Consider the following 57671-nt stretch of genomic DNA (forward strand, 5'->3'; position numbering starts at 1 on the left):
GGCCTGTTGCAATAGGCTTCTACTCCGCTCAGGGGGACTATCGACCACCATTGCTTACAGCAAATTCCAAATTAGCGACTGCAAATCACCGAATGCCAACTGCCTTCGATTACGACATGACTGCGCGTCGACTATAAGTCGAGTATGCGTCTACTATACGTCGAGTATACGCCGAGTATACGTCTACTATACGTCGAGTATGCATCTACTGCGCTTCGACTGCCTCTGTCTGACAACAAACTGGGAATTGCTTACTGCCTTCGACTGCGCTCAGAGTGACAAAAGCCAGAGGCACTTTGTACTTCTAACTTTTAACTTCTGACTTTGGAATGTACTATGCATTTTTTAATCTTGTACTTTTGACTTCTACTTTTCTGTCAGCCTGAGCGAAGTCGAAGGCCTGTTGCAATAGGCTTCTACTCCGCTCAGGTGGACTATCGACCACCACTGCTTACAGCAAATTCCAAATTAGCGACTGCAAATCACCGAATGCCAACTGCCTTCGATTACGACATGACTGCGCGTCGACTATACGCCGAGTATGCGTCGAGTATACGTCGAGTATACGTCAAGTATGCGTCAAGTATGCGTCGAGTATGCTTCTACTGCTCTTTTACTGCGCTCAGGCTAACAACATACTGTGAATTGCTTACTGCCTTCGACTGCGCTCAGAGTGACAAAAGCCAGAGGCACTTTGTACTTCTAACTTTTAACTTCTGACTTTGGAATGTACTATGCATTTTTTAATCTTGTACTTTTGACTTCTACTTTTCTGTCAGCCTGAGCGAAGTCGAAGGCCTGTTGTAATAGGCTTCGACTCCGCTCAGGGGGACTATCGACCACCACTGCCTACTGCAAACTGCAAAATACCGAATGCAAATCACCGAATGCCGACTGTCTTCGATTACAACCTGACTGCGCGTCGACTATACGTCGAGTATGCGTCGAGTATACGTCGAGTATACGTCGAGTATGCTTCTACTGCTCGTCGACTGCGCTCAGGCTGACAACAAACTGTGAATTGCTTACTGTGGACTACAAACTAAAGAATGTCCAATGCTGACTGCCCACTGCCTTCGACTACGCTCAGGCTGACTGACTGCCGACTGCCTACTGCCAACTGCTTTTATTCCCAGCTTGCAAAAATGCGGCTTCCTTTATCCGGATCGTTCACAATACGTACATGCGTGTCAATTTCCTGTTGCAGCTCTTCAACATGAGAAATTAAACCAACAATCCGGTTTTCTTTTCTTAACGATTTTAAAGCCTCAAATACCACTTGTAACGAATCTTTATCCAACGACCCGAAACCTTCGTCGAGGAAGAAGAAACTTTGTTCCGATTTGTTGAAATGCTGAACACTCTCTGCCAATGCAAGGGCTAAACAAAGTGAGGCTTGAAATTTTTGTCCTCCTGAAAGTGTTTTCACCAGTCGCATGCGGCCATCATTCAACATATCCCGAACATGGAAATTGTTTTGTTCATCAACCTCAAGCTGCAATTGTTGTCGCGTGAGCTTATGAAAACGGTCATTTGCCGCTTTACACAGCTGTTGCATATAAATGGAAGAAACATAGTTTACGAATCCACTACTACGAAATAACCCGGATAAAACGCTCAGGTTATCGCCTCTTTTTTGCAGCTGATTAAGTTTTTCCTGTAATTCCTCTTTGCGCTTTAAATCTTTAAAATATTGATTCAACAAAGCAGAAATTCTTACCAAATGGTCGTTTTTGTCCTGATGTTGAGTTTTTAGTAGCTGCAAATCTTGCAGTAATGTTTCATAAGCTTCAGAATTGAACGCTCTGCTTTCGGTCTGTTGCTCTAATCGTTGAATTAGACTTAACAATGAAGCCTTTTTCTCATTGTAAGCGCTAATTTGAGCTTGAGCAAGGCCAATATCCAAAGCCTTATTCAAAATGCTTTCTATCTCTTCTAAACCATTAAATGTTGATGATTCAATAGCAGTCTTCAATTCATTTTCAATGCCTAAAAGCTGTTGTTCTGATACAGCAAACTCTTGCTTAAAGGCTGCTAGCTGACCGGAATAACTCGCTTTTTGCTGCTCTAACTGCTGTAAAACTAATTTGAGACTTTCCACTTCGGCTTCAACAGTTTTTACTTTTGTTTCAAACTGATTGGCCAATGTGTTAAGCTCGGTTTCTGATTGAGTTATCTGATCTGCTTTCAGTTGTTTTAACTGGATTTTTTTCTCTGAACTTCTTGCCAATAAAGCCGCTTGCTGCTGCTGGTAGGTGTTTATTTTTTCACGAGCCTTGTTCAGGTTTGAATCAGCTTTTGACACTTCATCATCAAGCTTTTCTCTCTGAGCTTCTAAATCATTCAGTTCTTTATTTTGAACTTCGGCCGAGGACGAAAGGGCTTTAACCTTTTTTTCATCGTTTGTTGTAAAACCTTCGAAAGCAAAGTTTGATAGCCATTGGGTAAGCAAGGTTTCTGCCTCAGAAACTCTATTTTGAAGTTTGAGGATGTTCTCTTCTATTCGGCCGTATATCAACTCCCATTTAGTCAAAGCTGTTAAACTAATGGCGCAGGACTCTTTAAGTTTTTTTAACTTATCAAGACGATCAACTATTTCGGTAATGTGAGCGTTAACATCCTCAGTATTTAATATGCTAGGATGTTCGATACTTCCACATAAAGGACAAGGAGAACCAGCATGCAGTTGACGGGCAAACTCACCAAGTTTCGATTTAACTAATATATTTTGTTGCAGAGTTAATAAATCAGCTTCCTGTTTAATATATGCTTGCGTCAGTTCTTCCGCTTTTTGCTTAAGTTTTAGGTGATCGGTTGCAGATTGGAACTCATGTTTTATTGGTTCGGCAATGCAAGTGGCGATAGTTTTAAGATGTTGCTGTTGTTCCTGTAAAACCTGCTCCAATTCAGTTTTAGCAGTGGTTACATCCCTAAGTAAAATGGTTTTTTGATTAAACCATGTTACCATTTTATTTAATAATGACCAATCGGGGAGGAGCTTCCTTTTCTGCGAAATTTCTGCTTTTAGCTTGTCGGCAGTAAGCTTATGATTTTGGTAGTTTTCTGATTGTTGCTGAACAAATGATTCACCCTTTTTTATTGATTTTTCAATTTCGACAATTTGTTTTTGAAGCGAAATAAGATCAATGGCAATTTTATAATCAGCGGCTAGTTCCTTATAGACTCCGATTTTCTCAAACTCCGGCAACAGCAGATTCAATTGTTCATTCTTCTCTCTTAATTGGCCATCAAGTTTGATTTGATCATTCTCCAATAAGTTTATCCTGTTTTGCTTTTGAACAAGATCTTGTTGCTTCTCTTTTTTTCTGTCTAAAATCGATTTAAACTTTTCAACCGCATAGCGATATAATTCGAGCTTTTTTTGAAGTTCAGCGATTGAATCTTCTTGCTGCTGGTGAAGACTTAAGCTTTGTTTTGATTGCTCTAACTCATCTAATAGTTTTTTAAGGTCGATAAGTGCTTTTTGTTCAGTTTCCTTCTCTTCAATCTGTTTTTTCAGTACAACAAGCTGTTCTTTTAATGATTGAATCTCAGTATTCATCACCTCTAGGTTGGCCGAATCCAAGCTTTCAAATTGCTTCATTTCACCTTCCAAACCCGCTTTGTCATTATTATTCTGAGAGATTAAACGGTTGATTTTATCCGAAAACTCGAACTTTTCCAAACTGAAAATATCCTTAAGCATTCGGGTTCTGTCAGTGGTCGACAGTTCCAAAAACTCCTGGAATTTGCCCTGCGGAATGATGATTGTTCTTCTGAAATTATCGTAACTCAGTCCAATTAGGTCATCTCCTAAGGAAATGTCTTGTGCAATCCATTCGTTATTAATGAGTTCATAAACAATGCGTGTATATGCTTTAACATCTTCATGTTTCTTGCCACGCTTACCGCTTACCACAATGCGATAATGGGTGCCTATAGGGTCATAAAACTCAAAATCTATTAACAATGAACTGGATTTCAGGTTCATCATATTGAAATAACGATTGTCACCCTTTTCGCTCAAACGTTCAACGGAACCATAGATGGCAAAGGTAATAGCGTCTAATATGGATGATTTGCCCGAACCAACACCGCCAAAAATTCCGAACAGATGGCTTTCGGTCAGTCTTGCAAAATCAATTACCTGTTCTTCTTCATCATGATAGGAATAGAGACCTTTAATGATCAGTTTTACCGGAATCATTCGTTGCCCTCCGCTTTTAGCTCTTTGAATAAATTAAGCAGTTCATCATTAGGTTCCTGGCCTTTTCGATGTTTAAAATATTGGATGAACAAGGTTTCCATATCTTGGGAAAGATCTATTGAGGAGTTGCCTCTATCCGCATCACTGGGAGCCGATTTTATTTCGGGGATCAAAGTTACAATGCCCTCATGAGCTTGTTCCAATCGCTTTCTGTCTGTCGACTTTAAATATTCGTCACTCACAATGGTCAATTCAACCAGGTAATCAGGATTGGTACTTAACCATTCCACCGCATCATCAACCTTGTCAAAACTTTTTCTGATCAAGGGTTTGCCTTGTGTTAAAGCTATTTTTTGAATCTCTACTTCTTTAGCAGGTTCAATATTGATGATTGCAACTTGTTTTATTTGTCCCGCTTCACTAAAACTATAACTCAATGGACTGCTACTATACACCACCGGGCAAGGTTTGGTATCAATGGTTTGATAACGATGTAAATGACCCAAAGCCACATATTGAATTTGAGTCGGTATGTTTTCGGAGTAAATGGCTTGCGCTCCGCCAATGTGCAAAATAGGCTTTTCATCATCCGGTTCATCCGGAGGCGTTTCTCCCTTTTTCATAAAGAATAAATGGGCCATTAGTAGATTAACTCCATTGGCATCGCAATAGTTGTTTGCCAATTCCTGCCATTTTTGTTGAAGTAGGTTCCTAAGTTCATCCTCATTGCTTTCGGCATTGAGCATGGTTTTTAAGCGAACTTCGTTGGCATATGGAGTTATTAAAACTCTTAATGGATAACTGAATGATGGTAATTGAAGTTCTATAAATCCAGGTTCAGTCCTTACTATTTCAACACCTGAATCTAGTTTGATTTTACCCAAGTCAGTATCAGGATAACCTGCAAAGAAAATCCCGCATTCACGTGCAATGGCATCAGGAGCGTCAATACGCTCTGGTGAATCGTGATTGCCCGCAATAGCAATTACCGGCCGCTTCCCATTGTTTGTTAAACGCTTTAAGGTTTTATAAAGTAACTCTACCGCTTCGGTAGGAGGGTTGAATGTGTCAAATAAATCGCCTGCAACTAAAACAGCATCAACGTTTTGCTCATCGGCAATGCAGCATATTTCATCAAGTACCAGGCGCTGTTCCTCTAAGCGGGAAAATCGCTCTAATCGTTTACCAAGATGCCAGTCGGCGGTATGAAGAATTCTCATGCGTAAATGATTGAAATCAAGATGCGAGTTTCCAATTTAATTTTTAGCAAAACAAACTAAGCTTTCCACATTATTGGTTGGTGTTTATGTGTAATTATTTCTACGTATTTGGCGTCATTGCCTCGAATTGATATCATAGGTTTGATCAGTAACGGGTGGTTGTAATAGGTTTTTTTATTTAATATTCTTTAAATGAACTTATTTTTAATGTTGACAACAAGAGTGTTATCAATGCACTTTGCTTAATATGAATATTTTTTCACTTTTGGGTATAATTGTTACCAATTGATTAGCCATATGTGGCATATAATTGGCATTTTTGCAGCCTAAAAATTAAACATAACCAAGAATGAAGAAATTATTTTCCTTAACAATCATTGTTCTTTTATTTTCTATTGCATCGGTTAAAGCGCAAAGCTACTCTACTGCGTTAGGTGGTAGAATTGGAACCGAAAGTGGTATTACATTAAAGCATTTTTTAAAGTCTAAAGGAGCACTCGAAGGAATCTTAGCTTTTAATAATCATAGTTTTAATTTAACAGGTTTATATGAAGTGCAGGGAAATGCCTTTAGTGAACCTGGTTTAGATTGGTTTGTTGGGGGTGGTGCTCATATTGGTTCACACCGCCATTACCATAATAATCACGATGATTATGATCACACTACTGATTTTGGGTTAGATGGTATTTTAGGTTTAGAATACACTTTTAGTGGTGCTCCTATTAATATTGGTGTCGACTGGAAGCCGGAATTGAATTTTATCAGTCCTTATGAAGGATTTTACCCTGATAACTTCGCATTATCTATTCGCTTTACCTTCGGCAGATAAGATTATTGATATAAAATTTGAGTAAACCGTCCAGGCTTAACCGGGACGGTTTTTTTGTTTATATCGTCATAAACGTTTTACACGTTTAAGAAGTAGATTATTCTATTTTTAGCGTTTCAAAATTAAAAGAATGAACAAAGTAGTAGTTATAGCAGCTGCAGCATTAACGTTGGCAGCTTGCAATAAGAATGGTGGTTATACCATTAACGGAGAAATTAAAGGCCTAACCGATAATAAAAATATATACCTGATCGCGACCAATTTCGAGGCTCAAAAGTTTGATACACTTGCTAAAGCGGTAAGCAAGGATGGTAAATTTACTTTAACCGGTACACTAACGGCTCCAGATCTTTGTGCTTTAGTTGTTGAAGGTGAGCGTTCGGGATCTGAATTAATGGTAGAAAACTCGGATATCAAGGTGAAAGGAAGCGTTGATAGCTTATATAAGCTTGATGTAACCGGTTCTAAATCGCAAGAAGAATTTAAAAAGGCGGAGGCTATTCTTAAAAAGAACACCGATAAGCTTCAGCAGATACAGCAAAAAGCGATGATGATGGGTCAAAACCCTGATGAGCATCAAATGCAAGCTTTGCAATTGGAATACATGGCTGTTCAAACACAGATGCAGAATGATATCAAAGCTTATGCGAAAGACAACCCTACTTCGGTAGTTGCTCCTGTATTATTGGTAAATACTACCCAGGAATATGACCCTTCTGTGTTTAAGCCACTTTACGAAAAGTTCTCCGACGAAGTAAAAGCTACTCCTTCAGCTAAATTCATTAAATCGAAATTGGACAAGGAAGAAAAATTAGCGATCGGTAAAGCTGCTCCTGAATTAAAAGCTTTAACTCCAGAGGGTAAAGAATTATCACTAAGCCAGGTTAAGGGAAAAGTTACCTTGATCGATTTTTGGGCTTCATGGTGTGGTCCTTGTCGTGCCGAAAATCCAAAAGTGGTGAAAGTATATGAGATGTATCATTCACAGGGTTTTAATATTCTAGGTGTTTCATTGGATAAAGAAGCTGAAGCATGGAAAAAAGCTATTGCTGATGATAAACTTCAATGGAATCACATCTCTGATTTGAAATTCTGGTCTTCGGCAATGGCTAAAGAATACAATGTAGAATCCATTCCATATTCAATTTTGTTGGATAAAAACGGCGTAATTGTAGCTAAAAATTTAAGGGGCGAAGAACTGGAGAAAAAAGTAGCCGAACTAATAGCTAAAAACTAATTCGAATTTAATTTAATCGATATACCAAAAATGAAAAAGAACCTATTATTAACCGCATTTTCTGTTGCCGCATTAATCGGAAATGCTTATGCTCAATCTGGAGAATTTACCCTAACTGGTAAATTAACAGGTTTGGAAGATGGAAAAAAAGTTTTCCTTATTAAGAAGAATATTGAAAATGGTAAAGCAGATACATTAGCTTCAAGTACAGCTAAGTTAAATGCATTTTCATTGACAGGAAAAGTAACGAATGGCGATTTCTGTGTTTTTTCTGTTCAGGATATGAGAGCCTCGCTTCCAATTTTTATGGAAAGTGCCAAAATTGCCATAGAAGGAGATGTTACTAAGATCAGGGAGTCTAAAGTTACAGGCTCAAAATCACAAGATGACCTTAATGCTTATAATCAGTTAACAGCTAAGTTTAACGATCAGCAGAAAACGTTAAATGAGCAATATGTAGAAGCTCGTAAAGCAGGTGATAAAGCTAAAATGGATGAGATTGCCACTCAATTTGATGCAATTGATGCCGAAAAGAATAAAACTACGGAGGCATTTGCTGCGAGCCATACAAAATCATTTGTAACTCCTTTTTTGTTGGTGCAAAATGTAGGTGATGAAAATGCTGCTCAATATTCAAAGATCTATGATCAGTTTGCTCCTCAGGTGAAAGAGTCAGCACCTGCTAAATCGTTGAAAAAACGTATCGATATTTTAAGTAAAACAGCAGTTGGTCAGCAAGGAACTATGTTTACAGCCAAAACTCCTGAAGGCACTGATTTGTCGTTGAAAGAATTATTAGGTAAAGGTAAATACACCATGCTTGATTTTTGGGCATCGTGGTGTGGCCCTTGTCGTGCCGAAAATCCGAATGTGGTGAAATTGTACGAGAAATATCATGCAAAGGGCTTTAATATTTTAGGCGTTTCTCTTGATCGTGATGAGAAGAAATGGAAAGATGCTATTGCTGCTGATAATTTAACCTGGAACCATGTATCTGATTTGAAATACTGGCAATCAGAATATGCTGCTATGTATGGTGTGCAGGCTATTCCTGCTACATTTTTATTGGATGCTAACGGTAAAATTATTGCCAAAAACTTAAGAGGTGAAGAATTGGCTAAGAAACTTGAAGAGCTTTTAGGCTCTATGTAAGCAATTATTAAAGATAAACCTTATCGAAGTTGAACCCGCTGGGCATTATGCCTTAGCGGGTTTCTTTTTTAACAATCACTATCTGCTAATTCTGTAATAGCCTCACTTGATGATAATGCAGGTTGGTCAATCAAATTACGCTTACTTATTATTTCGAATACTGCATATCCTATTACCAATCCATATTCAAGTAAAGTCACCCAGTTTGGAACAAGTGCTGGGGTGGTTTGATAAGCAAGATAGCTTAAAGGAGCTATTAAAGTCCAAATTAGCGGGAACCGATAATTAGTGAATAAACATAGCGCTAATAAGCTGATGGTGTACCATGGAAATACAGCAGGAGATAATAGCAGGAAAATGAATAAAGTCCACATCATTCTGACCAGTAACTTTTCCTTTCCTTTAGAGGTGAAAGCCGTTAGGTAGAATAAAGTAGCTAGAAATATTCCGAACGCTATTTTTTGTGCATTCAGCATTGAATGTGTGCCTGTAATGGTAAAGCCTAGGTGCTTAATTAGATGATAGAAGCTGGCGTTAAACTCAAACTGATTATAGTAAAATTGCACGCTTTCCAGAATATGGCCTACTTGTTCAATTTTGTAAACAAATGGCAGTGAAAAAATAACCCCGACAACGATACCTAAAAAAGCAATGTCGAACGTTTTGCGAAAGCCAAACGGCTTTAGTAATAATGGAATAAAAATGGCGGGAAGAAATTTGATACAAAAAGCCATACCCATAAATACACTTGCCAGTAAGGTTCGGTTTATAATAAGTAGATAGATCACCAGTAGGGTGAAAAATATCATGCCCGCTTCTAAATGCAGGTTACCACAAAGTTCAATTATGCATAAAGGATTTAGGGCATAAATAAACACACGATTTTTAGGAAGATTAAAGTGTTTTAATAAAAGACTGATCATCCAAACGATTCCCAATTCAAATAAGAACACAAAGCTCTTCATTACTAATACGGCTTTGTATAAATCAGTTGGAAATATTTTACAGGCAATTCCGAAAATCGACTGGCAAAATGGTGGATATATTGAATAGAGTTCTTTAGAAGAGAGCTTTTCATATAGGGAGGCATCGATGCCTTCGATCTGTATACCGGCTAAAACATAACTTTCGGGTCGGTGGGCAAATGGATCGAAGCCTAAGCGAAGTAATTGCCCATCCCAAACAAAACGATAAAACTCTTGCGTTAAACTCGGTAGTGCGAACAATACAACCAACCGTAATATAATACTACTCCAAAAATTCAAACGAAAAAATTGATCATCGTTGTAAAACTTCAGAATAGCTATATATGCGGCAAAAGCACACATAAACAGTGCAATAAGCTGTGTGCTGTTTGTGCGTTGTGTAAAATAAGCTAAAAATATAAGTGTAATTAAGAGCGCCAGGTTAAGGGCGAAAGGTATAACTTTCTTCATCGATGCAAAATTAAAAGATACTTTGTTTTCTTGGTTGCCCATATCGAAATTTGTACAATTCAGATTAAAATATAATGAGAAAACAGTTTACCGATCAGATGGGCCAAACAATAGAAATTAACTTTCCTCCCAAACGAATTATTTCATTGGTTCCATCGCAATCAGAGTTACTGTTTGATCTGGGTTTAAATAAGGAAGTGGTTGGAATTACTAAGTTTTGTATTCATCCGAATGAGCGATTTAAATCCACTGCAAAAATAGGAGGGACTAAGAGAGTTGATATAGAAAAGATCAGATTGTTAAAACCTGATCTGATTATTGGTAACAAAGAGGAAAATCAGAAAGAACAAATAGAGACATTGATGCAAGAGTTTCCTATTTGGATAAGTGATATAGTAACACTGGATGATGCTTATTCGATGATTAGGAGTATAGGTTCATTGGTTGATAAGGAAACTGAAGCAAACGGGTTAGCTCAACGTATCCATGATTCTTTTATTGAATTGTTCCAGTCTGATGAGTTCAATAAAATTAAATCCCTATCTCCCAGAGTTGCTTACTTCATTTGGAAAGATCCTTACATGGTAGTTGCTAATAATACCTTCATTGATCATGTGCTTTCAGTATTGGGTTTCAAAAATATTTTTTCAGCAAAAGATAGGTACACAGAAATTACCAAGGAAGAGTTGAGAATAATGGATCCAGAGTATGTGTTCTTGTCGTCAGAGCCGTATCCGTTTAAGGATAAGCATGTTATGGAAATGTCAGCAGAGATGCCTCAAACACGTTTTTTGATTGTTGATGGTGAAATGTTCAGCTGGTATGGGAGTCGATTATTACACGCTCCAAAATATTTTAAAAAAATCTTCACTACACTGTTGTAAATTAAAATAAGATTTCTACTTTTGCAGTCCCGAAACACAATAACGGGAAGCGCGGAAGTGGCGTAATTGGTAGCCGCACCAGACTTAGGATCTGGCGCCGCGAGGCGTGGGGGTTCGAGTCCCTTCTTCCGCACAGAAAAATAAAAGAGCAGTTCAGATTAATTTCGGACTGCTCTTTTTGTTTAAAGGTTTTTCTATATGTGCTATTTTTAAAATAGTTATGAAAAAATAAAGAAAAAACCTAGCTTTGCGCCTCCAAAAAGCGGACGGATGCGAGAGAAGGTAAAGAAGTTTTTTCCCTTCTTCCGCACAGAATAGCATCCTCCGCATATGTGGAGGATTTTTAATTTAAAAACTAACGAGTATTGCAGAATACTCATCCGGTAGATCAAAAAATAATTCTTTTTTAAGATGAATATCACCCAAGAAAAAATCAACGACTTAAGCTCAGTAGTAACCATCAACATTAAACCTGAAGACTATAAAGCTAAAGTAGAAAAAGCGATTAAAGAGCAAGGTAAAAAAGTACGTATGCCAGGTTTCCGCCCGGGTATGGTACCTGCAGCTCATATTAAGAAGCTTTACGGTAAAAGCATTTTGGTTGATGAGATCAACAACTTGCTTTCTGATTCGTTGAACAATTACATTGCTGATAATAAATTAGAGGTTTTGGGTCAGCCATTACCTAAAGTTGACAAGGATAAAAACTACAACTGGGATTTTGAAGATTCATTTGAATTTAGCTATGAATTGGGTTTAGCACCTGACTTTAAAGCAGATTTTTCTTCAAAAGATAAGTTCAAGAAATATAAAATCACTGCTGACGCAGAAACCATTAAAAGTCGTACCGAAAGCTTACAACGTGCTTACGGAAAAATGACTAACCCTGAGACTTCAGAAGAAGGCGATAGCTTGTACGGTGATTTCGCTCAATTAGCTGAAGATGGTTCAGTGCTTGAAGGCGGTATTGCACATACTACTTCTCTTCGTATTGAATTAGTGGAAGATGCGAAGATTAAAAAATCATTGGTTGGTTTGAAAAAAGACGATGTTGTTTCTTTCGATATTCAGAAAGCTTATAAAAACAATGCGCACCAAATTCATAATCTTTTAAACATCAGTGAAGAAGAAGCTGAAGCATTAAAAGGAAACTTCCAGTTTACAGTTAAAAACGTTAACCGTTTAGAAGCTGCTGAATTGAACGAAGAGTTCTTTACAAAAGTGTTCCCTGATGGAAGCGTAACAACTGCAGAAGCATTCAATGCTTATGTAATTGAAGAGATTGAGAAACAAATGGAAATGAATGCTGATCGTAAATTCTCAAACGATATTTACGAATACGCATTAGCTAACATTAATTTCGATCTCCCTTCTGATTTCTTAAAACGTTGGTTAAAAGCAACAAATGAGAATTTATCTGACGAGGAATTAGAAAAAGATTACGATTCATTTGAGAAAAACCTTAAATGGACATTAATTGAGAACAAAGTTGTTCAAACGAACAATCTTGAGATCAAGCCTGAAGAGGTAGTTGCGTTAGCTAAGGAGCGTATTTCTGCTCAATTTGCTATGTATAGCCCAACTCCAATTGATGATGTTCAATTGAATCAATATGCTAGCAACTTTTTGCAAGATCGTGAGCGCGCAACTCAAATGTTCAATGAAGTGCGTAGTAACAAGGTATTTGAATTCTTAAAAAGTACCGTTTCAACAGAAGAGAAAGCAATCGACTATAAATCATTCCTTGAGTTAAAATAATCAAGGATAAAAGGTCATATTGTCATTAATAATGGAAATCTGTCATGTAAATGGCAGATTTCTTTTTTATAGTCAAATTGTTGATTAAAAGAAGATTATAAGTGATTTAATAGCTCCTGAATACTTTTAATATGGGCTTATCCAGTTGCAGGGTTTTTTATGTATGATATTTGATTATATTCGTTTTAAAAGCAAATACACATATAGCAGGGGATAAATGGTTATGCTTCAAATTGTTCAATAGTTGAAGACGGGTTATCAACTGAAATACAAATCACTAAAATTTAATTTTAAGTACATGAAAGACAGAATCGACAGAAACGAATTTCGTAAATATGCGGTAAAGCATCACCGTATCAATAGTTTAGCAGTTGATGGTTTTATCTCTCGTGTAGAGAACCGCAAATTGCCAACTAATATCACTCCATACATTATTGAAGAACGTCCAATGAACGTAGCTTCAATGGATGTTTTTTCGCGTTTAATGATGGATCGTATCATCTTTTTAGGCGATCCGATTTATGATGTAACCGCAAACATTGTTCAGGCCCAGCTGTTGTTTTTGCAATCAGTAGATTCAAAACGCGATATTCAATTGTATTTGAATAGCCCTGGAGGTTCTGTTTACGCAGGCTTAGGAATTTATGATACAATGCAATTTGTTGAGCCTGATGTTGCTACAATTTGTACCGGTATGGCCGCTTCAATGGGAGCAGTATTGCTTTGTGCGGGGGCAGCAGGTAAGCGTGCAGGCTTAGCTCACTCTCGTGTAATGATTCATCAACCAATGGGTGGAGCTGAAGGTCAAGCTTCAGATATCGAAATTACCGCTCGTGAAATTGGTAAATTGAAAAAAGAACTGTATGAAATCATTGCCCGTCATAGCAATCAACCATATGAAAAAGTGTGGGAATGCTCTGACCGTGATTACTGGATGATTGCTGATGAAGCAAAAGCGTTTGGAATGATCGATGAGGTTTTAACTTCAAACAGAGAAACTAAGTAATTTTAAGTACGATTTCAGAAGCACAAAGTGCTCTGTAGTTGTGCTTCTGAAATCTATTATCAGATAATGAGTAAGAATCAAAAAGACGTTAGGTGTTCGTTTTGCGGATCTTCGAAGCAAGATGTTGCTTTGATGATAGCAGGGATTGACGGGCATATTTGTGATCGTTGCCTTGAGCAGGGATATCAGATACTAAATGAAGAAGCGGTTCAAAACAAAGCTAAGAAGGCTCAGTTAGAATTGAATCTTGTTAAACCCATTGAAATCAAAAAACATCTTGATCAATACGTTATCGGACAAGACGATGCAAAGCGTGTACTTGCGGTGGCGGTTTATAATCACTACAAAAGACTGAATCAGAAGGTTGATAAGGATGAAGTAGAGATTGAGAAATCGAACATCTTGATGGTGGGCGAAACAGGTACAGGAAAAACGCTTTTGGCGAAAACCATTGCAAAAACTTTGCATGTACCATTTTGTATTTGTGATGCAACCGTATTAACTGAAGCCGGATACGTTGGCGAAGACGTAGAGAGCATTTTAACCCGTTTGTTACAAGCTGCTGATTATGATGTGGCTGCTGCCGAACGTGGTATTGTTTATATTGATGAAGTTGACAAAATTGCCCGTAAAAGTGACAATCCTTCAATTACACGTGATGTGTCAGGAGAAGGTGTTCAACAGGCATTGCTTAAAATATTAGAAGGTACAGTTGTAAACGTTCCTCCTCAAGGTGGTCGTAAACACCCTGATCAAAAGATGATTGCGGTTAATACCAGCAATATCCTTTTCATTTGCGGAGGGGCTTTTGATGGAATTGACAAGAAAATTGGTAATCGTTTGCAAACACAGGCTATAGGTTACGGATCCAGAAAGAATACTGATAAGGTGGATAAAAATAATATGCTTCAGTATATAACTCCGAAAGACCTTAAAAGCTTTGGGTTAATTCCGGAGTTAATTGGCCGTGTCCCTGTTCTTACTTATTTGAATCCTTTAGATCGTGATACCTTGCTTTCTATATTGGTTGAACCAAAGAATTCGTTGATCAAACAATATGTTAAGTTGTTCTCTTACGAAGGAATTAAGCTGTCGTTTGATGACGAAGTTTTAGAATACATTGTTGATAAAGCAATGGAATTTAAATTAGGAGCCCGTGGTTTGCGTTCAATTTGTGAAGCAATCATGATCGATCATATGTTTGAACTGCCTTCGGTTAATGATGTGAAAGAACTTGTAATAAGCATAGATTATGCTAAAGATAAGTTTGAAAAATCAGCGAGTATGAAAAAACTTAAGGCTGCCTGACCTTAAAAATATACACAATTTAAAAGAGGAAATTACTTGTAATTTCCTCTTTTTTTGTATTTGATGTTTTATAAGTAATTGATTAACAGTTTTTAAGTTAAATTATTTAATCCTTGGTTAAGTTTTTGATAAGTGTTGATAACTTTTTGTTATTATTTTGAAAAATGATTTTATGCAATGGAAAATACTTTCAGTTTATTTAAATGATATTTAATATATTTGTTTATTAATATAGTTGCTTCTGAAATTTTAGTATCTTCAAGCTAACTGTTATTGATACCACATCTAATTCTTATTGCTCTCTCAATAATTTCTAAAATGACAAAAAAGTCATTTTAGAAAAAATAATCCATTGCAAATGCATATTTAATAACTTTTTGCTTATGGAACTCGTATACAAGTCGAACGCCAAACCCAACCATATGAAATTCAAACGCAGTTTCACAATTCGGTTAACCGCATTAGTGAGTTTATTGTTGACTTATAGTTTAAGTCAGCAGGCAACTGCATTTCCGACCTTTCTTTTAAAGAATAAAACTGATATTCACCATCAACTTTATTTTTCCTTTTTGGAGAAATCAACATTTGCAGCTGCAACTATAACTAATAACTTTATTATTCAGCCTACTAATCCAGGGAACTGTCCTGCAACATTTTTCGACCCTTCTATTATTGTTGGATCAGATGCTGGACCTTCTGGGACAACTTATAAATGGCAGAAAAGTACGGACTTGGGTGTTACCTGGTCGGATATAGGTGTTACCACGCGTGATTATAACCCGCCCACTTTAGTAAAAACAACATGGTATCACCGTATTGCAATCAACGGCCCTGATCAAGATGAAAGTAATATAATTCGTTTTGTAATTGCACCGGTTGGGGTAGGAAATAACAGTATCTCAAAAGATCAGGATATTGTTTCTGGCGCTGTTCCACAACTTTTGGTTGGTACAACTCCAAATGGTGGAGATGGAATTAGTTATGAATACTTATGGGAACAAACTACGGATGGCGTTAATTGGCAGGTAGTCTCTGGAACATTTAACGCAAAAGATTATCAACCTCAAGCGCTAACTGTTAATACTTATTTTCGACGTACAGTGAAAATGGGTTTATGTACTGAACTAAAAAGTAATACGGTTAAAATTTCTATTGTTGAAGTTCAAATTTCAAATAATACCATTATTCAACCACTGGATAATGAAAAATGTGGGATACCAAGTTTTGACCCGCAGCCTATTACCGGGGCTGCCGCAACGGTAACGGTTGGGGCCACACTTAGCTACCAGTGGGAGCGAAGCCTGGATGGAGGTGTGACATACAATGATATTGCAGGAGCAAATTCTCAAAACTATGACCCACCTGCACTTACACAAACTGTTCGATTCAGACGTAAAGTGATTTCGGGAGTAAAATCAGATGTTAGTAATACTGTTTATATCATTGTAAATCCTGATGGTATTACCAATAACGTTATCAATCCTATATCCGATGTAAAATCAGGAGTAACTCCAGATCTGATTACTGGAAGTGATCCTTTACCGGCAGGAAGAGTATTTGATTTTAACTGGGAGCAAAGTGATGATGATGCAAATTGGAGCCCTGCTATAGGAACCAATAAAGGTAAGAACTATCAGCCTCAGCCATTAACAAAAACTACCTATTTCCGTAGAAAAATTGGCTCAGGAGTATGTCCATCAACGGTAAGTGCATCGATTAAGGTGACTGTTTTACCTTCTTTGCCGATTTCGAATAATAAAATTACAGCTCCGCCGTCGACAGTATTTTGTGGTTTGGCTTCTGTTGATCCAAGTGTTATCACCGGAACTACAGCTAATAATGTGGTTTCATATCAATGGCAGCAAAGTTTTAACAATAGTACCTGGACAAATATTACTGATGCTGTTTCTGTAAATTATGATCCCTCAAATCTTACTAAGAAAACTTATTTCCGAAGAATTGCCTTGGCTGGATCGCTAAAAGATACCAGTAATGTGGTGCCTTTTATAATTACGCCAATTGCTTTGGATGATAATGAAATAATCAGTGCACCTCAAAGCGTTCCTTCTGGAGGCACCCCTGCCGTTATTGCCGGTTCACAACCATCAGGTGGAGATGGCACTTATAAGTATCTATGGGAAAAAAGTGAAGGTGGTCAAAATAATTGGGTTGCAGCAACAGGGGTAAATAATCAGATAAATTATCAGCCGTCACCGCAAACAAGTCCTGTTTATTACCGACGAACTGTCACTTCTGGTGCTTGTTCTGTTACCAGTGAAAAATATCTTGTAGCCATTATAACTTCTTCCGATTTAGCTATCAATAAAGAAGGTGGAATTAGTGATGATGTTGAGGGTGCTGTACAATTTATCATTACAATTACTAATAAGGGGCCTCAGGATGCCAGTAATGTAATGGTGAGAGATACATTGAGTGATGATCTTGTGTATATATCTGCAAAATCTGATGATGGTTTAATTGATTATGATCCTGTTAAGAAAATAATAACCTGGGAAATCGATGAGCTTGCTGATCAGCAAGAAATGAAATTAAGGATCAATGCCACGCCATTGAAAATGACTAATATTAAAAACACGGCGTACGTAACTGCTGCGGTTGTTGATAATGACTTATCGAACAACTTTAAGAAAGCTGTTATTAAAGAAGTTGCTTTTGGGATCGATCAGGCATCAGTGCCTAATATGATCACTCCAAATGGTGATGGCAAAAATGATGTGTTCAAGATTCCTAATATAGCAAGTTTCCCTACGAATGAATTAACAGTGATGGATAGGTGGGGAAATCGGGTATATACAATTAGAGGTTACCAAAACGATTGGAGTGCGGAAGGACTGCCGGAAGGTACTTATTTCTATGTGCTAAAGATTACAGTGGGTAATAAGCTGAAAGTTTATAAGGGTTATTTAACCTTAATGAGAAGCAGAATTAGTGGTTAATGTTAAGGAGAGGGTATTATGATTAAAAAATTACAACTGCTGATTTCATTGTGTTTATTGTTTGTTTTACCTGTAAAGGCTCAGCAAGATGCACAATTTAGCCAGTATATGTTCAACGGATTATACATTAATCCTGCATATGCCGGTTATAAGCAAAACCTAAATATTAATACATTCTATCGTACTCAATGGACTGGCTTTCAAGGTGCTCCACGTACCATGACTTTATCATTGGACGCTCCAATGTATGATAATATGATGGGTTTGGGATTTCAAGTGGCAAGTGATAAGATTGGAAGTACAGATGAACTTTCTGCTTACGGTATTTATTCTTACAGATTGCAACTTGATGATGAAGAATCTCGTTTGGCATTTGGTTTAGGAGTTGGATTTTATCGTTTTGCTTTCAATGGATCTAACAGCGTTGTAGACGACCCAAGTGATGATTTGTTTTCAGGCAATAATTCAAGTACTATCCGTCCGGAATTAAAATTTGGTTTATTTTTTAACTCCGCTCGGTTTTATGCTGGCCTTTCTGCCAATAACTTATTATCACCATATATAAAATACGAACCTGATGCAAGTACGCTTGCTCCGAAAAAATCAACGCAGGTTTACTTAACAGCAGGGGCAGCTGTGCCATTGAGCGATAATGTGGTGATGAAACCTTCTTTTTTGCTAAAACAAGACATCAAGGGATATTCAACTCTTGATATAAATACATTTTTCTTATTGTATGATAAAGTTTGGGTAGGTGGTGCTTTTAGAAATAGTTTCAAGTTTATTAACAAACTCCCTAATCAACCGGTTTACAATACGAATGCTGCCATATTAATGACAGAATTGTTTCTTGGTGAAAAGTTCAGATTGGGATATGCCTATGATATGTCACTAAGTGCGGTTAAGGATCTGAATGCAAGTTCTCATGAGCTTTCGTTGAGTTATAGTTTGGATGTACAGGAGTTATTCCCTCCAAGGTCTCCAAGTGCAGGCAATGTTAGAGGTGTAACAGAACGAGCTGATAAAGCGGAACGTGAAGCGAAGCAAAAAGAAAAACCAAAAGAGCCTGTAAAAGAACAACCTAAAGTTCCTGCTCCGGAAAAACCTAAACCAGAGCCTAAGAAAGAGGAGCCAAAACCTGTTGATAATAGTTTACGTGAGAAAGCTGAAAACGAAGCTAAAGCTAAGGCTGCAGCGGAAGAGAAGAAAAAACGTGAGGATGAAGCTAAACAAGCGGAGGCATTAAAAGCTGCTGAAGTACAAAAAGCTAAAGACGAAGCGAAAGCAAAAGCTCAAGCTGATGCTGAAGCGAAGAAAAAACTGGAGGCAGAGGCTAAAGAAGCTCAAAGACTCAAAGAAATGGAAGCTGTTAAAGCTAGCGATGAGGCGAAAGCGAAGATTAAGGCTGATGCTGAGGCTCAGAAGAAACGTGATGCTGAAGCTAAAGAAGCGGAAAGAATGAAAGAAATGGATGCCATTAAAGCTAGTGAGGATGCAAAAGCAAAACTTAAAGCTGAGGCAGACGAAGCGAAGCAACGTGAACTGGAAGCTAAAAAGGCTGCAGATCAAAAAGCAGCTGATGCTGAACGTGAAAAAGAAGAAGCTAAAACCAGAGCTAGGAACGAGGCCGAAGAAGCGAAGAAACGTGAGAAAGAAGCCCAAGATAAAGCTAAAGAGGAAGAGCGTGCAATTGCCGATCAGAAAAAACGCGAAGCTGAAGAGAAACGTGAAGCCGAACGTAAGGCTGCTGATGCTGAGAAAGAGCGCAAATTAGCTGAGAAACGCGAGCGTGAGCAGGAGAAAGAAAAAGAACGTTTGGAGAAAGAGAAAGAAGAACAGATGAAAGCGAATGAAACTCCATTCGAACGTGAGGAACGACGCAAAGCAGAAAAGGAAGAAGAAAAACGTATTAAGAAATTAAAACGTATGAAAGGTGCAATGGCTTCACCTCGATACTTCTAAAAACATTGAAAGTATTATTTGTTAACATGTTATTAACAAAAAAGTGTTGATTACTTTGATTAATATATTGATAACCAATAATTTTAAATTACTTTCAGTTAGATTATATAATTTTTATCTACATAATTTATTTGTAAAAAAGAATTATATACATATTTTGGCAACCAAATAAACTTAGGGTCATATGAAACGTCTTTTAGGAATGTTAACATTAGTGGGTTTAATCTGCAGTGCAGAGTTAACCTACGCTCAGGTGGATAAGGCTGATCAAGAGTTTGAACAATTAAGCTATTCTACAGCTTTGGAGCTTTACAAAAAAGCTTTTGAACAAACCAAAACAGTTCCAATCCTCCAAAAAATTGTTGAGTGTAATAAGCGAATGAATCGCTATAAAGAATGGGAAGCCTGGGCTGCCAAACTTATAGCTGCGGATAATAAAAATCCGGACAATTATCTTACCTATGGTGAGGCTTTAATGAGAAATGGTAAGTATACGGATGCTAAACAGGCGTTTTACTTATTTGGCCGTTACTCGAGTGGTAAATTATTTGAATCACAGTTTTTACAAGCTTCTTGTGACAGCGCGTTGAATCAAATGAACAATCCTCAAACCCAGGCTACAGTTAAATCATTAGATATTTTAAGTACTCCTTATTCTGATTGGGGTTTGGTGAAATATCGTAATGGTTTCGTATTCAGTTCTGATCGTCCTTGGGAGCAAAAAACAATTGATAAGAATTCTAAAAAATTGTACGGCTGGACTGGACGTCCATTCTTAAAAATTTTCTACGTAGAGAGCGATCCTGAAAAGAATTCATGGGGTACCCCAACCTTATTCTCTGACTTCTTTAATGGTGAGTACCATACTGCTGGTGCAGCGTTCAATGAGCGTCAAAATACGGTGTTCTTTACTCGTACACGTTTTGTAAACACTCCAGAAACCGGTACTAAACCTGTTCTTCGTTTAGAGATCTTCATGTCTGAGGCATGGAAAGATGCTCGTCCGTTTAAACATAACTCAATTCTGAAATATTCAGTTGGAGATCCGGCTGTAACTACTGATGGTAACCGTTTATACTTTGTTTCTGATATGCAAGGTGGTTACGGAGGTACTGATATTTATTATTGTGATATGGGTGCTGATGGCGAGTGGGGTCCGTTTAAAAATGCAGGTCCTGGTATCAATACTAAAGGTGACGAGCGTTTCCCAACCTTGATGAACGATAACGTTATGTTCTTCTCATCAAATGGTCGTATTGGTATGGGTGGTTTAGATATTTACCGTGCAACTCGTGAGAAAGAAGAGTGGAAAAACGTTATTCGTTTGGATTATCCGATCAACTCACCACAAGATGATTTCAGCTTAATTGTAACTAAAATCTCAGGTGTACCTGAAAATGCGGATAAAATCAAATTAGAAGGTTTCTTCTCTTCTGATCGTTTTGATTCAAAAGGTGCTGATGATATTTATCAGTTCTCTTGTGTTATGCCTCAGTTCCAAAAAGAGTACTACTACAAAGGTCGTACTATTAACAACGAAACTGGTTTGCCAATTTCAAATGTTACTATTACTGTAACTGATCAGGCTACTAAAATTGCTAATACGTATAAATCAAACGAAAAAGGTGATTACGAAGTTCCGTTAAAACCTAATCGTCAGTACGAGATCGTGATGAAGAAAAATAACTATTTTGCTTCAAAACAGATCTTCAATACCGGTGATAAACTTCGTCCTGACATGTTACAATCAGATTTGAAATTTGATCCAATTGTATTAGACCGTTCAATTCGTTTAAATAACATTTATTACGATTTCAATAAAGCATCAGTAACTCCAGAGTCTCAAACTGATTTGGATAACCTGGTAGCTGTAATGAAAGAAAACCCTGAAATCATTATTGAGTTGGGTTCACATACTGATTCAAGAGGAGATGCTGCGGCTAATCTGGCATTGTCACAAAAACGTGCTCAAACTGTAGTTGATTTTGTAGTATCAAAAGGAGTTGCTGCTGCTCGTATTGTAGCTAAGGGTTATGGTAAAACTAAACCACTGGTAATGTGTGACGGTAATAGTGATTGTTCAGAGGCTGAACATGCTTTAAATCGTCGTACAGAGTTTAAAGTAACTCGTTTGCGTACAGATTTATCAGCTAGTAAATAGTTTTCTATAAAATATTAACTAAAAAAGATCCGGTGAAAACCGGATCTTTTTTGTTATAGTATTTTTTATTACGTTGCTTAATTATCCAGAGATTTCCTCTTCTTGCATCAGCAACAAGTATGCATCTCGATAGTATTTAACAAGATATTTCCAATCGAAGTTTTCAGAAGAGCTTTCTACCATATTTCGCTGCGATATTCGTTCACGACGATTTAATTGAACAAAAGAGAATAACATATTAGCTAGTGACTCAGCTGCCTTGTTATAATCATTATGCCTTCTTCTTACAATATAGATACCATGAGATTCTTCGTTTGGAAGGTGGCTTAAAACATAATCTCCAAAGCCCGACAAATCACAGGTTACTGTAGGAATGCCACTGGCAATACATTCAAGCGGAGTATAGCCCCATGGCTCGTAATAGCTTGGAAATATACCTAAATGACACCCGCGTAGAAATTGGTGATATTCTAAACCAAATAGTGGATTGGAAGGTGAAATAAAATCTGGATGATAAACGATCTTCACTTTATCTTTTTGATCGTTTACAAGCTTTATTCTTCTTAAATGATTAACTATTTGGTCATTGGTGTTATCAACCAGGTCATGTGTCACTATGTAGGGCAGTTCATCATTTTTCCAGGTTTGCAATGTCCTTCTGAGCCTTAGTTTCCAATAGTCGTCAACAAAATCATTTAGTGAAGGCATTTTTTGTTCAGGATTATAAGCTGATGCCAGGAAGAGTTTGTCGCCAATTTGTTTACGAATAGCCGTACATGTATCCCTCACTTCTTCCATCAGCGCTCTTGAATGCAATACTTTGGAGTTGATGGAATGAAAGTTTTGCTTAGTGATAATAAATATAACCACAGTAACGTCCATCCCTGCTTTTTGCATTTTTTTATTCAACCGATCAACAGCATCAATGGTTAAATCAAAGCCTTTATTTACGTATTCAAACCGGCCAGAAGTAAAGAAATACAGTGTATTGTCAAGATCGAATGAGTAATTATGGAAGAAATGGCCCATTACAAACTGATTGATCTTTTGCTTGTATTCCAGGTGTAGATTTTGAAATTCGTGTAAAGCAACAAAACGTTCAATGTTTATTCCATTAGGCGTAATAACATCAGGCTTTCTGCCAACTAACACCTCACATTCGTAACCGGTAATTTCACTCACAGTAGTAAATACATCGGCCGAATGAGCACCCTCCCGTTCGAGTTGAACCTTTGACAAACAGTTGAAACGAACCGCTTCTTTATGCCAGTTAATGCTAGGTAAAATATCATAGAATCGAGGAGTTGTAGTTGCCAGATAACGTCCTAACTGTGTTGCGTGCGTTGTAAAAACCGTTTTAATGGGTAGTTTTTTCTTTTTGATCTGCGGGAGAGGAGAGGCAACCATCCATTCATGAAAATGAGCATGAACTTTCTTGGTAGTAGTTCCAGGTTGAGATAAAAAATCAAGGAAATGAATTACAGTTTCGCCAAATGCCAATGTCTGGTCAACAAGTTCATCATAATTAGCGGTATCAATTTTATGATCTTCCCACAAGAAATATTTTACTTCATGTAAGCGCTTGTATACAGATGAAAAGTTAATTAAAATAACTTTGGGCTTACCTGATACTAACCATGTTCCATAATGAATTTCGAAGCCCGCTTTTTGCATTTTAAGTACCGCACGACCAAAGGCATCGTCAAATTTTTCAGAAGGTTCAAATTCGGCAGGCATTTTTCCAGGAAACATGGGGCCAAGTAGACAATAATTATCCCCCCACATTTCAACCATGGCCGGTGCTTTCGATCGGATAACTGTATAAATTCCTCCCACTTGATTACACACTTCCCAGGCAATTTCAACTAAAAGTTTCTTGTGTAGCTGCATTTTTTAATGGTCTGATGTAGTTAATAAATAGTTTAAACCGCTATTGAACGCAATGAAATTACAGATCAATTTACTTTAATGCAGTTTTATTCTTAGGCTTATGAAAAATAAAGTTAAATAGCTTTATATCAAAATCAATCTTAAAATTATGCCCCCTTGATTAATAAACGGGAACTTAGCAGAAACAGGCATAAATGCAAACTTTTAATTTGATTCTCGAATCAATTTTATGAATTTAGAGGTTTAAACAACTATGCATGAAGTATTACAATAATATACTGGAAACTATTGGCAACACACCAATGGTTAAATTAAATAAACTGGTTGAAGATATTCCGGCTCTGGTTTTGGCTAAGGTAGAAACTTTTAATCCCGGCAATTCAATTAAAGATCGTATGGCTTTGAAAATGATTGAGGATGCTGAAAGGGAGGGAAAATTAAAGCCGGGTTATACTATTATTGAAGGCACTTCAGGAAATACCGGAATGGGTTTGGCCATTGCAGCTATAATAAAGGGCTATAAGTGTATTTTTACTACTACTGATAAGCAGTCGAAAGAAAAAGTAGATGCATTGAAAGCGTTCGGTGCTGAAGTAATTGTTTGTCCTACCAATGTTGATCCGGAAGATCCACGTTCTTACTATTCCGTATCTTCTCGCTTGGTTAATGAAACACCAAACTCCTGGAAGGCCAATCAATATGATAATTTATCCAACTCTCAAGCTCACTATGAACAAACTGGCCCAGAGATTTGGGAACAAACGGAAGGGAAAATTACGCATTTGGTAGTTGGAGTAGGAACCGGGGGGACGATCTCCGGAACCGGTAAATTTTTGAAAGAAAAGAACCCGAATATTAAAATTTGGGGGATTGATACCTATGGTTCGGTATTTAAGAAGTATAAAGAAACCGGAATTTTTGATAAGAACGAGATTTATCCATATATCACCGAAGGTATAGGAGAGGACTTCCTCCCTGAAAATGTGGACATGGATATCATTGATTTATTTGAAAAAGTAACGGATAAGGATGCCGCTGTAATGACCCGTGAGATTGTTAAGAAGGAAGGCATTTTTGTAGGTAACTCTGCAGGATCTGCCATTGCTGGTTTAAAACAATTAAAAGATAAGCTTACCAAGGATGATGTGGTAGTGGTTATATTTCACGATCATGGAACTCGTTACCTGGGTAAAATGTTCAATGACGATTGGATGCGTGAGCGAGGATTTTTACAGGAGGAGTTTATTACAGCAAAAGATCTGGTGAAAGATCATCCGGCGGCTTTGGTTACCATTGGGTCAGGCGAACCTGTATCAAACGCTATTGAGAAGATGAAGAAATATGGTATTTCTCAAATTCCGGTTAAGAGAGATGGTGAGTTTGCGGGCGTGCTTGATGAAAGCCATTTATTCCGCTTAATGGTTGGTGATAATCTCACCGCAAATAAACTGATAGAAGATGTAATGTTACCGGCATTGCCAGAAGTGAGTGGCGAGGATTCAATCAAGAAAGTAACCAAACATATTAGCCATGGTCACAGAGCTGTACTTGTTAAACTTGAAAACGGATCATACCATATAATTACACAGCAAGATATTATTGCACATATCTAAGAAACAAAAGGTCCGAAGTTGTTTTAGCTTCGGACCTTTTACATATAGTTAATTTAAAAGTTTATAGCACTGCCGTGCGATCTCCAGTTCTTCATTGGTAGGAATTACCAAAATCTTAACGCTCGAATCGGCTGTGTTAATTTCATGGATACCTTTTAGCCTTTGCTTATTTTTTTCTTCATCTAATGAAATACCTAAATATTCAAGATGCTGAGTTGCGAGTCTCCTGGTTAATGCATCATTTTCACCCACACCGGCAGTAAATACAATCGCATCTAATCCGTTAAGCACTGCTGTATACATGCCAATGTATTTGCGTATGCGGTAAGCATATAAATCATAGGCTAGTTTTGCATTTTTGTTGCCTTTATCTAATTCGGATGTAATATCTCGCATGTCGCTGAATCCAGTTAGTCCAACCATTCCACTTTTTTTATTGAGGACATTGTTCACCTGGTCGAGGTCATAACCAAGTTGGTTTACAAGGTGGAAAATGACAGATTGATCAATATCTCCGCATCGTGTTCCCATAATCAAACCATTCATCGGTCCAAGTCCCATGCTGGTATCTACACATTTGCCATTTTCAATAGCAGCTATACTGCAACCATTACCCAGATGGATAGTTATGATTTTTGCCGCTTTATTATTTAAATATTCAGCAGCCTGTTCAGAAACATACTTATGGCTTGTTCCATGAAAGCCGTAAGCACGTATTCCGTGTGTGTAATAAAAATCAGAAGGAATAGCATAACGAAAGGCTACTTCGGGCATAGTTTGATGGAAAGCTGTATCAAAAACTGCAACCTGTTTTGCTTTTGCGAAGATATTTTCGGCAACATCGATTCCGAGGTAATTGGCTGGGTTATGTAGTGGAGCCAGCGGAAATAGCTTTTTGATCTGCTCTTTAACTGCATGCGAAATTACGGTAGTAACGGCAAATTGTTCGCCGCCATGAACCACACGGTGACCTACCACCTCAATTTCGTCCGTATCCTTTATAACACCTATTGTGGCATCGGTAAGTAAAGCGTTTACTTCCCTCAATCCTTCGGCATGATCATTTATCTCGAGGTTCTTTTTAATTACTTCGTCTTTACCATCAGTAAAAATCTTATGCGTAATAATAGATTCCTCCAAACCAATACGCTCAACCAATCCACTGCAAATAGTTTTTGCAGAAGGCATTTCAAACAACTGATATTTTATGGAACTACTTCCGGAGTTTATAACAAATACTTTCATTTTTTTGATTGCTGATTGTTAATTGAAGATTACATTCTCTCATTAAATCCTTCTTGTTATACCTGGGCCTGAATCGCTGTAATTACTACCGTGTTAAAAATATCATCCACTGTACATCCTCGGCTCAAATCATTTACCGGTTTGTTTAAGCCCTGAAGCATAGGACCAATGGCAAGGGCTCCAGTTTCGCGTTGTACGGCTTTATAAGTGTTATTTCCGGTATTTAAATCAGGGAATATTAATACACTTGCTTGACCAGCAACTTTCGAATTTGGCATCTTTTGCCTGCCTACAGTTGGATCAACTGCCGCATCATATTGGATTGGGCCTTCTATATTCAAATCAGGGCGTTTGGCTTTTACTATTTCAGTTGCTTGTCTAACTTTCTCAACTTCCTCGCCTTGACCAGATGTGCCTGAAGAATAGGAGAGCATGGCAATTTTGGGTTCAATGCCAAACATTTGACTGCTTTCAGCTGACGAAATAGCTATTTCCGCCAGTTGTTCAGCAGTTGGATTTGGATTTACCGCGCAATCTCCGAAAACTGAAACCCGGTCGGGTAAGCACATGAAAAATACTGAGGAAACTACAGATACCCCAGGCTTGGTTTTTACAAATTGTAACGCTGGTCGGATAGTATGCTGTGTGGTATGAACAGCACCTGAAACCATTCCATCAGCTAAGCCTTTATAAACCATCATGGTGCCGAAATAGGAAACATCATTCATCATGTCTTTGGCCATGTCGAGATTGACACCCTTATCTTTACGTAGTTCGTAAAATGTTTGAACAAAGTCTTGGAAATGAGGTGATTCGGCAGGTTGGGTAATGTTGAATTTATTAATGTCTACACTTAATCCCAAACGTTTAAATGCAACCTGAACTTCAGACTTATCTCCAATGATAGTTAAATCAACAATATCTTGATTAATCAATCGAGTGGCAGCAATTAAAATACGATCGTCATTACCTTCAGGAAGTACAATGTGTTTTCTTACTGTTTTGGCCCGTTTAACGAGCTGATATTGAAACATCCTCGGCGTAATACCTTCCGCTTCAAAGGTTACTATTCGTTGATCGAGTTCTTCGGTATCAATATATCTTTCAAAAGTATTTACAGCTAGTTCTATTTTGGCGGTATTATCAGCATAAACTCTTGAGCGTATTGATCCTATTCTGTTGGTGGTTTCAAAGGTTCCTCTATCGGTGGCGATAATGGGTACTTTTGAGTCCAGGCCTTCAATTAAATTTAAAACAGGTTCGTCGGGCAATAAACCTCCTGTTAAAACTAAACCAGCCACTGCGGGATAGCTTTTAGAAATATTTGCCTGTAGTGCTCCAATAATAATATCAGCCCTGTCACCTGGAGTTACCACCAAAGTGTTTTCGTTTAAGCGGGTAAGAAAGTTGCGAAGCATCATAGCTCCTACAATTGCGTTGTCGACTTGGTTGGTAAGTTTATTATCCCCGAAAAGTAATTTACCCTGTAGGGTTTCATGAATTTCCTGCATAGTAGGATTGCTTAATTCCTTAATTTCAGGAACAACGGCACGTATTACTTTAGAGGGAATGTTTTCTTTTAATAAGGTGGAAAGCTCAAATGCGTCGGCTGATTTTACTTTATTAGCAATTACTGCCAATACCTGCACTTCTTTATCATCAAAGTTATTGCGTGCAGTGCGCAAAGCCGCAGCTATTTCAGTAGTGTTTTTGTTTAATCCCGAATGGACAATAATTACTGGAATGCCTAAGTTTTTTGCTATTGAAACATTTAAATCAAACTCAAAGGCCGTTCCTTCTCCCAAAAAATCAGAACCTTCAATCAGAACAAAATCATAGTTTTCTTCCAAAATTTTGTATTTCCTGATTATTGAATCGATGATTTCAGCCTCTTTATTAAAGTTGATCAGGTGGAAAACTTCACTACGGGTAAAAGCGTAGGCATCATTATAGCTTTGTTTAAGTTCGAAATATTTAAGAATGGTTTCAATAGTGCTATCTTTTTTGCCTGTTTGTGGATCATCATCAACAATCGGTTTAAAGTAAGCGATCTTTTTTGCTTTACTTAACAGCATATTCATCAGGCCTAATGCCACAACTGATTTGCCACTATATGGCTCAGAAGCAGCAATATAAATTGCATTTGTCATAAAGGTTTATATTAGTGATGGTAAATAGTGTTCGGTCTTGAAAAGATAGCGAAAAATCGTGAAATATAAACATACGCCCAATGACATTGGTCATGATTGAAAAAATAAAAGCCCGGACAAGCCGGGCTTTTATTTGTTTTTACTGTAGTTGTAACAGTATCTGCTTACAAACCTAATTTCTTTTTCATATCTGCAGGAACACCATCTTTGTGCAATAAAAACGCAGTGGTTTTATACTTAACAAAGTTTTTAGTTACGTATAAGTAACCTTTATAGTCATTGCTTTCGCCCCATGAGTTTTTAACGATATAGTATTCTTTACCGTTTTGATCTTTTGCAATACCGGTAATTTGCATACCATGATCGTCGGTAGTTCCGTAGTTATCAAAAGCCTGTTGACGGTTTTCTTGAGTAATGGTTAGTTCTGACTTAGGACCATCAAACATGGTTGCTTTTTCTTCCGCAGTCATTTCTTCAAATTTCTTCTCCGGAACATAAGCAACGCCATTTTTCCAGCTAAATGCTTTTTCACTTACATCAGTAGCCCATGCAACTGTAAATCCTTTTTTTACGGCATTGTCAATAATGGTGGTAATATCATCTACCTGAACGTTATAAACCTGATCTAATGACCAGTTATCAGGCACCATTAACGTCATTTTTTCGTAATATGGGTTGGTATTGAATGATGATAATTCAACATAATCCTTAGGATTAATACCTACACGTTCTTTCGCGAAAGTTTGAGGAGTATAAGATTTGCCTTCGAATGTAAATGTTTCAGGAACAGCACCTAAGTACGAATCGATTACGGCAGTATATGCTTTTTTCCAGTTTGGAGTCAGTTCACCATTTGGGTTTTTTACTACAGCTTGCAAAATAGCTTCAGTTAAGCCTGCCATTTCTGAAAACTTATTCTTTTTAGTTCCATAGTTTAAGCCGGTATAAACTTCCTGTGGTAAAGCACCATATTTAGCATACATGTTCACTACGTCATGACAAGCACCACCGTCGCCTAAACTAATAGCTCCATGCATACGAACATAGTTTACACCTTTCTCGATATATGCATTACGTGCAGTAAAAATTTCGGCTAAGTCTACAGGTTTTTTACCTAAGCGAATCATTTCCGATTCAAGGAATGAGTTGGTTGAATAGCTCCAGCAAGTTCCAGAACTTCCTTGGTCTTTTACCGAAGTAGCTTCGGCGTTAACAACGGTAGTAAAAGTGAAAGCATTTTTACTATTGCTGCTCTGATTGGTTTTTAAACTGTTAATAAGATTATCCTGGGCATTGGCACCTATTGCAAGGGCAACAAAAGGAATGGCTAATAAATTCTTCACGTTCATAAAATTGATTGATATTTTTGAAACCGGGCCAAAGATAACAATTCACTTATGGGCGCAAATAGCAATAATCAATTGTAACTGATTTATTTCAGTTATGAATTAGCGTTTTAATATGTTGGGGCTGTAAATAAATTGCAGACGAAGTGTTATAATTCTAATGTTCCGTCGGAGGAAACATTATCGGATTCTTTACTATTTCTGATAATGTTATACAGAAAAGCAGAAACAGCAACAATTTCTGCGAAAAGGAAAGCAAAATAGAGCATGAGAGAGAAATTTAGTGTTGCGAAGCTAGCAGATTTGTTGAAAGTAGAAATAGATGTGTGTAAGTTGTTGATAAAATGCGAGTTATGTGTTTTTATTTAGTTCTGTTTTGAGTTAATTTACACAAGCAATAAGCGAATCTAGTACAGAAGTTATCTTTTTCATAAGTTCAGGATCTTTAATCTCTCCTTTTTCATTCAGTTTCGAACGAATAAATGATATTAAAAGAGTTGCTTCGGGAGGTGTTTGTGTGGATAAAGCACTTAAAACATCGAGAAATGCTGCATGCCCCTTTTCTCCTTGCGAAGAAGCAGTGATCAAACCAAGCGGTTTTCCAACCAATTCTCCTGAAGAAACTGTCCAATCAATTGCATTTTTTAGTGCTCCTGGAATACCAAAGGCATACTCTGGGGTACAGATTAAGATCGCATCTGCCTTGATGATCGAATTTTTAAAATGTATAACGCTTTCAGGAATTGTTTCACTGTCGTCAAAAGCAGGGATATTCTTTAGTCTCTCATAAATGATAAATTCAATACTAGGAGGGAGATGTAAAGGAATTAGTCCCAGTACCTGGTTTGATGATGAATTAGTCCTTAAGCTTCCTGGAATGCCTAAAATTTTCATAGAGTAGCGATAAAGGTGGATGTATTAAATCAGCTGTTTATACCTCAGTCCAACCACAATTAATTGTACTAAACCCAAAATAACGAACACCCATCCAATGGCTTTGTTGATATTGCCGTTTACCATTTTATTAATTCGTTCTTTTTTCCAATGAGCAATACCCGCAAAAAGCAATAATAACCCTAATGCACCAACTGCGGCCCCTAAAACGAATAAGGATTTGTCCGTTTTAGTATCGAGCGAAAAGACGTTAATACTGGTATTATAAATCAGCACAGTACTCCAAAATGGCAACAACAATGGATTTACAATCGAAAGGGTAAAACCTTTTGCAAAATCGCCAAATAGGGTTGAGGGGTATTCCTGAGGTTTAGTGTTTTCAGGCTCTTTGTATTTGATGATTTTAAAGATGCCAAGGCCTAAAAGGAGAGGAACCATGAAAAATCCGGCATAGAAAAAGAATGAGCTTTTAGGGTCGATCAAACTTGTTCCGGCAACAGCAATTGCGGCGTAAAGGATTTCTGGTAAACAACCTCCAATTGAAACCCAGAAGGCGGCACGGAAGTCTTTATTTACAGACGTTTGTATAACAGTAAGATTTACCGGCCCCAATTGTAAGGAGCCGATAAAACTAGCTACAAAAGCTATAATAAATATATAGAGTTGCTCCATTAATACGTTTATTCGTTTACGGCAACTCGTTTAATGTTAGCACCAATAGCTCTTAGGCGTTCTTCAATATCCTGGTAGCCACGGTCAATTTGTTCAATATTGTAAATAGTACTCTTACCTTCGGCCGAAAGCGCAGCAATAAGCAATGAAACTCCGGCACGAATATCAGGAGATGTCATTGAAATACCTCTCAACGAATTTCTACGACCTAAACCTATAACATTCGCTCTGTGTGGGTCGCAAAGAATAATTTGTGCGCCCATATCAATTAGTTTGTCGACAAAGAACAACCGGCTTTCAAACATTTTTTGATGGATCAACACGCTGCCTTTAGCTTGAGTTGCAACTACTAAAACAATGCTTAATAGGTCAGGAGTGAAGCCTGGCCAAGGAGCATCGGCAATTGTTAAAATTGAGCCATCAATAAAGGTGTCGATCTCATAACTTTCTTGCGATGGAATATAAATGTCGTCGCCTCTACGTTCAAGTTTAATACCTAAACGTTTGAATACTTCAGGAATAACACCAAGCTCGTCGTAAGCAACATTTTTAATGGTAATTTCAGATTTTGTCATGGCTGCCAAACCAATGAAACTGCCAATTTCTATCATATCAGGTAACATGCGGTGCTCAGTACCACCAAGTTTCGTTACCCCTTCAATGGTCAGCAGGTTTGAACCAATACCTGAAATTTTAGCTCCCATACGGTTCAGCATTTTACAAAGCTGCTGTAAATAAGGCTCACAAGCAGCATTGTAAATAGTGGTTGTGCCTTTAGCTAAAACAGCAGCCATCACCACATTTGCGGTTCCGGTTACTGAAGCTTCGTCTAAAAGCATATAAGTTCCTTTTAGGTCAGTTGCATCTACACTAAAGAAATTATCTACCGCATTGTAATGGAATTTCGCACCCAGTTTTTCGAAACCCAGGAAGTGGGTATCTAAACGACGACGACCGATTTTGTCACCACCTGGTTTTGGGATATAAGCTTTACCAAAGCGAGCTAACAGAGGTCCTACGATCATTACTGAGCCACGTAAAGCACCACCTTTTTTCTTAAACTTATCTGAGTTTAAATATTCAAGATCAATATTTTTTGCTTCAAAAGTATAGGTGTCTTTTGATAATCTCTCAACAGTAACACCTAGATCTTTTAAAAGGTCGATTAGTTTGTTTACGTCAACAATATCAGGAATATTGGAGATGGTAATTTTTTCTTCAGTTAATAAAACTGCTGATACAATTTGTAAGGCCTCATTTTTTGCGCCTTGAGGAGTAATTTCTCCTTTTAATTTTTTACCTCCAATAATTTCAAAAGCACTCATCTAGTTTGTTGTGTATCGGTTTTAATTGTTTTTAAATTAAGTAAATGAACTGGGGTTATCTTTCCGGGCGTTTGTTGTATGGTTTTTGATAACCACCGCGACTATCTCTGTCACGTCCGCCTCGGTTATTATCCCTGTCACCACCTCGGTTATTATCCCTGTCGCCACGGTTATCTCTATCTTTTCCGTAATTAGAGGTGCTACGCTTATAGTCTTTTTGATCGCGGTGATGATCTTTGTGGTCGCGATCACCTCTTGACGACATTTTCTCGCGGGCTTCACGAGTATCGCGGTTGCTGGTTTGACGGGCAATGGCACGGAAATCAAATTTACTCAATGAAATTGCAGCCTCCTGGCTGTTTAACTCGCTATTGGAAAGCTCATTAAGGTCATTGATAATTGTTTCATCGCTAACAGTGTCTTTATTCCAGCCTATGTATGACATTTTCATAAATGCTGCCAATGAGTTTACAAACTGATTTTTGCGATCAGAATCAGGTAAACTACGTGCTTTATCAAGCATGTACTCTAATGTCTTTCCGTAGTGTTTATATTTTATATGATTTGACGGATATTTTAAACGATGTGGTTTTGCGTAGATCGATTCTTTTGATGGTACAGGGAAAGGAGAATCAACTTCTAAAGCAAAATCAGAAATAATGAACAAGTGATCCCAAAGTTTATGTTTGAAGTCGGTAACATCACGCAAGTGCGGGTTTAACTGACCCATCAGTTCAATTACCGCTTGCGCATATTTATTACGCTCCTCTTTATCTTCTAAAGTAAGAACGTGGTTAATCATGTTCTGAACATTTCGCCCATACTCTGCCATTAACAAGCGTGGTCGGGTTGTGTTATAGTCGAATGGCGTTGGATCTTGTTTAGACATTATTGTATGGTTAACAGATGAAATTCAAATATAGGTTAAAGGTTGTTTTACACTATCCTCAGTTTGGCAAATTTAAGCAAAAGCTGCTTTTGTCCAAGCTCCTTAAAGAATATAGTTGCTTTTATATCCGGTTTTTTTCCCTCTAAATTAATCACCTTGCCAAAACCAAAGCGTTCATGCTCTACTTCCATGCCAACCTGCAAATCAGATGTATCACTTGGTGAGAAACCCTCTGTGGGAACATGCGCTTTAGCCAGTAATTGAGTGGTTTTTGGCTTGCTGGCTATTTTCGGTTTAGCTGCAAACTCGGTAAATCCTTTACGTTCTTCTCCAAAATCAATATATGGATTAGCTTCCTTCTGTTGCTTAGCAGGGTTAAAGTCGAGGTCTAAGAATTTAGGATCGATTTCATCTAAAAAACGACTCGGTTCAGAATTTTGTAATGTTCCGAACTTAAAGCGACTGGTTGCATAAGTCAACGTTAGTTTTTTCTCTGCTCGGGTGGTAGCCACGTAAAACAATCGACGCTCTTCTTCTAAATCTGCACGAGAGTTAAGGGACATTTGCGAAGGGAAGAGGTTCTCTTCCAATCCAACAATGAAAACATGAGGAAACTCCAATCCTTTTGAAGAGTGGATGGTCATCAATGAAACGGTGTTTTTGTCTTCTTCTTCCTTTTTTTCGTCACCGGTTAGTAAGGCCACATCCATTAAAAATTGGTTAATGCTGCGGTCTTCGATATCCTCCCGCTCACTAAACTCTTTTATACCATTCAGTAATTCCTGAATGTTTTCGTATCGGTTTAAACCTTCAATTGATTTATCGGAATGGAGTTCACGCATTATGCCCGATTGTTTGGCAATATGCTCGGCTACTTCATAGGCATTTTTGCCTTTAGCTAAAGCCTGGAAACTACGGATCATCGTGGCAAAATTCATGATATTCTCCACACCACGTCCGCTTACATACAGATGAATATTTGAAACGATCTCCCATAATGGCAGATTCTTTTCATCTGCAAGTACGATGATTTTATCAAGACTTGTTTTACCTATGCCCCTGACCGGATAGTTAATAACCCTTTTTAATGCTTCTTCGTCATTAGGGTTAACTGTTAATCGGAAATAAGCGATAAGGTCTTTGATCTCTTTACGTTGATAAAAAGACATTCCACCATAAATTTTATACGGAAGGTTGAGCTTTCGCAAAGCCTCCTCCAATGAACGTGATTGCGCATTGGTACGGTATAAAATAGCAAAGTCCTGGAAGTTGAGTCCTTTCAGGGTACGCTCCTGAATAATGGATTCGGCAACAATTTTTCCCTCTTCATTATCGCTGAATGCACGGATTACTTTAATCTGCTCACCGGTTTCATTTTCAGAGAAAACGTTCTTTTCGAGCTGATTCTTATTGTTTTTTATAATGCTGTTGGCAACGCTTACAATATTTTGGGTAGAACGATAATTCTGCTCGAGTTTAAATACGTTTAATTCAGGGTAATCTTTTTCGAAGTTTAAAATATTCTCAATATTGGCTCCGCGGAACGCATAGATGCTTTGCGCATCATCACCTACCACACAGATATTGCGGTTTACGGCAGCCAGTTTCTTTACAATTATGTATTGCGAGAAGTTTGTATCCTGATACTCGTCCACCATAATGTACTTAAACTTATGCTGATACTTGTTCAGGACATCCGGATATTGTTTTAAAAGAATATTGGTTTTGAAGAGTAAGTCGTCAAAATCCATAGCTCCGGCTTTGTAGCATCGCTGTGCATAGATTTCATAAAGCTCTGCCATTTTACCACGGCCCGAAGAAAAGTCATCGGCTTGAATGCTTTCGTTCTTTTTATACTCAGCAACAGAGATCAAGTTGTTTTTAGCCGATGAAATTCGGTTTAAAACAAAGTTTACATTATAAAGCTTGTCGTCGAGTTGCTGCTCTTTGATGATGGCGCGAAGTAAGCTCTTGCTATCATCGGTATCATAAATAGTAAAGTTGCTAGGATAGCCTAGTTTATCCGCTTCAACACGTAAAATACGTGCAAAAATGGAGTGGAAGGTACCCATCCAAATATTACGGGCATCTGGGCCGACAATAGCCGAGATACGCTCGCGCATTTCGCGGGCTGCCTTATTTGTAAAGGTTAACGCAAGAATATTAAATGGATCAACACCTTTGTTTATAAGGTGGGCAATACGAAAAGTGATAACACGGGTTTTTCCTGAACCGGCACCTGCAATAATCATTAAAGGACCTTCTGTACATTCAGCCGCACTTCGCTGTATAGGGTTTAGCTTATCTAAATAACTCAATTTAACTCCCGAATTTTAAAGCCTGCTAAGTTAAATAAACTTATTGAACAAGGGACAGGAAAAGTGAACTCACATTCATCAGTAGGTAGTATTCAGTACGATGTAATTAGTGTTATTACTGGGTTTTTGCTACAGCTTCTTCTTTAAGGCCGTAGTCAGAAGTAATCCAAATTAAAACCCTTCTGTTTTTTGCCCTACCGTTTTCAGTATCATTTGAAGCCACCGGTTGGGTATCGCCAACACCGTAAGCGTTAATGCGATCTGCGCTTATACCATTATTCACCAAAAAATGCTTAACCTCATCGGCTCGTTTAAATGATAATGATAGGTTGTATTCCTCATTTCCACTATCGTCGGTATGGCCTTGGATAATATTATAGGTCTTAGCGTATTTTTTAATAATGTTAACTAACTTATTAACTGTAGGTACTGCATCGGATTTAATACTGTACTGGTCAAAGTCAAAGAATACTTCATTAACAAAAGTAATCTTAATGGAATCGCCCACGCGTTCAACTTTACAGTCTTTTACAGTCCTTTGAATTTCAAAAGCCTCTTTATCCATATATTTTTTGATATAGGTTTGAGCGGTTTTGCTCTTGGATGCCTTTTTTGTAGAACAGGATGTAAATAAACTAACTACTCCCAATAGGCAGAACAGAAAAAAGCTTAATTGGTAAAAACGCTTTAAAAAGCTGTTTGACATACAGTATCAATAAATAGAACTAGCTGGTAACAAACCTACATGATTTAAGCTGAAATACAATAGTTTGAGTAATAATTTTGTATTTCACAAAAAGTAATATTTAAAATTAATAAAAATTCTTTAAAGTGTATTTTTTGAGTGCTATTTATACTAATAGCTAAATTTCAATGCATGCATTATATATGATCAAATCTTCAGTGTTAAAATGCAGTTTTGTTTCGTGCTTAAAAAATTACCAATCATCCGTTTTATATTTCTTTTATTCTTTATTCCTTTGTCTCCAAATTCTAATTTAATGGAAACCATCAAGAACTATATTGAAGCTAACAAACAGCGTTTCCTCGACGAACTGTTTGATATTTTACGCTTCCCTTCAGTAAGTGCTGATCCTCAGTTTAAAGAATCGGTATTAAAAACTGCGGATTATATTAAAGCCCGCTTAATTGATGCCGGTGCAGACAAAGTAGAAGTTTGTCCTACCGCCGGGTATCCAATTGTGTACGGTGAAAAAATTATTGACCCAGCATTGCCAACAGTGGTAGTGTATGGCCATTATGACGTGCAACCTGCAGATCCACTTGAATTATGGCACACCCCACCGTTTGAGCCTACAGTAAAAATTACTGAAGAACATCCTGAAGGTGCTATTTATGCGCGTGGAGCCTGTGATGACAAAGGTCAGATGTACATGCATGTAAAAGCATTTGAGTTGATGATGAAAACCAACACTTTGCCATGTAACGTTAAGTTTATGATTGAAGGTGAGGAAGAAGTTGGTTCATCCAATCTTGCCACTTTTGTAAAAGCAAACAAAGAGCGTTTAAAAGGTGATGTGGTGTTGATTTCAGATACCTCAATGATCGCTAACGATGTTCCTTCAATTGAGTGTGGCTTACGTGGCTTAGCTTATATGGAAGTAGAATTGGTTGGCCCTAACCGCGATTTACACTCAGGAGTTTATGGTGGTGCAGTTGCAAACCCAGCTACAATTCTGGCAAAAATGATCGCTTCTTTACATGATGAAAATAATCATATTACCATTCCTGGTTTTTATGATAAAGTAATTGAGCTTTCAGATGCTGAGCGTGCTGAAATGGCTAAACAGCCATTTAGTGAAGCGGCCTATAAGAAGGATTTGAATATTGATGAGGTTTGGGGTGAAAAAGGGTATTCAACGATTGAACGTACTTCAATTCGTCCAACTTTAGAAGTGAATGGTATTTGGAGTGGATATATTGGTGAAGGTGCTAAAACCGTGTTGCCATCAAAAGCGAACGCTAAAATTTCGATGCGCTTAGTTCCAGGTCAAAATTCTGATGAGATCTCTGATTTGTTCAAAGCTCATTTTGAGAAAATTGCCCCAAGCTATGTGAAAGTTAAAGTTACAGCACACCATGGTGGCGAACCGGTTGTTACTCCAACCGATTCGATTCCTTTTAAAGCCGCAAGCAAAGCCATGGAAGAAAGCTTTGGTAAAACTCCAATCCCTACTCGTGGTGGTGGAAGTATTCCAATTGTAGCTTTGTTTGAAAAAGAATTAGGTTTGAAATCTGTTTTAATGGGCTTTGGCTTAGATTCAGATGCATTGCACTCGCCAAATGAAAAATACGGTTTGTTCAACTATTACAAAGGGATTGAAACTATTCCGTTATTCTTCAAACACTTTGCTGCAATGAGCAAATAAGAAATTAAAATTTTATAATTTTTTGGGGAAGGCAACTGTGGAAGTTGCCTTTTCTTTTGGTTATTATTATTAAAATAGTAAATCTAGATATCGGGCTATTAAATTGAAACTATAGTTAATTTCTGTAAGTATAAATTAATAATCAGTGTTAACCAACCAAACCAAGCCCTAGCGCTGATTCCCATATGTTAGTTCGATTAAATGTCCAATGGATAAGAGGTCGCATGCGTATATTTTGGAGCCTTTTTATTCTACTTTTCTTAATTCCAAAGAAATCAGATCCTTATTCAAACAAGAAAATTGTTTATCTCACTCCCCGAATTATTAAGCTGATTCAGTACCGGCAAACGGGTTCTTTTGGTATTCACATTCCTACCATGTACACCGTTCATGGAATTGATATTTCGCGATATCAGCAAAAAATAAACTGGCAAAAATTAAAAGCAGTTGATGAAGAAGGTGTAGCTATTTCTTTTGTGTACATAAAAGCAACAGAAGGTATTGATGCGCTCGATCCTATGTTTTCGACTAACTGGGATGAATGTAAAAATGCAAGGTTATTAAGAGGTGCCTACCATTATTTTAAACCGAAGAAGTCAGGAAAAGAGCAGGCTCAATTCTTTTTGGATAAAGTAAAACATTTGCCAGGAGACCTTCCTCCAGTAATTGATGTGGAAGAACGTGGAAAAATGCCGCTTGCTCAGTTTCAACGCAATTTAAAAAGTATGATAGATGAGATTGAGGCTGAAGTAGGGGTGAAGCCGGTAATTTATACTAGTTTAAGATTCTATCAGGATTTTATTAAAAATAAGTTTTCAGACTACCCCTGTTGGATCGCTAATTATCATCATCCTAAACTATTGTTTACCAAAGAAAAATGGACCATATGGCAACATTCAGATAAAGGCAAGGTTAGTGGAATTATTGGTCGGGTTGATTTTAATACCTTCAATGGTTCAATGAATGAATTAAAGCAACTTTGTGTTAAATAAAATTTTCGAGTGATCATACTAGCCATTTTCATCTACGTTTTAAGAAGTGGGTTAAAGAAATACTTTTAGCTGCTGACATACAGTTGTCATTTTTGAACTTTGTTTTGCCTGGAAAATATACACTCATGGAAAAACTTGATTTAACGAAATTTTATAAAACCTATCATAAAGCTACAAACAAGCCGGAGCTGGTAACGATTGAACCGGCAAGGTATATTTCTATTGAAGGAAAAGGGGACCCATCTGCCCATGAATTTACTAATTGTTTGCAGGCACTTTATTCTACGGTATATACTCTAAAATTCGCTTTTAAAGTAAAACAAAAAGATTTTGTAGTGGCAAAACTGGAAGGTTTATGGTGGTTTGATGAGGCAAAGTTTGATGTTGGTTCAATGGAGGAAGCTCCGCTTAAAGTGCCCAGAAACGAATGGAATTATAGAATGATGATTCGACTCCCGGAATTTGTAAAAGAGGAAGATATTCAGTTGGCTAAGAAAAATGTTTTTGAAAAAAAAGGGATTTCGCTTGTGAGTAATGTTGAGTTTTTTCAAATGGAAGAGGGGTTATCTGTTCAGATGTTACATTTGGGGCCATTTAATAAGGAGCCTGAAACACTAAAAGAGATGTTGACGTTTATGGAAACCAAAAAGCTTGGCAAAAATGGCCTTCATCACGAAATCTATCTTTCTGATTTTAATAAAACAGCGCCTGAAAAGTTGAAAACGATTTTGAGGGAACCGGTGATGCAGGAATAGAAACCTTGCCGGACGATGAAGGAAATTAACCAATTGCTGAATTTCTTGTTAGTTTAAATTTTTCAGAAGTATATCTTTGTCGCTGAAATCTCCGTATGGCCAAACGTAATAGCAGCACATCCAAAGCAATCTCAAAAAAAACAAAGCGTCCTCAAGGCATTCCAATTCGTTATTTCTGGTGGAAAGTAAGCGGCTTTTTACTGCTCATGTGCTTTATCACATTCTATTCACCTATTGTTAAAACGTTCCTTTCAATTAAGGAAAGTGTTAGTGATAACTTTTCTGATTACCGTTACGTTCATATCCACTCGTACGGAATAAAAATCCCTAAAAAGTTTAAAGTGCATGGTATAGATGTTTCTAAATACCAATCACGTATCGATTGGGATAAAGTGAAGAATATGGAAGACGAGGGCGTAAAAATCAACTTTGCGTTCATTAAGGCCACCGAAGGCCAGTTTAATATCGATCCTTGTTTTCAGAGAAACTGGAAGCAATCAAAAAAAGCTGGTTTAATGCGGGGGGCTTATCATTATTTCAAACCTCGAAAATCAGGAAAGTGGCAGGCTGCTTTATTTTTGCAAACGGTTAACTATGAATCAGGCGATCTTCCTCCGGTAATTGATATCGAAGAAACCGGAAGATTGACACCTGAAGAGCTACGTGAAAATTTAAAAGAATGGCTCGAAACAGTTGAGAAGAAAGTGGGTGAAAAACCGATTATTTATACGGGCTATAAATTTTACGAAGATTATTTAAAAGGCTATTTCGATGACTATCCGTATTGGATCGCTCATTATTACCAGTCGAAACTTAAAATTGAGGATAGTACACAATGGAGTTTCTGGCAACATTCAGATATAGGAAAGGTGAATGGCATTCGCCAACCTGTTGACTTTAATGTTTTTAATGGTAGCCTGGAAGATTTGAAAGATCTATGTTTAGAGCTGGAATAATGATTAAATGATGTTTAAGAGTATTAAACATTGATTACAGGTTATAACCTATCAGAAATATAGACTATATTTAGCCCAACAACTTAGCGAAATTAAAACATACATGAAAAAAGTCTATCTAAGCGATTCGGGTCCGAAAGTATCAGCAGCAATTTATGGTTTTTGGAGATGGGGCAGTGAAGGAATGGTGAGTGCATCTCAAATGGAAGAAATTGTTGATCATTGTTTGAGTTTGGGTATTAATACTTTTGATCATGCCGATATTTACGGAAATAATTCATGTGAAGAATTGTTTGGCCAGGTGATCAAGCAAAAAACAATAAAGCGTGATGAAATAGTTTTGTTTACCAAATGTGGCCTCATTAAAAAGGGCAGTAAAGGCGCACAAATCGATCATATAAATTCTTCTGCAAGCCATATTCGCCAAAGTGTTGAGAATTCATTGAGAAATCTTCAAACTGATTATGTTGATATTTTCTTATTAGATCATCTCGATCATATTTCGTTTTTGGAAGAAACTGCAGGAACAATTCTTCAGTTAATTGAAGCTGGCAAGATCAAACATTTTGGTGTAGCTAATCTTACGGCCTCACAACATCAGTTGATCTCTGCTTACCTGCGTGTACCAGTTGTTACCAGTCATATCGAGTTAAATCTTTTAAATACATCTGCTATTGATGATGGACGTTTTGATTTCATGCGTCAGAAATACAGCAAACCATTAGCATGGTCGCCTTTAGCAGGTGGCAGGATTTTAAATGGTGATGATGCACAGGCTTTACGAGTGCGTAAAAAATTAGAGGAAGTGGCTCAAAAATATAATGCAAATGTTGAAGAAACAGCAGTTGCCTGGTTAGTTAAACTTGGGGCATTGCCAATTATTGGAGCTTTGCATAAGCAACGTATTTCAAATGCTGCAAGAGCTTTTGAAATTGACATGGAACACGAAGATTGGTACGCCTTATACCAGGCGACCCTAAATAGTTAAATTCTTTCTTATTCCTCCTGATCATGAAAAGCGTTTTATTCATTGTAAACCCATTTTCAGGAGGAATTGATAAATCTGCCTTGCTTGATTCGATCGAATCATTTGCTCAAGAACATCATTACCGATATTCAATTTATAAAACCACAGGCTCAGCTGATCTCGAACAGGTTAAAGAGTTGATTGCCGAGCTTAATCCCGCTGTAATTGCAGTTGCTGGTGGAGATGGTACAATTCTCACAGCCGTTAACGCCGTATTTGGCACACCAACTTCTATTGTGATCATTCCGGTTGGTTCGGCCAATGGGATGGCTAAAGAGTTAAATGTTCCGATGGACATTAATAAAGCTTTAGCACTAATTGAATCGGGTAAAGACTTGTTGATTGATTTATTGGATATCAATGGGAAAATTTGTGTGCATTTGGCTGATGTTGGTTTAAATGCGAAAGTTGTAAAACGCTTTGAGCAAGACCCTAACCGTGGGTTATGGATATATGGGAAATATGTTTTCAGAGAGCTTTTTCAGCTTCGGATAAACAGATTTTCGATACAATTGCCCGAACGGAAAATTAGGCGTTTTGCCGTGTCAATGATATTTGCCAATGCATCAAAATATGGTACCGGCGCCGTAATTAATCCGGTTGGAAGTTTAACGGATGGTAAATTCGAGTTGTGTATAATCAGGCAATTCCCATTTTGGCAGTTCTTCGTTTTAGCCTACAAAGCTTTTTTTGGTAAGTTTTCTGATTCCGAATATGTAGAAATAATCAGTACTTCTCAAGTAACGGTTAAAGCATCGAGGAAAACGCTTTTACAGGCCGACGGAGAAATTATTGGCAAAGTGAGCACAATCGTTATTAAGGTTTTGCCTCAGTCTGTAAGTTTTTTGGTTTCATCAGTTTAACTCAACTCTGTAAATGCATTCGCTAGGCAAATAGTTTGATTTAATTACAAAACATTCACAAACGATCTTCTTGTCAAAGAAAGTCAATTTAAAGAACCCTCTTTTATCAACTCCAAAGTTGAGGTGTTTTCCGCTATCAACCACATATTTTACCTTACTTCCTGATCCGCTAACAATGAAATGGTTTCCATTTTTGGTAATATGCTGTAAATTATGTTCATGTCCGCAAGCATAAATTAAACCCGGATACTGGCTAAAGATCAATTTAAGTTCCGCTCTTAATCTTCGATAACGTGGATGAGTAATGTCTTCTCTTGCTCCATAAAGCCTGCGATAAAGCGGGAGCAGGGAGCCAATTAATGGCAATGGGAGCCATGCATTTTTACGATAAACAGTAAGAGGGAAAAGATGATGCCGGAACTTATATCGTCCGCCGTGCATGGAGTAACTATAAATAGGGGTATGGCCTACTACAATAATTTTCTTTTCGCGGTGTGTAAAAAGTAGGTTATTAAGTTCCGCAAAGAATTCCTGCTCGTTGTTAGCAGAACAGCCAAATTGTTTTCCAGCAGGCTTAAAACCGTCTTGTAGCCACCATTGTGTATTAATGGCAATAATGGCAATATGCCCTGAACTGTTAATTAAAATAGGTCCTGGACAACCGCTGCTTGGTTGGTAAATGGTTTTATCGTTAAAAAGGTTGGTTAAATAATTTTCTTGCCGTAAAACATATTCGTAGCCATTAGGTTTTCCCTTGTTCCAATCATGATTTCCGGAGATAAATCTTTTTTCCCCTTTAAAATCTTTAAGAAAGGAATGGTAGAAAGTAAGCACCTTTTCTGCATGCTTTCGTAGTGAATGATTTTCAGGAGGTAAACCATTGGGATACACAAGATCACCTAGAAAAATGATCATGCTGTTTGTTGTGGATGGGAAATGTTCTTTCAGCAAATTAAAAACAGCATCATTACCATCGGTTTTTAGCTCGCCTGTATCTCCAATTAAAAATAACACAAATGGTTCGCTAGTCTCCGCTTTCATGTATTGGCGTTGATGGTTTTTTTTCTTTGGCAAGGTTCAATGTATAGTAGAAAAATAAACGCAAAGTATGATTGCTGTCGTAAACATTTCCAGCAGATTTTTGCTGAAACACATTCATATAACCAAAATCAAAATTTAGCGATTTAGAAATGTTTTGTTTGATGCCTATAAATAAGCGATTTTGATCCATGGAGTTATAAACAACCTGTTTGCCAAAATTCAGCAGTATTTCATCGGCCAACATTAATGATGGAAGATAGAAGGCTTTTTCTCCTTTAAAAACCGGAAGGTTGAAGCTCAGTAAATAGCGTATTCGGTTAGTGAATTTGGTGCCTACCTTTTCGTCGTTTACAATTTGTTCTTGCCACCTTTGCTCAACTCTTAATCGTTGCAATAAATTTAAGCTGCCTAGTTTTTGTGTAAAAAGGAGTTCAGTATAAAATCGATTCTCGTCTTGCCAATTGCTTAAACTATCAGCCGGAGGTGTTAGCCATAAATGTGCATAACCAGCAACCAATCGCAAATTCGGCTTAATATAGTAGGCGATGCCTCCTCTTATGAACCAAAAATTGGTTTCGGCCATAAAATCCTGACGACGATTGTGAAAATCAAGTACAGTGGCCCATTTGTTATTAAACTTGAAAACGTTGTTGACAGAAAACCATGACATTGCATTATTATTGACTACTTTTTCCGTTTGGGCCTTAACAGAAGAGCAGAACAATAAACCGATGATGAACAAAAAAGGTAGTGAGCGCATATGTAATGTAAATTTCAGTAGGGTTAACTTAAAAATACAAAAAAATCAGCTTGCTTAATCAATCGTTTGACTAGTGGTATAACGCGCGTTTTTTGCTTTCATCTGAAACCTAAATCATTGTTAATACGGCTTTTTTTGTGTCGATTAAAGAGTTTAAATTATTCGTTAAGCCGATATAAATTTTTAGTAAACTCAAAAACTCAAAATAACATTTCAGGCTTTTCAATCGCTTCAAAATGATAGTGTTTTCTTTATTTTTATTAAGAAAAGATGATTTTAAATAAACAATTTTGTCAAACCAAAATATAACCTAGATTATGATCGTCGGACTTCCAAAAGAAATCAAAAACAACGAGAACCGTGTTGCTCTTACACCAGGTGGCGTTACAGAGCTTATTAAAAACGGACATACTGTTTACGTTCAAGCTTCAGCAGGTAACGGTAGCGGTTTTAATGACGAAGAATATAAATCAGCAGGAGCAACTATACTTCCAACAATTGAAGAAGTTTATGCAATTGCTGAAATGATCGTGAAAGTTAAAGAACCGATCGAATCAGAATATAAACTAATTAAACCAAATCAATTAGTTTTCACATACTTCCACTTTGCTTCGCATGAGCCATTAACCAAAGCAATGGTTGAAAGCAAAGCAGTTTGTTTAGCTTACGAAACTGTTGAGAAAAAAGACCGCTCATTACCATTGTTAGTACCAATGAGTGAAGTTGCCGGTCGTATGGCAATTCAAAAAGGTGCTAACTACCTTGAAAAACCATTAGGTGGCCGTGGCATTTTGTTAGGTGGTGTTGCAGGTGTGGCTCCGGCTAAAGTATTGGTTTTAGGTGGTGGTATTGTTGGTACTGAAGCTGCTAAAATGGCTGCGGGTTTAGGTGCCGATGTTACTATTATGGATATCAGCTTACCTCGCTTACGTTATTTATCAGACATTCTTCCGGCTAACGTTAAAACCGTTATGTCTAATTCATATAACATTGCCCAAGCTATTAAATCTTCAAACTTAATCGTTGGTGCGGTATTAATTCCAGGTGCTAAAGCGCCTCACTTAATTACCCGTGCAATGTTAAAAGATATGCAACCAGGTACTGTTTTAGTTGACGTAGCAGTTGACCAAGGTGGTTGTATTGAAACTTGTAAACCTACCACTCACGAGAATCCAACTTTCGTAATTGATGGTGTGGTTCATTATTGTGTTGCTAACATGCCAGGGGCAGTTCCTTATACTTCTACTTTGGCGTTAACAAACGCAACATTGCCTTATGTTATTAAATTGGCTAACCAGGGCTGGTTAACAGCTTGTCAAAATGATGAAGAGTTACGTAAAGGATTGAACGTAATTAATGGTAACATCGTTTACAAGCCTGTTGCTGATGCCTTTAACATGTCATACTCACCGGTAGAAAACTACTTGTAGTATTCAGTTTTGTAAATTTTTCTTCATAGATAGTGGATTGAGCGACCCCAGGGATGGGGTCGTTTTCTTGTTTTATAACAATTCATAACAAATAGTTATATTTTATTAATATCATTTATATTTGTTCCCACAGATATAGTATGAAATACATTTTACTATTAAGTATATGTTTACTGTCGTTAGTTTTTAAAACAAATGCGCAGCAAGTTGATGATTCTCTTGATATAGCAAATATCGATGAAGCTTTTTGGAATAAACAACTAATCGTCACTATAAAAGGTGAAGAGCTCAATCTATTTCCTTCTTATAGTTTAATGGAAATGTTAATTGGTAGAGTGCCTGGTTATGATGTCAATAAACAAGTAATTCAAGATTTTTTGTTCATAGTTGATGGAGTGGTAAACCCTTATGTTAACAGTATTAATGTTAATGACATAGAAGAAATTAACTATTACCACGGAGGTTTAGAAGCTGTAAATGGAGCTTTTAGATCTAAAGGAGGTGTTTTTTTTATAAAAACTAAGAAACACAATTATGCCGAATCATTAACAGTGGATTTTGTTGCTCAAATCGGAAATATCAATAATCAATATCTTGTTCCCAACCACAAAAGTTATTTAACGCAAAGCTATACGATCGGATTACATCAAGGAACTTCTAAATTTAAATATGCTATTGGAGCCAATTATCTGAAAAATTATAATGGCGGGTCACTGAATAAAGATTATATAGTTAAGAGTAATATAACGCTAGATTATCATCCAATCAACTTTTTGGAAACAGGAATAGCCGTAAATTATTCACCCGCTGCAAGCAGTTATACGGTAAAAGAAGATTTTATCAATCTTAACAGAACGCAAGAAAGTGAATTAGAGTTATTTACAGGTAATTTTTATCTAAATGTAAAACCTACAAGGAATTTAATAAATCAGTTTTCAATAACTAGGTTGAATGATAATTACGAGTATAATTTGAGAAGGGAGAATGAACAAGATGACTTTGGGTCACAATTAAGCATTCATCGGCCTTATTTGCTTATACAAAATACTCTGTCTTATTCAAAGAAGTTTAAAAAAATAGATTTTGGCAGTTTACTTAACTATTCAAGATCAATAAGACAATACAAGGATAATGTACTTTATTTTGATGAGGGAAATGCTACTGGTTACAATCAAATGGAGTTAGGAGAAAGTTTTAATTCATTTGCTGCCGCTTTATTTATTAATTATAATTCGCTTTCCTTCACTGGTGGATATCGAATAGATGTTTCTAACGATAAAACGTTTAAATCTCCTTACGGATCCGTTGTTTACGATATAAAAAATCAGGTTCTAAAAAACAACAAGTTCATAAACTCACTCAATATTTATTTGGCTTATAGTAGATATGATCAATCAAACTATCCATTTGTAATAAAGTCTGATAATGATAATTTCCCTGATTTTAGTAATAGGCAAATACCATCAAGTAATGTCTTTAACATAGGTAGCAAATTCAGCATTTATAAAAATAGGTTTAATTTTAGCGCTGATTATTCAACATCATCAACTCAAGAAACGGTGATGTTAGACTTGCCTGCTACTTACGATTCACAAAAGGTTAAAGCTTTAATAGATCTGAAGACTAAAGGTTGGAGATTTTGTTCCGCAACTAAAGTTATTGACAATGCAAGTGTTAAATGGGATGCTGGATTCAATTTTAGCTATTTGAAAGAAAAGCTTAATGTAGAATCACTTTTGTTAACTCCTTCAATATTTAAAATTACTTACGGAAGTATTTACGGTAATCAGTTTTATCAACGTGAATATGGAAAAAAAACATATCGAAATTATTATGATGATTTTGAAGGAAACTTTTCAGGTGGCTTCCAAAACAAAATAAAATACAAACAATTTTCATTTGATATTAATACCTCTATATCTCTCAATAGGAAAATTTTTGTCCGTCCTGGAATTCAAAGAGAAATATTAACTGACGGAGCAACATTTTGGCATTTACCAGATGGTTATGATTTTAGTAAAGATCATTTCACCCGTGTTAATGATATCTCTATTAATTATTTAGCCTTAGGTTACACATTAAATAAATCAACCTTAAAGGTGATAAATAATATGGGTTTGTATCTAATCGCTAAAAATGCTATTGGTTTTGATACCTATGACAACCCAAATGAGCCTGAAAAATATTATGGAGTAGCTATGAAAATAACATTGTAAAAACATTCTTTAGAAGAAGAATGCGGTTTGAATAGCATTCTTCTTCTATCAAATTATTATATTTAAGTAATGTTAGGGTTTGTTTCATAAATTGAAATATTCTTAACCATCTAACTACGCACTCATGCTACAATCACTTATACGAAACTGGTGGGTAATTTTACTCAGAGGTTTGGTGGCAATAGGCTTTGGTATTTTAGCTTTTATTTGGCCCGGTATAACCTTAATAACACTCTTGTATTTCTTCGGATTATATCTTATTGCTGACGGTTTTATCGCTCTTTTTACAGCCATATCCAGTTGGAACAGGAGGGAAGATAAATGGCTGCTCGTAATTGACGGGCTTTTAAGTGTGGCGGTAGGAATAGTTGCCTTACGATCACCATTGGCTGCTAATGTTGCCATTGTGTTTATTGTTGGTTTTTGGGCAATTATTGGGGGGATAATAAAAATAGCCTTCGCCATTCATGTTCGTAATGAAATAAAAGGCGAAGGTTGGATTGCTTTCAGTGGGGTTATGACCATATTATTCGGCTTTGTTTTGATTGCCGACCCCATGCAAGGTGCCATAAGCCTAATCTGGCTAATTGGCGCTTTATCCATCGCATTGGGATTTATGTGGGTAATTACCGCTTTTCGGATTCGTTCTTTCAGTAGCCGTTTGCGGTATTAAATGTTAAGTACTTCCTTCAGTTTTGTATAACCGCTTTTACTTACCGGTATTTGTATACCTGATTTTAACACTGCCAAATGCGATTCTTTATCGTAAATATCAATTCTCACTATTTGATTTAGGTTGATGATATACGAACGATGAATTCGAATGAACAGTTGTTCGTCAAGTGTCTTCTCAAAAAAGCTCATCGTTTTGTTCTTTAAGAAAGAACCCTCTTCCGTTTGTATTTTAACATAGTCATCAGACGCTTCCAGGTAATGAATTTCTGAAACAGGAATAATCTTAATCTTTCCTTCAACTTTAACTACCACTCGGTTGTTTTGAGTAGAACTTGCAGCTACATTTTCAATAGCTTGTTTAGTAGTTGTAGGAACTTCATTTGTATTGCGGTTGGCTAGCCACTTTTGTATGGCTTTGTCAAAACGCTCTTTTGAAAACGGCTTAAGTAAATAATCAATGGCATTTGCTTCGAAGGCGCGAATGGCATATTCGTCAAATGCAGTTGTAAAAATGATAGAAGGAGGGCAATCCAGTAGTTCAAGCATTTCAAAACCCGTGATCTTTGGCATTTGAATATCGAGGAATATCAAATTAGGTTTGTGCGTTCCTATAGCTTTTACCCCTTCAAATCCGTCGCCACATTCCTGAACGATTTCAATTTCAGGATAATCTTTTAAGTATTCTTTAACAATGGCTCTCGCCAAAGGTTCATCATCTATAAGTATTGTTTTAATCATTGGTTTGTGGAATTCTAAGCGTTGTAGTAAAGATGTTTCCGTTTGAAGATGTTTCAATTAAGTCATTTCGTGCAAAAAGCAAATACAATCGTCGACTTATAGAACTCAGGCCAAAGCCGGTTCCTTGTGGTACATTTGTTTGTGCATCAAATGGGTTCTTAACTTCCACGGCTAATTCGTTTATAGAGCTTTTCGATACTTTTATGCTAATGGTTACATTTTCAATCGTGTCATATAAGCCAAATTTTATGGCATTTTCAACAATTGGCTGCAATAGCATTGGTGGAAGTGTCAACGACTTTGCTTCATCGTCCATTGTAATCATCGTTTCAAGCCGGTGACTAAAACGAACTTTCTCAATATCAAGGTAAAGTTTTAAATGCTGCACTTCTTCGTCAATAGTTACCCATTGATTTTCTTCTTTTTTCAGTGTTCCCCGAAGAAAATCTGATAATTGCTGGATCATTGTACGGGCTTCTTCCGGTCGTACAACAATTAACGCGCTAATGGAGTTTAAACTGTTGAATAAAAAATGGGGCTGCAATTGTTGGCGAAGTTTGAATAATTCAGCCTCTCGAGCCAATTTCTCCGTTGATTGATGGACGCGCAAATGTTCTTCCTGTTCTTCACGACTATACCAAAACAAGCTCAAAACTGCTACCCATCCAATAATTAAGCAACCTATTAAAAACCTAACCAGTATTGATTTTTTTAGGAAAACCAGGTAATCCGGAGAATTAATAAGATATGAAAGGGATAAGTTGCTCAAAATCAACCACAATATGGTGATCGCTAAAACTTCAATGATGGTAAAAGTGTAATTTCCTTCGGGCCGATAGTAAATAAATACATAGCTCACCAGTGCGCAACCGCAGGCCAGTAAAAGATTGAAAACCGCACTATCAATTGTAGCCTGAAACCAATCTAAACCAAATGAGTAATTGAGAATTATTGCATGTATAACTCCCCAGATTAACCAGAGCGTAAAAAATGCACAAAGAAAAGCTTTGTTTTTTAAAGGGTATGTAGCCATTGTTGAGTGTTAAGTTTAAAGCTTTAAGTTCTAAGCTGTAAGTCGATTCATCAACTTAAAACTTAGAACTTAGAGACTCAAAACTATATATAATGCTCTACCTGTATTAATTGTCGGCGAACTTTTCGTGCTTTAATTTTAAGATCGTTAAGGTATTCGGCAGCGCTATCGGCTTCAACAATCTCCGAGTAAACTTCTGATTTATCGGTTACCGAATGTATCTTATCCAAAGCTACAATATCTACAAACCTCCAGCTTACCAATTCTTTGTTTACGTTAAAAAATGTAGACTGTTGGTCGACTCCTACTTCTTTTGCTTTAGAGAGCGCAGTTGAAAAGTCTTCTGCCTGTATTAACCGCAGTTGTTCATCGAACTGTGGCTGATGTTTACCTTCTCCCGATTGGATCTGATAAACCAGTTTTGCAATAAACCATTCCATATGTAAAGCTTGTTTATGTTAGTTTTTAGTTAGTAGCTTTTAATATCAATGCCGCCAAAGATATTTGAGCCTTTTAAGATCAGTTTTTTGGTTGGGGTATCCCCACCGGCCATAATCGGGCGTTTATCATCAACTCCTCCAAAGATGCTGGTTGTTTCGATTTTTACTTCCCAATTAGCTGGAATGATCATTTTTGTGCCACCAAAAACATTATCAATTTCAATGGTTACAACTCCTTCAAAATCGGCTTGTGACAGGTTAATATCAGCGCCGCCAAAAACAGATTGGATTCTTCCTCCCTTGAAGTTTTTTGATAATACCGTGCGCTTTGTTCCTCCGAATGCATTGGTAATGTTTAGCACATCTTCATCTGAAACATCTTCAGTTGCACATTCAAAAGGTCTCCTGTGCTTAGGTCTTGTCATTATTACCAGACCGATAAAAATAATGCCCGCTGGAATAATGTACTTTCTCAATGCTGAATCCCATAGAAAATATTCATTGGCCATAAAATAAGATCCAATCAGGATCGGTACAAGCCAGCCAATGCCTCTGAAATTGTGCTTAGCACCAACAAATACACCAATACCAATTAATAAACCTTGCCAGCTGAACAGATATTCTGGGATGCCCAGATCCATTTGACGGAGCAGGTAGATGACACCGATGATGATGATAACCAAACCGCCAAGTATATTGTTTGGTCGGCCATGTCTTTCTATATGCTGTCTTCTACGTTCCGAGAATCTATCTCTTGAAAATCTCGGGTCCATATTTTTAAATTCTTGTGTATCCATGATTCAAAAGTAATATTGAACGACTAAGTTCAAAATCATATTCCGATAACCCTATGCAATACCTCGGTGAACGGTAGATTTTGGTCGGTGAATTTTTTTGAATGAAGCAACATCTTTCATAAATGATAATTGAAGCAAATGAGGTTGCTTTAGGAGTGTTCTGAATCCTTTCACTAATTTCTTATTACTATCCCGAAAAAACCATAATGCTTTGTACCTTTAAGCTTGTACTTCAAATCAGATTATCATACTATGCCTAAACATACCAATGCTCTTGTAAGCGAAACTTCCCCTTATTTATTGCAGCATGCCCATAATCCGGTTAATTGGTTTCCATGGGGAGCAGAGGCCTTAAAAAAAGCGAAGGAAGAGAATAAGCTCATTTTGGTAAGCGTTGGGTATTCCGCCTGCCATTGGTGCCATGTGATGGAACATGAGTCTTTTGAAGACGAGGAAGTTGCGGCCATTATGAATGAGCATTTTGTTTGTGTAAAAGTGGATAGGGAAGAGCGGCCGGATATTGATCAGATTTATATGAATGCGGTTCAGCTAATGACCGGTGGTGGCGGCTGGCCATTGAATTGTTTCTGTTTGCCAGATCAGCGTCCTTTTTATGGTGGGACTTATTTTAGGAAGGATGATTGGAAACAGTTGCTGAATGATCTGAATGCCTTCTATCGGAATAAACCTGATGAAGCTGGAGAATACGCCCGTCGTTTGCATGAGGGTATTAATCAATCAGACTTGGTAAGCTTTGTTAACGAGAAGAAAGAATACACAAACGAATCGTTAAAAGCCATTGTTGATTCCTGGATTCGTTATTTTGACTTTACTGATGGAGGACACAACCGTGCGCCTAAATTTCCCTTACCCAATAATTTTTTGTTTTTACTTCGCTATGCCCATTTGATGAAAGATCAGGCGTCGAATGTGATCACTCGTATAACGCTTGATAAAATGGCTTATGGAGGAATTTATGATCAGCTGGGAGGAGGCTTTGCTCGTTACTCTGTCGATTCGGTGTGGCTGGTGCCACATTTCGAAAAGATGTTATATGATAACGCTCAATTGGTTAGCCTTTATGCCGAAGCTTATCAATACAGCCATTCAGAGATTTATAAAAAGGTAGTGGAGGAAACGTTAGAATTTGTAAAACGTGAGTTAACATCGCCGGAAGGAGGATTTTATTCAGCATTAGATGCCGATAGCGAAGGGGTGGAAGGGAAGTTTTATTGCTGGACGAAAGATGAATTACAAGGGCTTTTAGGTGATGATGAAGAGCTTTTCAGTATTTATTATAACGTAACAGAAGCTGGCAATTGGGAAGAAACCAATATCCTGCATCGCAAACAAGATGATGATGTGCTGGCAGAAGCTTTAGGTATAACGGTTGAAAATCTGCTCGAAATAATAGAACGCTGTAAAGCAAAGCTGATGAAAGTGAGGGCGGCCAGAATTCGTCCCGGACTGGATGATAAAATTTTAACTTCCTGGAACTCGATGATGTTAAAAGCTTATGTTGATGCTTATCGGGTTTTTAATAATCCTGAGTATTTGCAGTCAGCCCTTCAAAACGCAGAGTTTATATTAAGTAATTTAAAAACCACTAACGGAGGATTGAAGCGCAACTTTAAAAATGGTAAAGCCACCATCAATGGTTTTTTAGATGATTATGCTTTTACCATAGAAGCCTTCATTGAGCTTTATCAGGCTACATTTGATGAACAATGGCTCAATGAGGCGAAAGTACTGGTTGACTACTGCAATGATCATTTCATCGACACGGATTCGGGGATGTACTTTTACACAGCTGATACCGATGAACAACTGATTGCCCGTAAAATGGAAGTGATGGATACAGTTATTCCCGCCTCAAATTCAGCAATGGCCAGGGCATTATTAAAGCTTGGTATCTTACTTCAAAACGAGGAATATTTGAAACAATCAGGTCAAATGCTGACAAATGTTAGCGAACAGATAAAGAAATACGCATCAGCCTATTCAAATTGGGCATTGTTAATGCTCGAAAATATATTTCCTTTTTATGAAGTGGCTATAACCGGTAAAGGAGCCGTTAGCAGATTGGTGGAACTTGATCAGTATTATATTCCCAATAAATTGGTAATGGGAGGAGAAACCGGAACATTACCATTGTTGGAGGGGAAAATCAATGAACAGCCAAAAGTGTATGTATGCGTGAACAGAACCTGCCTAATGCCCGTTTCGCAGGTTGTTGAAGCAGTTCAGCAAATGAAACATGACTTTCCAATTGTATAATTTAATACGATGCAAAATATGCTTTCGCTTGACCTTGGAAGACAAACTTTCGGAGATACAACTAATGTAAATAATGTATTAAGCAGAGATGAGGTAACTCAACTATTGATTGATTGGGTGAAAAATGAAAAGCTGCTGTTGCACATGAAACAGGTGGGGCACCTGATGAAGCAATGGGCATTGGAACGTGAAGAGCTTTCATCTGATGAAGCATGGAAATGGGAGATGGCCGGCTTACTGCATGATGCGGATTGGGACCAATGGCCCGACCAGCACTGCCGATTGATCATTGAAGAACTGGAAAAAAGAAATGTTGATCCTGAAATTATTCATGCCATTGCATCACACGGTCCACTGTATTTTGGGGTTGAGCCCATAACCATAATGGATAAAATGCTTTATGCCTTGGATGAACTATCAGGATTAATCCATGCTTACTCTTTAATGCGTCCTGAAGGTTATATTGGTATGGAATTAAAGGGAGTTAAGAAAAGGTTAAAGGAGAAAACATTTGCCGCCAATGTATCTAGAACTGATATTCAGGATGCATGTGATAGAGCCAGCCTCAATCTAGACGATTTAATACAGTTTATAATTCTGCATCAGGGTGATGTAAGTTTATCAAATTGGTTTTAAAATTGATTAAGCCGGTTTTATATTTTAAGTAGCTATGATCTTCATGGTTAATTATTAAAATTTAGAAAATCTGAATAATTGTGAAGTATTCATTATTTTACGAATTCAATAATCAATTTACCTTATGCTTGATCAACAACTGGAGATTAGTAGAAACGAAGACATTAATAAACAATTGCTTTATGAACTGAAGTCGCGTAAAAAGAAATTACTAGCGGGTGGAGGGGAGAAAGCGGCTGCCAAACAGAAGGAAAAAGGCAAGATGCTTGCAAGAGAGCGTATTGCCTACATGATAGATCCCACTACTGAATTTATTGAATTTGGCACATTTGCCGCATATGATATGTATGCCGAAGCTGGTGGTTGTCCGGCTGCCGGAGTTATTACTGGGTTAGGTTATGTTTCTGGCAGATTGTGCGTTATTGTTGCCAATGATGCCACTGTAAAAGCAGGCGCATGGTTTCCGATGACAGCCAAAAAGAATCTTCGGGCGCAGGAGATAGCGATGGAAAATCATCTCCCGATAATCTATTTGGTCGACAGTGCAGGTGTTTACTTGCCAATGCAAGATGAGATCTTTCCCGACAAAGAACACTTTGGACGAATTTTCAGAAATAACGCTATTATGTCGTCGAAAGGCATTGTTCAAGTTGCAGCTATAATGGGTTCATGTGTTGCCGGTGGAGCTTATCTGCCCATTATGAGTGATGAAGCCCTGATTGTTGAAGGCACCGGTTCAGTTTTTTTGGCAGGTTCGTATTTGGTGAAATCGGCAATTGGTGAAGACATAGATAATGAAACCTTAGGCGGGGCGACCACTCATTCAGAAATCTCGGGTGTTACCGATTATAAGTGTGAGAACGACCAGGACTGTTTGGATAAAATTCGTTCACTGATCGATAAGCTTGGAGAAAATCCTAAAGCTGGCTTTAGCAGAATAGAACCTAAAAAGCCTTTAAAAGACGAAAAAGAGATTTATAAAATACTTCCAGAGAATCGGGATAAACAATTCGATATGCTTGATATTATTCATCGTTTGGTTGATAATTCCGAATTTGATGAATATAAAGAGCTGTATGGTAAATCGATTTTATGTGGCTATGCCCGAATTAACGGATGGGCAGTTGGAATTGTAGCCAATCAACGTAAAGTGGTGAAATCAAAAAAAGGAGAGATGCAGTTCGGCGGAGTCATCTATTCTGATTCGGCTGATAAAGCCACCCGCTTTATCATGAATTGTAACCAGAAGAAGATTCCGTTAGTGTTCTTACAGGATGTTACTGGATTCATGGTAGGATCTCGATCAGAACAGGGTGGAATTATAAAGGATGGAGCAAAAATGGTGAACGCGGTAGCAAATTCAGTAGTTCCAAAATTTACCATTGTTATCGGAAATTCATATGGAGCCGGAAACTATGCTATGTGTGGGAAAGCCTATGATCCGCGTTTCATTGCGGCATGGCCGACAGCCAAAATAGCCGTAATGGGTGGTTCACAAGCGGCTAAAACCTTGCTCCAAATACAAGAAGCCTCACTAAAGGCTAAAGGAGAAGAAATTACCGAGGAAAAAGAACAAAAACTATTGAAAGAAATAACCGATCGATACAATAATCAAACAACGCCCTACTATGCTGCAGCGCGCTTATGGGTTGATGAGATCATCGATCCTCTCGACACCCGTAAATGGATCTCCATGGGGATAGAAGCTGCGAATCATGCTCCTATTGAACGGGCATTTAATGTAGGGGTACTTCAGGTTTAATAATTTAAAACTTACTAAATAACGGCCGTAAATAACGATAAATCATCATTATTACGGCCGTTTGCTTCTTTAGATTGATTTAGAAATTTTACAAATACTGCAACCTATCGCTATTGCAACTGTTAAGCCTATAATTATATTTACGCAAATTTAAAGGCATGACGCAAAATAACGAGATTGATGAGCTTAAGAAAAGAATTGAGGAATTGGAAAAGAGGCTTGAATTTCTAAATGCTGTTGTTCATAAATTACCAGCCAACATTTATGTTTCAAATCTTAATGAGAAAAAAATCGTTTGGTGCAATCATAAACATGAAGTTTCTACAGGGTACACACTGAAGGAGGCATCGGAGATGGGCTTTGAATTTTTTCAGCAAACAATTCATCCTGATGATTTGAATATTCCAGAGGATAGTATTCAGCA

43 protein-coding genes and 1 tRNA gene (1 of these 44 running past the window's edge) are annotated in these 57671 nt (G+C 37.4%); 25 read left to right on the forward strand and 19 right to left on the reverse strand.

The window, feature by feature from the left end:
• Positions 1-1126: 1126 nt before the first annotated feature.
• Both NF867_RS12735 and NF867_RS12740 read right to left on the reverse strand, forming a co-directional pair.
• A complete protein-coding gene (locus NF867_RS12735; protein ID WP_252588383.1) occupies positions 1127-4207 on the reverse strand; it encodes an AAA family ATPase in 3081 nt (1026 codons plus the stop codon).
• Positions 4204-5427: a metallophosphoesterase family protein gene (locus NF867_RS12740; protein WP_252588384.1), complete on the reverse strand. Its 1224-nt coding sequence runs from the start codon at positions 5425-5427 to the stop codon at positions 4204-4206. Before NF867_RS12740 ends, NF867_RS12735 begins: the two co-directional genes overlap by 4 nt.
• 349 nt (positions 5428-5776) lie before the next feature.
• On the opposite strand from NF867_RS12740, the gene NF867_RS12745 reads away from it, so the two are divergent.
• From NF867_RS12745 to NF867_RS12755, 3 genes are all read left to right on the forward strand, one after another.
• Positions 5777-6256 (forward strand): hypothetical protein, encoded by a 480-nt coding sequence (locus NF867_RS12745; RefSeq protein WP_252588385.1) that lies wholly within the window; start codon positions 5777-5779, stop codon positions 6254-6256.
• A 130-nt stretch (positions 6257-6386) separates the two neighbouring features.
• Positions 6387-7493 carry a TlpA disulfide reductase family protein gene (locus tag NF867_RS12750; protein WP_252588386.1) on the forward strand — a complete coding sequence of 369 codons (1107 nt, stop codon included), beginning with the start codon at positions 6387-6389 and terminating at the stop codon, positions 7491-7493.
• Positions 7494-7523: 30 nt separating this feature from the next.
• Complete coding sequence (locus NF867_RS12755; RefSeq protein WP_252588387.1) at positions 7524-8645, forward strand: TlpA disulfide reductase family protein; 1122 nt, start codon at positions 7524-7526, stop codon at positions 8643-8645.
• A 68-nt stretch (positions 8646-8713) separates the two neighbouring features.
• Here NF867_RS12755 and NF867_RS12760 read toward each other — a convergent pair whose 3' ends face one another.
• A complete protein-coding gene (locus NF867_RS12760; protein WP_252588388.1) occupies positions 8714-10081 on the reverse strand; it encodes an MptA/MptB family glycosyltransferase in 1368 nt (455 codons plus the stop codon).
• A gap of 74 nt (positions 10082-10155) precedes the next feature.
• Between NF867_RS12760 and NF867_RS12765 the strand changes: the two genes are divergently transcribed.
• The 8 genes from NF867_RS12765 (at position 10156) to NF867_RS12800 (ending at position 22117) form a co-directional block, all read left to right on the forward strand.
• Entirely contained in the window at positions 10156-10965 is an 810-nt protein-coding gene (locus NF867_RS12765; RefSeq protein WP_252588389.1) for an ABC transporter substrate-binding protein, read from the forward strand.
• 51 nt (positions 10966-11016) lie between these two features.
• Positions 11017-11098, forward strand: a tRNA-Leu gene (locus NF867_RS12770).
• A gap of 278 nt (positions 11099-11376) precedes the next feature.
• Positions 11377-12723, forward strand: a complete 1347-nt coding sequence (gene tig / locus NF867_RS12775) for a trigger factor (protein ID WP_252588390.1) — start codon at positions 11377-11379, stop codon at positions 12721-12723.
• 298 nt (positions 12724-13021) lie between these two features.
• Entirely contained in the window at positions 13022-13729 is a 708-nt protein-coding gene (gene clpP / locus NF867_RS12780; protein ID WP_252588391.1) for an ATP-dependent Clp endopeptidase proteolytic subunit ClpP, read from the forward strand.
• Positions 13730-13795: 66 nt separating this feature from the next.
• Positions 13796-15037, forward strand: a complete 1242-nt coding sequence (gene clpX / locus NF867_RS12785; RefSeq protein ID WP_252588392.1) for an ATP-dependent Clp protease ATP-binding subunit ClpX — start codon at positions 13796-13798, stop codon at positions 15035-15037.
• A gap of 383 nt (positions 15038-15420) precedes the next feature.
• Positions 15421-17994 carry a T9SS type B sorting domain-containing protein gene (locus NF867_RS12790; RefSeq protein WP_252588393.1) on the forward strand — a complete coding sequence of 858 codons (2574 nt, stop codon included), beginning with the start codon at positions 15421-15423 and terminating at the stop codon, positions 17992-17994.
• Positions 17995-18012: 18 nt separating this feature from the next.
• Entirely contained in the window at positions 18013-19956 is a 1944-nt protein-coding gene (locus NF867_RS12795) for a PorP/SprF family type IX secretion system membrane protein (RefSeq protein WP_252588394.1), read from the forward strand.
• Positions 19957-20140: 184 nt separating this feature from the next.
• Entirely contained in the window at positions 20141-22117 is a 1977-nt protein-coding gene (locus NF867_RS12800; RefSeq protein ID WP_252588395.1) for an OmpA family protein, read from the forward strand.
• Positions 22118-22198: 81 nt separating this feature from the next.
• Here NF867_RS12800 and NF867_RS12805 read toward each other — a convergent pair whose 3' ends face one another.
• Positions 22199-24007, reverse strand: a complete 1809-nt coding sequence (locus NF867_RS12805; RefSeq protein ID WP_252588396.1) for a glycosyltransferase — start codon at positions 24005-24007, stop codon at positions 22199-22201.
• Positions 24008-24264: 257 nt separating this feature from the next.
• On the opposite strand from NF867_RS12805, the gene NF867_RS12810 reads away from it, so the two are divergent.
• The gene (locus tag NF867_RS12810; protein ID WP_252588397.1) at positions 24265-25620 is read left to right on the forward strand and encodes a pyridoxal-phosphate dependent enzyme; all 1356 of its coding nucleotides are present in this window, start codon (positions 24265-24267) and stop codon (positions 25618-25620) included.
• A 48-nt stretch (positions 25621-25668) separates the two neighbouring features.
• On the opposite strand, the gene NF867_RS12815 is transcribed toward NF867_RS12810, so the two are convergent.
• The 9 genes from NF867_RS12815 to NF867_RS12855 all read right to left on the reverse strand — a co-directional run bounded on the left by NF867_RS12815 (position 25669) and on the right by NF867_RS12855 (position 37165).
• A complete protein-coding gene (locus NF867_RS12815; protein ID WP_252588398.1) occupies positions 25669-26865 on the reverse strand; it encodes an acetate/propionate family kinase in 1197 nt (398 codons plus the stop codon).
• Between the two features lie 56 nt (positions 26866-26921).
• Positions 26922-29015 (reverse strand): phosphate acetyltransferase, encoded by a 2094-nt coding sequence (gene pta, locus NF867_RS12820; RefSeq protein ID WP_252588399.1) that lies wholly within the window; start codon positions 29013-29015, stop codon positions 26922-26924.
• Between the two features lie 164 nt (positions 29016-29179).
• Entirely contained in the window at positions 29180-30364 is a 1185-nt protein-coding gene (locus tag NF867_RS12825) for a C1 family peptidase (protein ID WP_252588400.1), read from the reverse strand.
• A 378-nt stretch (positions 30365-30742) separates the two neighbouring features.
• Positions 30743-31255, reverse strand: coding sequence for an NADPH-dependent FMN reductase (locus NF867_RS12830; protein ID WP_252588401.1), 513 nt, complete (start codon positions 31253-31255; stop codon positions 30743-30745).
• 24 nt (positions 31256-31279) lie between these two features.
• On the reverse strand, positions 31280-31927 hold the full coding sequence (locus tag NF867_RS12835) for a LysE family translocator (RefSeq protein WP_252588402.1): 648 nt from the start codon (positions 31925-31927) through the stop codon (positions 31280-31282).
• An 8-nt stretch (positions 31928-31935) separates the two neighbouring features.
• The gene (gene murA, locus NF867_RS12840; protein WP_252588403.1) at positions 31936-33252 is read right to left on the reverse strand and encodes a UDP-N-acetylglucosamine 1-carboxyvinyltransferase; all 1317 of its coding nucleotides are present in this window, start codon (positions 33250-33252) and stop codon (positions 31936-31938) included.
• A gap of 55 nt (positions 33253-33307) precedes the next feature.
• Positions 33308-34141: a DUF4290 domain-containing protein gene (locus NF867_RS12845; protein ID WP_252588404.1), complete on the reverse strand. Its 834-nt coding sequence runs from the start codon at positions 34139-34141 to the stop codon at positions 33308-33310.
• A gap of 47 nt (positions 34142-34188) precedes the next feature.
• A complete protein-coding gene (locus NF867_RS12850) occupies positions 34189-36459 on the reverse strand; it encodes an ATP-dependent helicase (protein ID WP_252588405.1) in 2271 nt (756 codons plus the stop codon).
• A 115-nt stretch (positions 36460-36574) separates the two neighbouring features.
• Entirely contained in the window at positions 36575-37165 is a 591-nt protein-coding gene (locus NF867_RS12855) for an OmpA family protein (protein ID WP_252588406.1), read from the reverse strand.
• Positions 37166-37460: 295 nt separating this feature from the next.
• Between NF867_RS12855 and NF867_RS12860 the strand changes: the two genes are divergently transcribed.
• The 6 genes from NF867_RS12860 (at position 37461) to NF867_RS12885 (ending at position 43442) form a co-directional block, all read left to right on the forward strand.
• Positions 37461-38849, forward strand: a complete 1389-nt coding sequence (locus NF867_RS12860) for a dipeptidase (protein WP_252588407.1) — start codon at positions 37461-37463, stop codon at positions 38847-38849.
• Between the two features lie 185 nt (positions 38850-39034).
• The gene (locus NF867_RS12865; RefSeq protein ID WP_252588408.1) at positions 39035-39841 is read left to right on the forward strand and encodes a glycoside hydrolase family 25 protein; all 807 of its coding nucleotides are present in this window, start codon (positions 39035-39037) and stop codon (positions 39839-39841) included.
• 125 nt (positions 39842-39966) lie between these two features.
• Positions 39967-40596: a GyrI-like domain-containing protein gene (locus NF867_RS12870; RefSeq protein WP_252588409.1), complete on the forward strand. Its 630-nt coding sequence runs from the start codon at positions 39967-39969 to the stop codon at positions 40594-40596.
• Positions 40597-40691: 95 nt separating this feature from the next.
• A complete protein-coding gene (locus NF867_RS12875) occupies positions 40692-41552 on the forward strand; it encodes a glycoside hydrolase family 25 protein (protein ID WP_252588410.1) in 861 nt (286 codons plus the stop codon).
• Between the two features lie 103 nt (positions 41553-41655).
• Positions 41656-42540 carry an aldo/keto reductase gene (locus tag NF867_RS12880; RefSeq protein WP_252588411.1) on the forward strand — a complete coding sequence of 295 codons (885 nt, stop codon included), beginning with the start codon at positions 41656-41658 and terminating at the stop codon, positions 42538-42540.
• A 23-nt stretch (positions 42541-42563) separates the two neighbouring features.
• Entirely contained in the window at positions 42564-43442 is an 879-nt protein-coding gene (locus tag NF867_RS12885; protein ID WP_252588412.1) for a diacylglycerol/lipid kinase family protein, read from the forward strand.
• On the opposite strand, the gene NF867_RS12890 is transcribed toward NF867_RS12885, so the two are convergent.
• Positions 43434-44483 carry a metallophosphoesterase gene (locus NF867_RS12890; protein ID WP_252588413.1) on the reverse strand — a complete coding sequence of 350 codons (1050 nt, stop codon included), beginning with the start codon at positions 44481-44483 and terminating at the stop codon, positions 43434-43436. The two genes, NF867_RS12885 and NF867_RS12890, sit on opposite strands and share 9 nt — an antisense overlap.
• The gene (locus tag NF867_RS12895; RefSeq protein ID WP_252588414.1) at positions 44467-45243 is read right to left on the reverse strand and encodes a DUF2490 domain-containing protein; all 777 of its coding nucleotides are present in this window, start codon (positions 45241-45243) and stop codon (positions 44467-44469) included. Before NF867_RS12895 ends, NF867_RS12890 begins: the two co-directional genes overlap by 17 nt.
• 317 nt (positions 45244-45560) lie before the next feature.
• On the opposite strand from NF867_RS12895, the gene ald reads away from it, so the two are divergent.
• The 3 genes from ald to NF867_RS12910 all read left to right on the forward strand — a co-directional run bounded on the left by ald (position 45561) and on the right by NF867_RS12910 (position 49562).
• On the forward strand, positions 45561-46673 hold the full coding sequence (gene ald / locus NF867_RS12900) for an alanine dehydrogenase (protein WP_252588415.1): 1113 nt from the start codon (positions 45561-45563) through the stop codon (positions 46671-46673).
• 140 nt (positions 46674-46813) lie between these two features.
• Entirely contained in the window at positions 46814-48889 is a 2076-nt protein-coding gene (locus NF867_RS12905) for a TonB-dependent receptor (RefSeq protein ID WP_252588416.1), read from the forward strand.
• A gap of 124 nt (positions 48890-49013) precedes the next feature.
• Positions 49014-49562 carry an HdeD family acid-resistance protein gene (locus NF867_RS12910; protein WP_252588417.1) on the forward strand — a complete coding sequence of 183 codons (549 nt, stop codon included), beginning with the start codon at positions 49014-49016 and terminating at the stop codon, positions 49560-49562.
• Here the strand turns inward: NF867_RS12910 and NF867_RS12915 are convergent.
• From NF867_RS12915 to NF867_RS12930, 4 genes are all read right to left on the reverse strand, one after another.
• A complete protein-coding gene (locus NF867_RS12915; protein ID WP_252588418.1) occupies positions 49559-50302 on the reverse strand; it encodes a LytR/AlgR family response regulator transcription factor in 744 nt (247 codons plus the stop codon). The two genes, NF867_RS12910 and NF867_RS12915, sit on opposite strands and share 4 nt — an antisense overlap.
• The gene (locus NF867_RS12920) at positions 50295-51335 is read right to left on the reverse strand and encodes a sensor histidine kinase (RefSeq protein ID WP_252588419.1); all 1041 of its coding nucleotides are present in this window, start codon (positions 51333-51335) and stop codon (positions 50295-50297) included. Before NF867_RS12920 ends, NF867_RS12915 begins: the two co-directional genes overlap by 8 nt.
• Before the next feature lie 83 nt (positions 51336-51418).
• Complete coding sequence (locus tag NF867_RS12925) at positions 51419-51775, reverse strand: DUF4288 domain-containing protein (protein WP_252588420.1); 357 nt, start codon at positions 51773-51775, stop codon at positions 51419-51421.
• A 29-nt stretch (positions 51776-51804) separates the two neighbouring features.
• Positions 51805-52572, reverse strand: a complete 768-nt coding sequence (locus NF867_RS12930) for a LiaF transmembrane domain-containing protein (protein ID WP_252588421.1) — start codon at positions 52570-52572, stop codon at positions 51805-51807.
• A 252-nt stretch (positions 52573-52824) separates the two neighbouring features.
• Here NF867_RS12930 and NF867_RS12935 point away from each other — a divergent pair, with 252 nt between their 5' ends.
• From NF867_RS12935 to NF867_RS12950, 4 genes are all read left to right on the forward strand, one after another.
• Entirely contained in the window at positions 52825-54849 is a 2025-nt protein-coding gene (locus tag NF867_RS12935) for a thioredoxin domain-containing protein (RefSeq protein ID WP_252588422.1), read from the forward strand.
• 18 nt (positions 54850-54867) lie between these two features.
• On the forward strand, positions 54868-55485 hold the full coding sequence (locus NF867_RS12940) for an HD domain-containing protein (RefSeq protein ID WP_252588423.1): 618 nt from the start codon (positions 54868-54870) through the stop codon (positions 55483-55485).
• 124 nt (positions 55486-55609) lie between these two features.
• Entirely contained in the window at positions 55610-57247 is a 1638-nt protein-coding gene (locus NF867_RS12945; RefSeq protein ID WP_252588424.1) for an acyl-CoA carboxylase subunit beta, read from the forward strand.
• A gap of 158 nt (positions 57248-57405) precedes the next feature.
• A protein-coding gene (locus tag NF867_RS12950; RefSeq protein WP_252588425.1) for a LuxR C-terminal-related transcriptional regulator crosses the window boundary here: on the forward strand, positions 57406-57671 show its start. Its footprint extends 421 nt past the window's final position; the window shows 266 of its 687 coding nt (coding positions 1-266); its start codon is at positions 57406-57408; its stop codon lies off the right edge, out of view.

The organism is Solitalea agri, from assembly GCF_023914155.1.
In the GTDB taxonomy this organism is placed as follows: Bacteria; Bacteroidota; Bacteroidia; order Sphingobacteriales; family Sphingobacteriaceae; genus Solitalea; species Solitalea agri.

What these genes read in the sequence shown, in the direction of transcription:
- NF867_RS12875 (WP_252588410.1), top strand. Translation starts at nt 40,692, where the DNA reads ATGGCCAAACGTAATAGCAGCACATCCAAAGCAATCTCAAAAAAAACA.
- NF867_RS12870 (WP_252588409.1), top strand. Translation starts at nt 39,967, where the DNA reads ATGGAAAAACTTGATTTAACGAAATTTTATAAAACCTATCATAAAGCT.
- NF867_RS12865 (WP_252588408.1), top strand. Translation starts at nt 39,035, where the DNA reads ATGTTAGTTCGATTAAATGTCCAATGGATAAGAGGTCGCATGCGTATA.
- NF867_RS12790 (WP_252588393.1), top strand. Translation starts at nt 15,421, where the DNA reads ATGGAACTCGTATACAAGTCGAACGCCAAACCCAACCATATGAAATTC.
- NF867_RS12905 (WP_252588416.1), top strand. Translation starts at nt 46,814, where the DNA reads ATGAAATACATTTTACTATTAAGTATATGTTTACTGTCGTTAGTTTTT.
- NF867_RS12890 (WP_252588413.1), bottom strand. Translation starts at nt 44,483, where the DNA reads ATGAAAGCGGAGACTAGCGAACCATTTGTGTTATTTTTAATTGGAGAT.
- clpP (WP_252588391.1), top strand. Translation starts at nt 13,022, where the DNA reads ATGAAAGACAGAATCGACAGAAACGAATTTCGTAAATATGCGGTAAAG.
- NF867_RS12750 (WP_252588386.1), top strand. Translation starts at nt 6,387, where the DNA reads ATGAACAAAGTAGTAGTTATAGCAGCTGCAGCATTAACGTTGGCAGCT.
- NF867_RS12805 (WP_252588396.1), bottom strand. Translation starts at nt 24,007, where the DNA reads ATGCAGCTACACAAGAAACTTTTAGTTGAAATTGCCTGGGAAGTGTGT.
- NF867_RS12915 (WP_252588418.1), bottom strand. Translation starts at nt 50,302, where the DNA reads ATGATTAAAACAATACTTATAGATGATGAACCTTTGGCGAGAGCCATT.
- NF867_RS12800 (WP_252588395.1), top strand. Translation starts at nt 20,141, where the DNA reads ATGAAACGTCTTTTAGGAATGTTAACATTAGTGGGTTTAATCTGCAGT.
- NF867_RS12930 (WP_252588421.1), bottom strand. Translation starts at nt 52,572, where the DNA reads ATGGATACACAAGAATTTAAAAATATGGACCCGAGATTTTCAAGAGAT.
- ald (WP_252588415.1), top strand. Translation starts at nt 45,561, where the DNA reads ATGATCGTCGGACTTCCAAAAGAAATCAAAAACAACGAGAACCGTGTT.
- NF867_RS12825 (WP_252588400.1), bottom strand. Translation starts at nt 30,364, where the DNA reads ATGAACGTGAAGAATTTATTAGCCATTCCTTTTGTTGCCCTTGCAATA.
- NF867_RS12740 (WP_252588384.1), bottom strand. Translation starts at nt 5,427, where the DNA reads ATGAGAATTCTTCATACCGCCGACTGGCATCTTGGTAAACGATTAGAG.
- NF867_RS12860 (WP_252588407.1), top strand. Translation starts at nt 37,461, where the DNA reads ATGGAAACCATCAAGAACTATATTGAAGCTAACAAACAGCGTTTCCTC.
- NF867_RS12920 (WP_252588419.1), bottom strand. Translation starts at nt 51,335, where the DNA reads ATGGCTACATACCCTTTAAAAAACAAAGCTTTTCTTTGTGCATTTTTT.
- NF867_RS12810 (WP_252588397.1), top strand. Translation starts at nt 24,265, where the DNA reads ATGAAGTATTACAATAATATACTGGAAACTATTGGCAACACACCAATG.
- NF867_RS12910 (WP_252588417.1), top strand. Translation starts at nt 49,014, where the DNA reads ATGCTACAATCACTTATACGAAACTGGTGGGTAATTTTACTCAGAGGT.
- NF867_RS12745 (WP_252588385.1), top strand. Translation starts at nt 5,777, where the DNA reads ATGAAGAAATTATTTTCCTTAACAATCATTGTTCTTTTATTTTCTATT.
- NF867_RS12815 (WP_252588398.1), bottom strand. Translation starts at nt 26,865, where the DNA reads ATGAAAGTATTTGTTATAAACTCCGGAAGTAGTTCCATAAAATATCAG.
- NF867_RS12945 (WP_252588424.1), top strand. Translation starts at nt 55,610, where the DNA reads ATGCTTGATCAACAACTGGAGATTAGTAGAAACGAAGACATTAATAAA.
- NF867_RS12845 (WP_252588404.1), bottom strand. Translation starts at nt 34,141, where the DNA reads ATGTCTAAACAAGATCCAACGCCATTCGACTATAACACAACCCGACCA.
- NF867_RS12880 (WP_252588411.1), top strand. Translation starts at nt 41,656, where the DNA reads ATGAAAAAAGTCTATCTAAGCGATTCGGGTCCGAAAGTATCAGCAGCA.
- NF867_RS12835 (WP_252588402.1), bottom strand. Translation starts at nt 31,927, where the DNA reads ATGGAGCAACTCTATATATTTATTATAGCTTTTGTAGCTAGTTTTATC.
- pta (WP_252588399.1), bottom strand. Translation starts at nt 29,015, where the DNA reads ATGACAAATGCAATTTATATTGCTGCTTCTGAGCCATATAGTGGCAAA.
- NF867_RS12765 (WP_252588389.1), top strand. Translation starts at nt 10,156, where the DNA reads ATGAGAAAACAGTTTACCGATCAGATGGGCCAAACAATAGAAATTAAC.
- clpX (WP_252588392.1), top strand. Translation starts at nt 13,796, where the DNA reads ATGAGTAAGAATCAAAAAGACGTTAGGTGTTCGTTTTGCGGATCTTCG.
- NF867_RS12885 (WP_252588412.1), top strand. Translation starts at nt 42,564, where the DNA reads ATGAAAAGCGTTTTATTCATTGTAAACCCATTTTCAGGAGGAATTGAT.
- NF867_RS12755 (WP_252588387.1), top strand. Translation starts at nt 7,524, where the DNA reads ATGAAAAAGAACCTATTATTAACCGCATTTTCTGTTGCCGCATTAATC.
- NF867_RS12795 (WP_252588394.1), top strand. Translation starts at nt 18,013, where the DNA reads ATGATTAAAAAATTACAACTGCTGATTTCATTGTGTTTATTGTTTGTT.
- NF867_RS12735 (WP_252588383.1), bottom strand. Translation starts at nt 4,207, where the DNA reads ATGATTCCGGTAAAACTGATCATTAAAGGTCTCTATTCCTATCATGAT.
- NF867_RS12935 (WP_252588422.1), top strand. Translation starts at nt 52,825, where the DNA reads ATGCCTAAACATACCAATGCTCTTGTAAGCGAAACTTCCCCTTATTTA.
- tig (WP_252588390.1), top strand. Translation starts at nt 11,377, where the DNA reads ATGAATATCACCCAAGAAAAAATCAACGACTTAAGCTCAGTAGTAACC.
- murA (WP_252588403.1), bottom strand. Translation starts at nt 33,252, where the DNA reads ATGAGTGCTTTTGAAATTATTGGAGGTAAAAAATTAAAAGGAGAAATT.
- NF867_RS12830 (WP_252588401.1), bottom strand. Translation starts at nt 31,255, where the DNA reads ATGAAAATTTTAGGCATTCCAGGAAGCTTAAGGACTAATTCATCATCA.
- NF867_RS12855 (WP_252588406.1), bottom strand. Translation starts at nt 37,165, where the DNA reads ATGTCAAACAGCTTTTTAAAGCGTTTTTACCAATTAAGCTTTTTTCTG.
- NF867_RS12940 (WP_252588423.1), top strand. Translation starts at nt 54,868, where the DNA reads ATGCTTTCGCTTGACCTTGGAAGACAAACTTTCGGAGATACAACTAAT.
- NF867_RS12925 (WP_252588420.1), bottom strand. Translation starts at nt 51,775, where the DNA reads ATGGAATGGTTTATTGCAAAACTGGTTTATCAGATCCAATCGGGAGAA.
- NF867_RS12895 (WP_252588414.1), bottom strand. Translation starts at nt 45,243, where the DNA reads ATGCGCTCACTACCTTTTTTGTTCATCATCGGTTTATTGTTCTGCTCT.
- NF867_RS12760 (WP_252588388.1), bottom strand. Translation starts at nt 10,081, where the DNA reads ATGAAGAAAGTTATACCTTTCGCCCTTAACCTGGCGCTCTTAATTACA.